The 57,671-nt window shown below is 65.3% G+C and carries 49 protein-coding genes, 1 tRNA gene and 3 riboswitches; of the genes, 24 read left to right on the top strand and 26 right to left on the bottom strand.

Annotation, left to right across the window (positions count from 1 at the left end; genetic code table 11):
* Window positions 1-169 precede the first annotated feature (169 nt).
* The gene (groL, locus tag FM101_RS04120; RefSeq protein WP_086995884.1) at window positions 170-1,807 is read left to right on the top strand and encodes a chaperonin GroEL; all 1,638 of its coding nucleotides are present in this window, start codon (window positions 170-172) and stop codon (window positions 1,805-1,807) included.
* Window positions 1,808-1,904: 97 nt separating this feature from the next.
* Here groL and FM101_RS04115 read toward each other — a convergent pair whose 3' ends face one another.
* The 6 genes from FM101_RS04115 to FM101_RS04090 all read right to left on the bottom strand — a co-directional run bounded on the left by FM101_RS04115 (window position 1,905) and on the right by FM101_RS04090 (window position 7,269).
* Complete coding sequence (locus FM101_RS04115) at window positions 1,905-2,801, bottom strand: DUF4031 domain-containing protein (protein ID WP_086995881.1); 897 nt, start codon at window positions 2,799-2,801, stop codon at window positions 1,905-1,907.
* Window positions 2,802-2,810: 9 nt separating this feature from the next.
* On the bottom strand, window positions 2,811-4,235 hold the full coding sequence (locus tag FM101_RS04110) for a phytoene desaturase family protein (RefSeq protein ID WP_086995878.1): 1,425 nt from the start codon (window positions 4,233-4,235) through the stop codon (window positions 2,811-2,813).
* Window positions 4,236-4,335: 100 nt separating this feature from the next.
* Window positions 4,336-4,626, bottom strand: coding sequence for a WXG100 family type VII secretion target (locus FM101_RS04105; protein WP_086995908.1), 291 nt, complete (start codon window positions 4,624-4,626; stop codon window positions 4,336-4,338).
* Window positions 4,627-4,744: 118 nt separating this feature from the next.
* Window positions 4,745-6,232 carry a HAMP domain-containing sensor histidine kinase gene (locus tag FM101_RS04100; RefSeq protein WP_342744354.1) on the bottom strand — a complete coding sequence of 496 codons (1,488 nt, stop codon included), beginning with the start codon at window positions 6,230-6,232 and terminating at the stop codon, window positions 4,745-4,747.
* Window positions 6,233-6,244: 12 nt separating this feature from the next.
* Window positions 6,245-6,955 (bottom strand): response regulator transcription factor, encoded by a 711-nt coding sequence (locus FM101_RS04095; RefSeq protein WP_086995875.1) that lies wholly within the window; start codon window positions 6,953-6,955, stop codon window positions 6,245-6,247.
* An 86-nt stretch (window positions 6,956-7,041) separates the two neighbouring features.
* A complete protein-coding gene (locus FM101_RS04090) occupies window positions 7,042-7,269 on the bottom strand; it encodes a hypothetical protein (RefSeq protein WP_086995872.1) in 228 nt (75 codons plus the stop codon).
* Window positions 7,270-7,465: 196 nt separating this feature from the next.
* Between FM101_RS04090 and FM101_RS04085 the strand changes: the two genes are divergently transcribed.
* Window positions 7,466-7,849 carry a cold-shock protein gene (locus FM101_RS04085; protein ID WP_086995869.1) on the top strand — a complete coding sequence of 128 codons (384 nt, stop codon included), beginning with the start codon at window positions 7,466-7,468 and terminating at the stop codon, window positions 7,847-7,849.
* 2 nt (window positions 7,850-7,851) lie between these two features.
* Entirely contained in the window at window positions 7,852-8,430 is a 579-nt protein-coding gene (locus tag FM101_RS04080; protein WP_086995866.1) for a DUF3027 domain-containing protein, read from the top strand.
* Window positions 8,431-8,433: 3 nt separating this feature from the next.
* Here FM101_RS04080 and serC read toward each other — a convergent pair whose 3' ends face one another.
* Window positions 8,434-9,555, bottom strand: a complete 1,122-nt coding sequence (gene serC, locus FM101_RS04075; protein WP_086995863.1) for a phosphoserine transaminase — start codon at window positions 9,553-9,555, stop codon at window positions 8,434-8,436.
* 181 nt (window positions 9,556-9,736) lie between these two features.
* On the opposite strand from serC, the gene FM101_RS04070 reads away from it, so the two are divergent.
* The 11 genes from FM101_RS04070 to FM101_RS04020 all read left to right on the top strand — a co-directional run bounded on the left by FM101_RS04070 (window position 9,737) and on the right by FM101_RS04020 (window position 22,855).
* Window positions 9,737-10,435 (top strand): metal-dependent transcriptional regulator, encoded by a 699-nt coding sequence (locus tag FM101_RS04070; protein ID WP_086995860.1) that lies wholly within the window; start codon window positions 9,737-9,739, stop codon window positions 10,433-10,435.
* Between the two features lie 112 nt (window positions 10,436-10,547).
* A riboswitch (cyclic di-AMP (ydaO/yuaA leader) is annotated at window positions 10,548-10,719 on the top strand.
* A 4-nt stretch (window positions 10,720-10,723) separates the two neighbouring features.
* The gene (locus FM101_RS04065; protein WP_245806614.1) at window positions 10,724-11,728 is read left to right on the top strand and encodes a M23 family metallopeptidase; all 1,005 of its coding nucleotides are present in this window, start codon (window positions 10,724-10,726) and stop codon (window positions 11,726-11,728) included.
* Window positions 11,729-11,861: 133 nt separating this feature from the next.
* Window positions 11,862-12,037: riboswitch (cyclic di-AMP (ydaO/yuaA leader) on the top strand.
* A 6-nt stretch (window positions 12,038-12,043) separates the two neighbouring features.
* The gene (locus FM101_RS04060) at window positions 12,044-13,051 is read left to right on the top strand and encodes a C40 family peptidase (protein ID WP_086995858.1); all 1,008 of its coding nucleotides are present in this window, start codon (window positions 12,044-12,046) and stop codon (window positions 13,049-13,051) included.
* A gap of 281 nt (window positions 13,052-13,332) precedes the next feature.
* On the top strand, window positions 13,333-13,830 hold the full coding sequence (locus FM101_RS04055) for an HNH endonuclease (protein WP_086995855.1): 498 nt from the start codon (window positions 13,333-13,335) through the stop codon (window positions 13,828-13,830).
* The gene (locus tag FM101_RS04050; protein ID WP_179204221.1) at window positions 13,827-14,570 is read left to right on the top strand and encodes an NTP transferase domain-containing protein; all 744 of its coding nucleotides are present in this window, start codon (window positions 13,827-13,829) and stop codon (window positions 14,568-14,570) included. The genes FM101_RS04055 and FM101_RS04050 overlap by 4 nt, the downstream gene beginning before the upstream one ends.
* Before the next feature lie 22 nt (window positions 14,571-14,592).
* On the top strand, window positions 14,593-14,868 hold the full coding sequence (locus tag FM101_RS04045; protein ID WP_086995849.1) for a DUF6457 domain-containing protein: 276 nt from the start codon (window positions 14,593-14,595) through the stop codon (window positions 14,866-14,868).
* A complete protein-coding gene (locus FM101_RS04040; RefSeq protein WP_086995846.1) occupies window positions 14,868-16,115 on the top strand; it encodes a molybdopterin molybdotransferase MoeA in 1,248 nt (415 codons plus the stop codon). Before FM101_RS04045 ends, FM101_RS04040 begins: the two co-directional genes overlap by 1 nt.
* Before the next feature lie 61 nt (window positions 16,116-16,176).
* Window positions 16,177-17,067 carry a formate dehydrogenase accessory sulfurtransferase FdhD gene (gene fdhD / locus FM101_RS04035; RefSeq protein ID WP_245806613.1) on the top strand — a complete coding sequence of 297 codons (891 nt, stop codon included), beginning with the start codon at window positions 16,177-16,179 and terminating at the stop codon, window positions 17,065-17,067.
* Window positions 17,068-17,077: 10 nt separating this feature from the next.
* Window positions 17,078-19,435, top strand: a complete 2,358-nt coding sequence (locus FM101_RS04030) for an FdhF/YdeP family oxidoreductase (protein WP_179204220.1) — start codon at window positions 17,078-17,080, stop codon at window positions 19,433-19,435.
* A gap of 113 nt (window positions 19,436-19,548) precedes the next feature.
* Window positions 19,549-21,393 (top strand): ABC transporter ATP-binding protein, encoded by a 1,845-nt coding sequence (locus tag FM101_RS04025; protein WP_245806612.1) that lies wholly within the window; start codon window positions 19,549-19,551, stop codon window positions 21,391-21,393.
* A 232-nt stretch (window positions 21,394-21,625) separates the two neighbouring features.
* Window positions 21,626-22,855, top strand: coding sequence for an ROK family transcriptional regulator (locus FM101_RS04020; protein WP_086995837.1), 1,230 nt, complete (start codon window positions 21,626-21,628; stop codon window positions 22,853-22,855).
* Window positions 22,856-23,210: 355 nt separating this feature from the next.
* Here FM101_RS04020 and FM101_RS04015 read toward each other — a convergent pair.
* Window positions 23,211-23,284 (bottom strand) — tRNA-Arg (locus FM101_RS04015).
* 93 nt (window positions 23,285-23,377) lie between these two features.
* Window positions 23,378-24,097, bottom strand: a complete 720-nt coding sequence (locus FM101_RS04010; RefSeq protein WP_143269198.1) for a hypothetical protein — start codon at window positions 24,095-24,097, stop codon at window positions 23,378-23,380.
* Window positions 24,098-24,162: 65 nt separating this feature from the next.
* On the opposite strand from FM101_RS04010, the gene pcrA reads away from it, so the two are divergent.
* Window positions 24,163-26,583, top strand: a complete 2,421-nt coding sequence (gene pcrA, locus FM101_RS04005) for a DNA helicase PcrA (protein ID WP_086995831.1) — start codon at window positions 24,163-24,165, stop codon at window positions 26,581-26,583.
* A 25-nt stretch (window positions 26,584-26,608) separates the two neighbouring features.
* Here the strand turns inward: pcrA and FM101_RS04000 are convergent, their stop codons facing one another.
* Window positions 26,609-26,806: a hypothetical protein gene (locus tag FM101_RS04000; RefSeq protein WP_086995828.1), complete on the bottom strand. Its 198-nt coding sequence runs from the start codon at window positions 26,804-26,806 to the stop codon at window positions 26,609-26,611.
* A 223-nt stretch (window positions 26,807-27,029) separates the two neighbouring features.
* Here FM101_RS04000 and sucC point away from each other — a divergent pair, with 223 nt between their 5' ends.
* A complete protein-coding gene (sucC, locus tag FM101_RS03995; protein ID WP_086995825.1) occupies window positions 27,030-28,196 on the top strand; it encodes an ADP-forming succinate--CoA ligase subunit beta in 1,167 nt (388 codons plus the stop codon).
* 19 nt (window positions 28,197-28,215) lie between these two features.
* Complete coding sequence (gene sucD / locus FM101_RS03990; protein WP_086995823.1) at window positions 28,216-29,136, top strand: succinate--CoA ligase subunit alpha; 921 nt, start codon at window positions 28,216-28,218, stop codon at window positions 29,134-29,136.
* A 134-nt stretch (window positions 29,137-29,270) separates the two neighbouring features.
* Here sucD and FM101_RS03985 read toward each other — a convergent pair whose 3' ends face one another.
* Window positions 29,271-29,927, bottom strand: a complete 657-nt coding sequence (locus tag FM101_RS03985; protein ID WP_086995820.1) for a pyridoxine/pyridoxamine 5'-phosphate oxidase — start codon at window positions 29,925-29,927, stop codon at window positions 29,271-29,273.
* A 127-nt stretch (window positions 29,928-30,054) separates the two neighbouring features.
* Here FM101_RS03985 and FM101_RS03980 point away from each other — a divergent pair, with 127 nt between their 5' ends.
* A complete protein-coding gene (locus FM101_RS03980) occupies window positions 30,055-31,110 on the top strand; it encodes a zinc-binding dehydrogenase (protein ID WP_086995817.1) in 1,056 nt (351 codons plus the stop codon).
* On the opposite strand, the gene FM101_RS03975 is transcribed toward FM101_RS03980, so the two are convergent.
* From FM101_RS03975 to FM101_RS03955, 5 genes are all read right to left on the bottom strand, one after another.
* Window positions 31,100-31,501: a hypothetical protein gene (locus FM101_RS03975; protein ID WP_086995814.1), complete on the bottom strand. Its 402-nt coding sequence runs from the start codon at window positions 31,499-31,501 to the stop codon at window positions 31,100-31,102. The two genes, FM101_RS03980 and FM101_RS03975, sit on opposite strands and share 11 nt — an antisense overlap.
* Before the next feature lie 276 nt (window positions 31,502-31,777).
* Window positions 31,778-32,329, bottom strand: a complete 552-nt coding sequence (locus tag FM101_RS03970) for a hypothetical protein (protein ID WP_086995812.1) — start codon at window positions 32,327-32,329, stop codon at window positions 31,778-31,780.
* Window positions 32,330-32,428: 99 nt separating this feature from the next.
* Window positions 32,429-34,864: an alpha/beta hydrolase gene (locus FM101_RS03965; RefSeq protein ID WP_086995808.1), complete on the bottom strand. Its 2,436-nt coding sequence runs from the start codon at window positions 34,862-34,864 to the stop codon at window positions 32,429-32,431.
* Between the two features lie 2 nt (window positions 34,865-34,866).
* Entirely contained in the window at window positions 34,867-35,256 is a 390-nt protein-coding gene (locus FM101_RS03960) for a DUF6507 family protein (RefSeq protein WP_086995805.1), read from the bottom strand.
* A gap of 128 nt (window positions 35,257-35,384) precedes the next feature.
* Window positions 35,385-38,729 carry a DEAD/DEAH box helicase gene (locus FM101_RS03955; protein WP_086995802.1) on the bottom strand — a complete coding sequence of 1,115 codons (3,345 nt, stop codon included), beginning with the start codon at window positions 38,727-38,729 and terminating at the stop codon, window positions 35,385-35,387.
* A gap of 78 nt (window positions 38,730-38,807) precedes the next feature.
* Here FM101_RS03955 and FM101_RS03950 point away from each other — a divergent pair, with 78 nt between their 5' ends.
* Window positions 38,808-39,872 carry an LOG family protein gene (locus FM101_RS03950; RefSeq protein WP_342744353.1) on the top strand — a complete coding sequence of 355 codons (1,065 nt, stop codon included), beginning with the start codon at window positions 38,808-38,810 and terminating at the stop codon, window positions 39,870-39,872.
* A 192-nt stretch (window positions 39,873-40,064) separates the two neighbouring features.
* Window positions 40,065-41,270 (top strand): SRPBCC family protein, encoded by a 1,206-nt coding sequence (locus FM101_RS03945; protein WP_086995799.1) that lies wholly within the window; start codon window positions 40,065-40,067, stop codon window positions 41,268-41,270.
* Between the two features lie 38 nt (window positions 41,271-41,308).
* Here FM101_RS03945 and FM101_RS03940 read toward each other — a convergent pair whose 3' ends face one another.
* From FM101_RS03940 to FM101_RS03930, 3 genes are all read right to left on the bottom strand, one after another.
* Window positions 41,309-42,451 (bottom strand): VIT1/CCC1 transporter family protein, encoded by a 1,143-nt coding sequence (locus tag FM101_RS03940; RefSeq protein ID WP_086995796.1) that lies wholly within the window; start codon window positions 42,449-42,451, stop codon window positions 41,309-41,311.
* Between the two features lie 235 nt (window positions 42,452-42,686).
* Entirely contained in the window at window positions 42,687-42,971 is a 285-nt protein-coding gene (locus FM101_RS03935; protein ID WP_086995791.1) for a hypothetical protein, read from the bottom strand.
* Window positions 42,972-42,982: 11 nt separating this feature from the next.
* A riboswitch (SAM riboswitch) is annotated at window positions 42,983-43,093 on the bottom strand.
* 303 nt (window positions 43,094-43,396) lie between these two features.
* Window positions 43,397-44,923, bottom strand: a complete 1,527-nt coding sequence (locus FM101_RS03930) for a sodium:solute symporter (RefSeq protein WP_086995788.1) — start codon at window positions 44,921-44,923, stop codon at window positions 43,397-43,399.
* A gap of 169 nt (window positions 44,924-45,092) precedes the next feature.
* Between FM101_RS03930 and FM101_RS03925 the strand changes: the two genes are divergently transcribed.
* The 4 genes from FM101_RS03925 (at window position 45,093) to FM101_RS15920 (ending at window position 49,555) form a co-directional block, all read left to right on the top strand.
* A complete protein-coding gene (locus FM101_RS03925) occupies window positions 45,093-45,668 on the top strand; it encodes a helix-turn-helix domain-containing protein (protein ID WP_086995785.1) in 576 nt (191 codons plus the stop codon).
* A gap of 480 nt (window positions 45,669-46,148) precedes the next feature.
* Window positions 46,149-47,135: an agmatinase gene (gene speB, locus FM101_RS03920; RefSeq protein ID WP_086995782.1), complete on the top strand. Its 987-nt coding sequence runs from the start codon at window positions 46,149-46,151 to the stop codon at window positions 47,133-47,135.
* Window positions 47,136-48,857, top strand: a complete 1,722-nt coding sequence (locus tag FM101_RS03915) for a thiamine pyrophosphate-binding protein (protein ID WP_086995779.1) — start codon at window positions 47,136-47,138, stop codon at window positions 48,855-48,857.
* Window positions 48,858-48,955: 98 nt separating this feature from the next.
* A complete protein-coding gene (locus tag FM101_RS15920) occupies window positions 48,956-49,555 on the top strand; it encodes a hypothetical protein (RefSeq protein WP_241895258.1) in 600 nt (199 codons plus the stop codon).
* Between the two features lie 27 nt (window positions 49,556-49,582).
* Here the strand turns inward: FM101_RS15920 and FM101_RS03905 are convergent, their stop codons facing one another.
* The 7 genes from FM101_RS03905 to FM101_RS03875 form a co-directional block, all read right to left on the bottom strand.
* Window positions 49,583-50,041 carry a universal stress protein gene (locus FM101_RS03905; protein ID WP_086995777.1) on the bottom strand — a complete coding sequence of 153 codons (459 nt, stop codon included), beginning with the start codon at window positions 50,039-50,041 and terminating at the stop codon, window positions 49,583-49,585.
* Between the two features lie 62 nt (window positions 50,042-50,103).
* On the bottom strand, window positions 50,104-51,009 hold the full coding sequence (gene purU / locus FM101_RS03900) for a formyltetrahydrofolate deformylase (RefSeq protein ID WP_086995774.1): 906 nt from the start codon (window positions 51,007-51,009) through the stop codon (window positions 50,104-50,106).
* Between the two features lie 31 nt (window positions 51,010-51,040).
* Window positions 51,041-52,441 (bottom strand): L-serine ammonia-lyase, encoded by a 1,401-nt coding sequence (locus tag FM101_RS03895; RefSeq protein ID WP_086995772.1) that lies wholly within the window; start codon window positions 52,439-52,441, stop codon window positions 51,041-51,043.
* Window positions 52,441-53,085, bottom strand: a complete 645-nt coding sequence (locus FM101_RS03890; RefSeq protein ID WP_086995769.1) for a sarcosine oxidase subunit gamma — start codon at window positions 53,083-53,085, stop codon at window positions 52,441-52,443. Before FM101_RS03890 ends, FM101_RS03895 begins: the two co-directional genes overlap by 1 nt.
* Window positions 53,078-56,008: a sarcosine oxidase subunit alpha family protein gene (locus FM101_RS03885; RefSeq protein WP_086995766.1), complete on the bottom strand. Its 2,931-nt coding sequence runs from the start codon at window positions 56,006-56,008 to the stop codon at window positions 53,078-53,080. The genes FM101_RS03890 and FM101_RS03885 overlap by 8 nt, the downstream gene beginning before the upstream one ends.
* Complete coding sequence (locus tag FM101_RS03880) at window positions 56,005-56,334, bottom strand: sarcosine oxidase subunit delta (protein WP_086995763.1); 330 nt, start codon at window positions 56,332-56,334, stop codon at window positions 56,005-56,007. The genes FM101_RS03885 and FM101_RS03880 overlap by 4 nt, the downstream gene beginning before the upstream one ends.
* Before the next feature lie 26 nt (window positions 56,335-56,360).
* A complete protein-coding gene (locus FM101_RS03875; RefSeq protein WP_086995760.1) occupies window positions 56,361-57,578 on the bottom strand; it encodes a sarcosine oxidase subunit beta family protein in 1,218 nt (405 codons plus the stop codon).
* Window positions 57,579-57,671 lie beyond the last annotated feature (93 nt).

The raw sequence follows: 57,671 nt of genomic DNA, 5'->3' as shown, positions 1-57,671 counted from the left end.
CCATTTCGTCACAACCTACCGGCAGCGAATACCGCGGGTGAACCCCGGATCAGTTGCAGCGAGGGTGTGGGCGCGGCGTTCAGATAACGCAGCACCCCACCCGTCCGTCGCGGGCGTTTCAACTGGTTCATGAATTCGCAAGACTGTCCCGAAAGGACCACTAGCCACTATGGCCAAGATGATTGCATTTGACGAGGAAGCACGCCGCGGCCTCGAGCGGGGTCTGAACACCCTGGCCGACGCCGTCAAGGTGACCCTCGGCCCGCGCGGGCGCAACGTTGTTCTCGAGAAGAAGTGGGGCGCACCCACCATCACGAACGACGGCGTCTCCATCGCCAAGGAAATCGAGCTGGACGAGCCGTACGAGAAGATCGGTGCCGAGCTGGTCAAGGAGGTCGCCAAGAAGACCGACGACATCGCAGGCGACGGCACCACCACCGCTACCGTGCTGGCCCAGGCACTGGTCAAGGAAGGCCTGCGCAACGTTGCTGCCGGCGCCGACCCGCTCTCGCTGAAGCGCGGGATCCAGAAGGCCGTCGAGGCCGTGACCAGCGAACTGTTCGACTCGGCAGTGGAAATCGAAACCAAGGAGCAGATCGCGGCCACCGCGTCGATCTCCGCTGGTGATTCCCAGATCGGCGAGCTCATCGCTGAGGCCCTGGACAAGGTCGGCAAGGAAGGCGTCGTCACGGTCGAGGAGTCCAACACCTTCGGGCTGGACCTCGAACTGACCGAAGGCATGCGCTTCGATAAGGGCTACCTCTCGGCCTACTTCGTCTCCGATGCAGAACGTCAGGAAACGGTCCTCGAGGATCCGTACATTCTGATCGTCAACTCCAAGATCTCCTCCGTCAAGGACATGGTCGCCGTCCTGGAGAAGGTCATGCAGTCCGGCAAGCCGCTGCTGATCATCGCCGAAGACATCGAGGGCGAAGCCCTGGCCACCCTCGTGGTCAACAAGCTCAAGGGCACCTTCAAGTCCGTTGCCGTGAAGGCACCGGGCTTCGGTGACCGTCGCAAGGCCATGCTCGCCGATATCGCCATCCTCACCGGTGGCCAGGTCATCGCCGAGGAAGTCGGACTGAAGCTCGAAACCGCAACGCTCGACCAGTTGGGACAGGCCCGCAAGGTCGTTGTCACCAAGGACGAGACCACCATCGTTGAGGGTGCCGGCGACGCCGAGGAGATCTCGGGCCGGGTCAACCAGATCCGTGCCGAAATCGAAAACTCCGATTCGGATTACGACCGCGAGAAGCTGCAGGAACGTCTGGCCAAGCTGGCCGGTGGCGTTGCAGTGATCAAGGCCGGTGCCGCAACCGAGGTCGAGCTCAACGAGCGCAAGCACCGCATCGAAGACGCCGTGCGTAACGCCAAGGCAGCAGTCGAAGAGGGCATCGTCGCCGGCGGCGGCGTGGCTCTGATTCAGGCTGGCGCGAAGGCCTTCGCGAAGCTGACACTGGAAGGCGACGAGGCCACTGGCGCGAACATCGTCAAGGTTGCCATCGAAGCCCCGCTCAAGCAGATTGCCTTCAACGCCGGCCACGAGCCCGGCGTCGTCGCCGATAAGGTCAAGGGCCTGCCCTCGGGCCACGGCCTGAACGCCGCAACCGGTGTGTACGAGGACCTGCTGGCAGCAGGCGTCAACGACCCGGTGAAGGTCACGCGCTCCGCCCTGGAGAACGCAGCCTCCATCGCCGGTCTGTTCCTCACCACCGAGGCAGTCGTCGCCGATCAGCCCGAGAAGGCTGGCGCCGGGATGCCCGGTGGAGACGACATGGGTGGCATGGGCGGTATGGGCGGCTTCTAGCCTCCCGGGTCCTGTAGCCCCTGCACGACGACGCCGGCGCGGTCACCTCGGAAACGAGGGGGCCGCGCCGGCGGTGTTTAAGCCAGGGGAGCGGTGGCTATACGACCGGCAGTTCTGCCAGCTCGGCGAGGAGGTTGGACCTGGCGGGCTCTTCCCAGAGAAACCGTCCGCTGCTGGTGCCGAAGAGCGGTTCGGTGGCTAGTAGGGATCGCAGAACGGCTGACCGGCCCCGAGCGAAATCGACGTCAGACACCATGGAGTAGTCGCGGCGCACTGCGGCCACATAACGGCGATAGGCGGGCTCCGGGCGGGCGAGGACCTCCAGATCGGCATCGCAGAGCAGCCGGCCGGCGGCGTCATGTTCCGCGGGACGGTGGCTGGTGGTCACCCGCACGAGACGGGCCACCTCGTCTATCTCGGCGTTCGGGACGCCGGAGGCTGGAAGCAGCTGCTCCGCCAATCGCGCGGATTCCTCCTCGTCCTGACCTGCGACCCCGGCATAGACGGCGTCGTGGAACCAGGCGGCCAGCCAGGGCGCGCGCGGATGGGAGCCGAGAGGCTCTCCTTTCGAACGCAGCAGGTCGAGGGCCCGCAGCACGGCCAGCAGGTGGGCCCGGTCGTGGTAATGCCGGTGAGGCTCTGACCAGCGGGCCATCAGTTCTGCGGCGATGCCCGTGTTCCCGGGGAGCAACCGGTCCCAGGCGTCGGCGAGGACTCCTTCGAGCTTCTCGGGGCGTTGATGGGCGGGGATACGCACGCCGGAGCGGATTAGGCGCCGGGCCAGTTCGGTGGCTGGAACCGGAAGAGCCCCGGCAGCGACAAGGGAGTCGAAACGGCGACGGGGGACGTCATAGTGGTCTCGGTCGAAGGCGCGCCGACTCAGCCCGGCTGTCGCAGCAAAGGCATGGAGCTCTTCCACCGAGACATCGGAAACCAGATGCGAGAAGACCGTACCGTGGGCCGGCCACAGCGGGGGGTCGATGAGGATGGCCATGGACCCAGATTACCGGCGTTCCCAGTCCCGCAGTACTGCCTGTGCGGCGTTCCATCCGGCCATTCCGTGCACGCCTCCGCCCGGCGGGGTGGAGGAGGAGCAGATGTAGAGTCCCGGTGTCCCGGTGTTGTAGGGCCGCAGGGTCGGCGCCGGGCGCAGGACTTGTTGGATCCCCTTGAGCGATCCACCCCCGATGTCTCCTCCCACGAGATTCGGGTTCCACGACTCCAACACCTGCGGCGAGGAATCGACCCGGCCGATAATGCGGTCCTGGAATCCGGGGGCGAACCGTTCGATGTGGGCATCGATCAGGGGCGCCGCATCGGCGGTACACCCGTTGGGGACATGCGCATAGGCCCAGACGACCTGCCGTCCGTCCCGAGTCCGGCTGGGATCGGCATTCGATTGCTGGCAGAGCAAGACAAAAGGGCGGGGCGGCAGACGCCCTCGATGGGTCATCGATTCGGCTTCGGCGATCTCCTCCATCGTTCCACCCACGTGAACGGTTCCGGCATCGGCCGTCCGCGGGTCGGACCAGGGGATGGGGCCATCAAGCAGGTAGTCGACTTTGTAGCCGCCCATACCGTACTTCCACTTTGCGAGATGATGGCGGTAGCGGTCCTCCAACCCTGCCCCTTCGAGCTTCAGGATCTGGCGGGGAGTGAGATCCAGCAGGACGGCATCGGCCTGGGGAAGGTCTCGCAAATCAGTCACCGGGGAATTGGTGTGGATCTTCGCCCCGCGCTGGTCCAAGACGTCCAGCAGTGCGTCCACGATCCTGCCGGTTCCACCCCGGGCCACGGGCCATCCCAGAGTCTGCCCGAGCCCTCCGAAGACCAGCCCGAAAGCGGCCGTGAACGGATGGGTCGGCGGCAGCATGGAATGGGCTGCGGAACCGATGAACAGCGCCTTTGCTTCCTCCGTCTCGAAGAGACGACGGGCCAGTAGATGGGCCGGCCAAGCGGCCCGCACGCCGAAGGACGCCATGGATAGCGGATGCGGTGGCATACGAAGCAGCGGACCGGTGATGTTCTCCAGCGTTCGGTGTGGGTGCTCGACCACCGGTCGGTGCAATCTGCGCCAGACGTCCCGGTCGGTGCCCAGCGTTGAAGCAGTCAATGAGGCATCTTGTTGCAGTAGGGCCGCATCACGTCCGGGCAGAGGATGCGCCATGGGAAAGGTGGGGTGCACCCATTCGAGGCCGTGATCGGTCAGGCCGAGTTCGCGAAAAGCCGGACTACCCACGCCGAAGGGGTGGCCGGCAGCGCCCAGATCGGTGATGAAACCGTCCCCGAGGATCTCGGCCGAACGCGCTGCACCGCCGGGGAGGGGGCCCTGTTCATAGATCGTCACTTCGACGCCTTGGCGGGCCAACAAGGCCGCGGCGGTCAGGCCGTTGGGGCCCGAACCGACAACGATGGCGGTGCGTGACATCCAAATCTCCGTTTCCACGAGGGGCTGATGACTATTGTGCAGCAGTAATCACTGAGTTCTGTCATTGGCTCGACGGGCGTGGTCCCGGAGCGCCGGCGGCTTAGTAGGTGAACATCCTGGCGTTCGCGGCTTCGGCGTCGTCATACTGCTGCGAGGCTTGGGAGAGGGCGGTATTAATGGCTGTCAGGGACTCTTCGACCTTCATCTGGGTGGCCCGCCAATCGGCCACGACGGCCTGGAAGTTCGAGGATGCCGCCCCGTGCCAGGAGGATTCGAGGTCGCGCAGCCCGGCTTGCATGGTGTTCACCTCGGCCCGTAGGCGCTCGATGGTTCCTTGGACGGATTGGGCCCTTCCGCGCATTTCTGCTGTGTTGGCCGAAAAACTACTCATGGTCACTCCCCGCTCGCCTTCTCGACCTTTGTGGCCGGGGGCTACCGGATGTGCCCCAACACCACCATGCGGGGTTGCAAACGGATCCGTCGTCGGGCTACAACGAACGGTGGAAGGATCAGCCCGCGTCGTCGTCGGTGGAGGACGAGTCGGTGGGGACCAGTGGCAGGTGGATGGACATCGTGGCGCCACCACCAGGGGTCTCGGTGAGCCGGACTGAACCATCATGCTGGGCAACGATTGCTGCGACGATTGCCAACCCGAGTCCGGTCCCTCCGGTTTCCCGTTGCCGGGAGCTATCGGCCCGGTAGAACCGCTCGAAGACCCGGGCGGCATCCTCATCGGAGATCCCGTTGCCGTGGTCCCGAATCGCCAGTACGGCATCCGAGCGGCCATCGATCACCGGTAGCACCCCGACAGCCACTTCAAGGGGCGAACCTTCGGGGGTGTAGCGCAGCGCATTGGTCATCAGGTTCCCCACGACCTGACGCAGCCGCAGCTCGTCCCCGCTGCTCGGGGCGCTGGCAGCTTGCGGTCCGTCAAGACCGACGAGGCGGACCTCACGTGTTGGGGCGTTGACCCGGGCATCCTCGACCGCGTCGGAGCCCAACAGCAGAAGGTCCACCGGCTGGCGTTCCAGGGGGCGTTGCTCGTCGAGCCTGGCCAAGGTCAGCAGATCTTCCACGAGCTGGGCCATGCGCTTGGCTTCACCTTCGATCCGTCCCATGGCGGTACCAACCTGTTCCTCCCCGCTGACCCCACCGTGCCGGTAGAGCTCGGAGTATCCCTGGATGGTGACCAACGGGGTCCGCAGTTCATGGGAGGCATCCTGGATGAAACGGCGCATCTTGCGTTCCGAGGCAGCCCGCCCGCGGAAGGCCTGCTCGATATGCGCGAGCATGGCGTTGAGGGAACGTGATAATCGCCCGACCTCGGTTTCGGGTGGATATTCCTCCACCCGTCGAGACAGGTCCCCGGCAGCAATCGCTGCGGCAGTCCGTTCTACCCGGACCAGAGGTCTCAACGCACGCCCGGTGATGCCGTAGGCGATCATCGACATGACCAGCGTGACCAGGGTGCCACTGGTGACCACGAGTTTCGTGGCTTTATCCACGGTGCCCATGGTCGACTGCAAGGGCAGGGAGACGACGATGTATCCGTCGTTGTTGCGTAATGTGTAGACGCCGGTACGCCAACCACGGGAGGACTCCTCCGTGCCGGGGACATCCATGGTGGAGGACTCCAGCTCCCGGACTTCGTCGACGGTCATCGGAGGAACCTGAGGGGCATCGGTGTGTTTCGGATGCGGAAGTTCGTAGCGCACCTTACCGCTATTATCCCGCAAAGTTCCCCGGAAACGGTTGAACTCCAGCGTCGCTCCCTCACTGGGCAGCTCCTGGTCTTTCCAGGAGGACCACATGATGTTGGCCAACGCGATGGAGTTGTCCTTGAGGTCGGTATCCATCTGGTCCTGCAGGGTCAGCCGAAGCGATGCCGACGCGGCTAGAGCCGTGACCAACACCCCGCACATCATCAGCGTGGCCATGAGGGCCACGAGCTTGGATCTCAGGGATACCTGCCGCAGGAGGCGGGGGAGTGAACGCACCAGAGGCCGGACCTAGCGCCGGTCGGCGGAGCGCAGCAGGTAGCCCACCCCGCGCTTGGTCTGGATCATGGCCGGCCAGTCCTCCCGGGCATCGATCTTCCGGCGCAGATAGGAAATATAGGATTCCACGATGGAGGCATCGCCGTTGAAGTCGTATTCCCAGACGTGGTCGAGGATCTGGGCCTTGGAGAGTACCCGGTTGGGATTCATCATCAGATAGCGCAGCAACTTGAACTCGGTGGGGGACAAATCCACCACCTCGCCGGCGCGCCGAACTTCGTGGGCGTCGTCGTCGAGTTCCAAATCGTCCACGCGGATGACCGCATCGTCTTCATCGAGTGGCTGGGTCCGACGTAATACGGCACGAATCCTGGCCACGACTTCGTCGAGGCTGAAGGGTTTGGTCACGTAGTCGTCCCCGCCGACAGTGAGCCCCTGGACCTTATCTTCGGTTCCGTCGCGCGCGGTCAAAAAGAGCACGGGAAAGTGGCGTCCAGCTGCGCGGAGCTTGCGGGTGATGGTGAACCCGTCCATATCGGGGAGCATGACGTCCAGGACAGCAAGGTCTGGCAGTTCCTTTTCGACGGCTGCCAATGCCTCACGACCATTGGCTGCAGCGGTGACGTCGAAGCCAGCGAAACGCAGGGACGTGGAGAGCAGCTCACGAATATTGGGTTCATCGTCGACGACGAGAAGCTTGGCTTCCGCAGGTTTGTCAGTCATAACACCAATTGTGCGTGCAAAGTCTGGGAGTTTTCTGTGCGTCAGATGTGTGTCGTGATGCCAGGAGGTTGGCGGAGGTGACCGGCTTAGCGGCGCCGTCTGGTTCTGATGCGCAGCAGAAGGAGAGTAATCAGCAAGAGGAAGGCGACCGGTAGGCCGTAGAGGCCAACGGCCATCACCTGGGTGAACGGTGTGGTCCCTGCGGCGTACTGGATGAGGACGAAGGCCAAACTTAGAATGGAGATCAAGGCGATTGCCGCGGCCAACACGGTCACGATGCGCTGCGCGGTGGCGGGGGAATCAAGGGTATTCACCCGGTCAAAATATCAGCGTCGAGGCGGGGCACAAAGTCCTGACGGCCGCGGGCATGCCGTACTCTAGACGAATAGACTTCCCCGGCCAGGATCGTATCCGCGCGTAGACGCAGTCGATGCAGGTTCGGCCGGGAATCCAGACGCGGCGCGGGCAATGGGCCGGGCGCCGCCGGTACGTGAGAACGAGGTAAGCGAAGTGCCTTTCGGCAAAGTGAAGTGGTTTGAAGCCTCCAAGGGTTTCGGGTTCCTGGTCACCGATGACGGTCAGGAGGTGTACTTGCACGCCTCGGCGCTGCCCGAAGGGGTCAAAGAGGTCCGTGCGGGAACCCGTATGGAGTTCGGAATCGCCCAGGGACGCAAGGGCGCGCAGGCGCTGACGGCACGTGTCGTCGAGGCCGCTCCTTCGGTGGTCCGCGGCAAACGGAAGCCCGCCGAAGACACCGCGATCCTCATCGAGGATCTCATCAAGGTCTTGGACAGTGTTTCCAACGGCCTGCGCAAGGGGCGGTACCCCGAGAAAGGCCAGGCAGGCAAAGTTGCTGCCGTGCTTCGCCGTGTTGCCGACGATTTGGACGCCTGATCATGGCACGGGCACCAAAAGTCGACGCCGTTCTGAGTGCCGAAACTGACTTGGCCCGTTCGGCGCTGTTGGCGATCGTCGAACAGGGGTCGGTCGGTGATCACCTCGGGGTGGCCGCCGATGACGACCGTGTGCTGACTCACCGGTTTGTCGCCAAGCTCCGCGGTTATGCCGGTTGGAATTGGTATGTGACCTTGGCCCGGGTGCCGCGCGGGAAGGTTGCCACGGTTTGCGAGACCGGGCTGCTGCCGGGCGAAGGAGCCATCGTGGCCCCTGAATGGGTCCCGTGGGCGGATCGTGTGCTGCCGGAGGAACTCCAAGCGCAACGAGACGCCGAGGCGGCTGAAGCCGTGGACAAGGAGCCCGGAGGCCAGGAAGCGGATCAGAAGGCAGCGCCGACCGACAGCGAAACCGTCAGCGCTGTAGAGGGGAACGGAACCGGCGCGACTGCCGAAACGGCAGACGCACCGACCGAACAGGGCACCTCTGAAGCGGACGGGGAGAACGACCAGGACGAACAGGCCGAGCCGTCAGCGGGCCGGAACCCGCAACGCTCGCGGTCCCGTCGTCGTCGTCGGTAAGCGTTACATGTTCTCCACGACGTAGTCGATGCAGGCGGTCAGGGCCGAGATATCGTCCGGTTCAATCGCCACGAACGTAGCGATACGCAGTTGGTTCCTGCCCAGCTTCCTGTATGGCTCGGTGTCCACGATGCCATTGGAGCGCAGGATGGAGGCCACCCGGGAGGCGTCGACGGAATCATCGAAGTCGATGGTCGTGATGACGTTGGAACGCTCATCGGCCTTGAGGACGTAGGGCGCCGCAACGGGAGATGCCTCGGCCCAGGAGTACACCCGCCCGGCGGAATCGGCAGTGCGGGCCGCCGCCCAATCGAGCCCACCCTGTTCGTTGAGCCAGGAGATCTGGTCGTTCAGGGTCACCAGGGTTCCCAGCGCCGGGGTGTTATAGGTCTGGTTCTTCAACGAATTGTCGATGGCCGTGCGCAGATCGAGAAAATCGGGGATCCAGCGGCCACTGGAACCCACTCGTTCCGCGCGTTCCAGAGCGGCCGGAGAGAACAATCCCAGCCACAGGCCGCCGTCGGACGCGAAATTCTTCTGAGGGGCGAAATAATAGACATCGGTTTCTGCCACGTCTACCGCCAGCCCTCCGGCTGCGGAGGTCGCATCAATCAGTAGCAGGGCGCCGTCGTCGGCGCCTTCCACGCGCTGCACCGGTGCCGCGACCCCGGTAGATGTTTCGTTCTGGGGCCAGGCGTAAACGTCGACGCCGGCCTCCGCGTGTGGGGCAGGACGAGTGCCGGGCGCAGAAGAAATAATCGAGGACTCCTGGAGGAAGGGAGCCTTGTCCGTGGCCTTGGCGAACTTCGAGCCGAACTCACCGAAGGAGAGGTGCTGAGCCTTCTGCTCGACCAGGCCGAAGGATGCGACGTCCCAGAAAGCAGTTGATCCGCCGACACCAAGAATGACTTCGTAACCTTCGGGCGCGTTGAAGAACGTGGACAGCCCCTCGCGGATGCTGCCGACCAGGTTCTTGACCGGAGCCTGACGGTGTGAGGTCCCGAGGATCCCCGGATTGGCTGCTGCCAGTGCCTCCAACTGCCCGGGGCGAACCTTGGAGGGCCCGGCGCCGAAGCGGCCATCTGCCGGCAGGAGGGATGAGGGGATGCTCAGCGAATCGGTCAAGTGGTGCTCCTACCATCGGCGAAATCAGTCGTAGTGGACTTCGGTGGGATCAGAAAATATCCCGCATCAATGGTGGCGCAACAGTTGGTGGAATGCCGAAAGCAGGTGACATTGTTAACGAAGGTAGAGTTGCAAACACGGGTTCCCCCTTGACCGCCCCGCCATACAGGAGTGCCACGCAGTGACAGATCTGATCGACACCACGGAAATGTACTTGAGGACCATTCTGGAACTCGAGGAAGAGGAAATTACGGCCCTGCGTGCGCGCATTGCCGAGCGCCTAGACCATTCAGGTCCGACGGTTTCGCAGACGATTGCCCGGATGGAACGCGACGGTCTGGTGATCGTCAACCAAGACCGCCATCTCGAACTCACGGTCACCGGCCGAGAGCGCGCAACCTCCGTGATGCGTAAGCACCGGCTGGCCGAGCGGTTGCTCGCCGACGTGATCGGGCTGGATTGGGAATACGTCCACGATGAAGCCTGTCGGTGGGAGCACGTGATGAGCGAGCGGGTCGAAAAACGCCTCTATGACCTGCTGGGCAAACCCACCGACTCTCCCTACGGCAACCCCATTCCCGGCTTGGAAACGCTGGGAGGCCCCGCGGCCCACGAATTCTCCCTGGGTGTCCAGAACCTGGACTCCGCCTTATTGGACGAAAACACCGGGCCCGTAGCCGTAGAACGGCTGGCCGAGGCGATCCAGGTGGATCCAGAACTCCTCGCCCAACTCAACGAAGGCGGCATCCGCCCCGGGGCACAAGTGACCCTGGAGCGTGCCGGGGACTATGTTCTCGTCCGCGTCGAGGGAATCGAAGGCGCATTGGAGCTTCCGGTAGAGGTTAGCGCCCACGTTTTCGTGGCACGGGAATCGGTATAGTCGATATAGATATAACGGAACTGTTACTTCGTATCCGATTCGGGTAGCGTGGATAACGGATGGGGATTCGTCCTCGCCCACTCGTTCCGATCGCTGAGCCCTGCCTGCGGAGCGGGTCCGTTCGCCCAAATGACAGGCAGGGGTGGAGAACCCAAACACCGACGGCCAGCCGCCTTGCTTCCTTGGCACGCGGCCGTCTTGGGGTGAAGTCGCAGCTTGGCCTGCGACCGGATCTGACCGGTCCGAACCCGACAGCTAACTCCGCAGGCGCCATGAGAGGTCTCTCGTTTGACAGAGCAAAAACGTTCCGGGCGCCGTGCCGCCCCGGCACCGCTAGTCGGAGCCGAAGCGCCGGACGCCGTTCACGGCACGTATGTGCCGCGGCGGTTCGCGTCCACCATGCGTTACGCCGCGACAGCGACGTCGGTTCGCGGGGATATCGCCCCAGCTGCCCCTGAGTCATCAGCTGCCCTTGCCGACGTTGTCCCGCTACTGACCGAGCCGGCGGGCACCCAACAGCCTTCCTCCGTAGCGGAGAATGCCGGGGAGTCGTTCGACTCCTCCGTGATCGGCCTACCCATTGGCGTGAGAGCCGTTGGTGCCGAGAGCCACGCGCCTTCCCGCCGTCGTCCCGTGCTGGCGTGGAGCCACCGGTTTGCCGCGGTGGCGGCGGTCTCCGGGTTGGCCCTGGCTGCCGCCTATCCAGCCCTAGATGGCGGTGACCAGCCGGCCGGACCTGAGGAGCGTGTCGCCCACCAGGCCAGTGCCAGCGTTGCCGACGTTGACGTACCTGCCTCCGATGATTTCGCGATCGTCCGCGCCTCGGTCTCCAGCAGCTTCAGCAAGGATGATCAACTCGATTACCTCATGTCCGCCTCCGGCGGCGATGCCAGTCGGATCAACACGCGGGGAGTTCTCGCTCAGCCGGTAGATCACGTTCGGATCACCTCGCCTTTCGGCGCACGGTCGAACCCGACCGGCGCGGGCGCCCAGGTCCATATCGGGCAGGACTACGGAGTGGGCTGCGGAACCCCGGTTAAGGCCTCGGCCTCGGGCACCGTGGTGCAGGCCGGCTGGGCCGGGCACTCGGGCAATCGCGTGCGGGTCGACCATGGCAACGGCCTGGAGACCACCTATAACCACAACAGCAGCCTCAAGGTCGCCGTCGGGCAGAAGGTCAAGCGCGGCCAGGTGGTATCCCTGAGCGGGACCACCGGCAACTCAACCGGCTGCCACGTGCATCTTGAAGTCATCGTTAATGGCACGCCGGTTGACCCTGCAGGGTGGCTTTAGCCCCGAAAAGTCGCGGGTCGTGACCGGGAAATAACCATTTCGTGACCTGAACGTGACTTTTAGAAGCACTTCATATAATGTAGTCGACGTGCCAGACCGCATAGGGGTCAGGCGCACTCGAGCAGATTGCCGAATACTGCCACTGCCCGAGGTCCGTTCGCAAAAATCGCTTGGCAGTAGCGGGGGAACCACATTTCGGGTCCATCAGGATCCTTGGGGTTAAGTGTCACGGTCCGGTTATCGGGCCAGGCACCGAGTGACTCCCACTCGAATCCGACAGCTCACCTCGCAGGCATTGGGAGAGGTAATCAATACATGACCACGCGTCACGCACTTGGCCGTCACCGCGCCACCCCCGTTCGTACCAACCCGTTGGAGTCGATCTCCAAGGCTGTATCCTCCAACGCAGGTTCCGTCGGCCGTCAGGCCGCCGTGATCGCCGCGGCATCAGGCCTCGTCCTGTCCATCGGCGTTCCCGCCCAGGCCACCCCGGCCACCCGCGAAGCAGATAAGGCGCCGGCCTCCGACGTCCTGCAGGCTGACCTCGCAGCCAAGACGACCTCCGTGCAGGCCCCCGCCACGGTCAAGGTCAAGCTCGCCAAGACCGAAGCCAAAAAGGCCGAAAAGAGCATGTCGGTCTCCGGCGTCAAGTCCGCCACCGACGGTGCCGACTTCCGTGCGGCCCAGAAGGCCGAGCAGGAAGCCGCTGACAAGGCCGCCGCCGAGCGTCGCGAAGCTGCTGAGCAGGCCGCCGCTGAACGCCAGGAGGCCGCTCAGGAAGCTGCCGCCGATCGTCGCGAGGCTGCCGCCAACCGTCAGGCCGCTCCGGCTCCGAGCTCGACGACGTCGAACTCATCGTCCTCGAACTCGACCTCGAGCAACACCTCTTCGAGCAACGACTCCGCGGGCAACACCTCCTCGACGTCTTCCACCGTGACGAAGAAGGCTCCGAAGACTGCCGTCAGCACCGGCAACTCCAGCATTGCCAGCATGGCCAAGCAGTACATCGGCTCCCCGTACGTCTTCGGTGGATCGACCCCGGGCGGCTGGGACTGCTCCGGCTTCGTGCAGTACATCTACGGCAAGGCCGGCGTCAGCCTGCCGCACAACGCTGCAGCTCAGCGTGCCTCGGGCAAGCTCGTGCGCACCTCCAGCCCGAAGCCGGGCGACCTGGTCTTCCAGAGCAACGACTCGCACGTCGGCATCTACATCGGTGGCGGCAAGATGGTCGGCGCCCAGAACCCGAGCGCCGGCACGGTCGTCCGCGACACCACGGGCCCCTACGCGGCTCCGTTGGTCGGCTACTACACGATCGCTGGCTAATAGACTTAGCATCTAGTAGAGCTCTCACCCGAAAGGGTGGGAGCTTTACTTTTTAAGCCGCAGAATGCTGGAGCGACGGACGCCGATCCAGGGCATGAACCGCAGGTGAGACCGGTGTGAATTCGACGGCGAGAAGCCGTGACACGCGGGCTGGCCCGGCTGGTTGCTCTACAGGGCGGGGGTGACGGGCTTAGGCTGGTGCCCGATGGACCTTGCACGAGAACCGCGGTCAACGGATGTGGCTCGCTGACCACGGGTGGACACCACGACGAGGAACGCAGATGCGAACCCTGGTATTGAATGCAGGATATGAACCACTGGCGGTGGTGACCTTCCGCCGGGCGCTACTCCTTGTGCTCACGGGCAAGGCCAGCGTCTTGGCCGAGGACAGCAATCCAGTGGTCACCCCACGCACGGTGGTGGGTAGACCGTCGGTGATCCTGCTCAACCGCTACGTGAAAGTCCCTTATCGCGAGGCGGCCAACGTCAGCCGTCGCGGAGTTTTGCGCCGGGACGGCCGCAGCTGCGGTTATTGCGGCAAGCCAGCCACCACCGTTGACCACATCATGCCCCGCTCCCGCGGCGGCACCAACACCTGGGAGAACCTCATCGCCTGCTGCCTGGACTGCAACAGCACCAAGGGTGACAAGACACTGCGCCAGCTGGGGTGGAGGCTCAGAATAAAACCCATGATGCCACGCGGACCCCAATGGTTCATCACCGAGCTGGAGCGCCCCGCCCCCGGCTGGTCGGACTTCCTGACGGGGACGGCAGCATGAAATTCGATGCCATTATCGTTGCCGGAGGACGGGGCAGTCGGCTCGGCGGACGCGATAAACCACTCTTGGCCCACGGCGGGTCCACCTTATTGGAGCACGCTCTCCGGGCCTCTTCGACCGCGAATCGCATCGCCGTGGTGGGCCCCACGGAACTGAACCCCGTGATCTCGGACTATGCTGCGGGTGCCTCGGCCGGGCAGATCCTCACCCTCACGCGGGAATACCCGGCGTTCGCCGGTCCGGCTGCCGCAGTTGCCGCAGGTTTGCGCAGCTTGGGGGATGGGACGGACGGAGATATCCCGGTACCAGTCGAGCGGGCGCCACTGACGCTGATTCTGGCCGCGGATCTGCTCGACCCTGGACCTGTCGTGGAGGGCATCGTGGCCCATGCTGGCGAACAGGCAGCGGCGGGATCGGTCCAGCCCACACCCGAAACCGAAGGAATCGAAGCCGAAGGCCTGGGCGACGCCGACTTCGGCAGGGCCTGGGTCCCCGTCGATACGGACGGGAGGCTACAGCCGCTGAGCTGTGTCGTGGAGACCGAGGCCCTGTTGCAGGCCGTCGAATCCGCGACGAGCCACGGACAGGGTCTGGCCAACTCCTCGATGATGCGCCTGCTTGCTAAGGTGCAGATAGTGAGGGTGTCCCTCGACGGCGTGAACTACACCGATGTGGACACCTGGGAAGATGCCGACCGGGCAGGAATCAGCCGCCCGCCGGATCATGACAGGGGGCGTTAGCCCGCTGCTACAGGAGGTACGGATGTCCGAGATACCCGAGCTGGACGACTGGGTGGCCGAATTGTTGAAGGGCCTCGAAATCCAGGACACCCCCGTGGACATCGATGCCATTCTCGGCATGGCCGGAGTCGCCGCGCATTCGATCATCCGTCCGGCGGCACCCGTGACCACCTATGTCGCTGGGTTTGCCGCCGGGCTGGCGGCTGGTGCTGGCATGGCGAATGACACCGTTGCCATGCAAGGGGCCACCAAGCGGGTCAACGAAATACTGGCGCGCCGCAGCGGCTCCGAGCAGTAGTGCCCGAAGCAGACTGGCAGGAGGCCCGACGCCTGGCCTATGCGGCCGGTAGTGCCCTAGCAGCCAGCAGGGGAGGCACCGACCTGGTGCCCTTGGACAGGGTGAACGGACGCGTCCTCGCCCAAGATATCCACTCCCTGCACACCATGCCCCACTACGCCTCCTCTGCCATGGACGGTTGGGTCGTGGCGGGGGAGGGGCCCTGGCAGGTGGAACGGGTTCCGCAGGCTTCCGCGAACGACGGCGGTCTGCCCCGACCTCACGCTGGCGCCGGCAGCACACCGCCGCCCCTCATATCCGGGTGGGCGCGCGCCATCGTGACCGGAGAGTCGGTTCCTCCCGGGGCCACGGCGGTGATTCGGCAGGAAGCCAGCGTGTTGGAGGCTGCCACCGGCAGACTGAGCGCCTTGCAGGCACCATCTCCGGGAGCGGATATTCGTCCAGCAGGTCGCGAGGCCGCCGAAGGTGAGTTGCTGTTGCGTGCCGGCACGCGGATGACGCCGGGCCGGATCGCCGTGGCCGCCGTCGGAGGTCATGACCGGCTGCCGGTCAGCCAGGCGGTACGGATCCGGCTGCTGCTCACCGGCGACGAGGTGGTCACCACGGGCATTCCGGCCCCCGGCCAGGTCAGGGACACTTTCGGGCCGGTGCTCCCGGCCTGCATTGAGGCCCTCGGCGGGGCCTTGGCGGATGTCCTGCGGATCGGGGATGACACCCACGCGACCCTCGACGCCCTCGACTCCGCCTCTGCCCGGGAAGCCGACGTGGTGCTCAGTACCGGCGGGACCGGAAGGTCGCCGGCGGATCATGTGCGTCCCGTGGCCGAAGAGCTCGGGGGGACCTCGATCGTTGGTTCGGTGGCCATGCGCCCGGGGCATCCGGCCCTGCTGCGCAGCCTCCCCGAAGGACGACTGCTGGTGGGTCTGCCAGGGAACCCGCTGGCGGCACTGATGGCCGTGGTGACCTTGCTGGAACCACTGCTGGAAGGGGCCAGCGGCCAACCGCCGTCGTCCCCTGTGGAAGTGCGGACCGGTGAGGCGGTTCGGGGGGCTGGGCATTCCCATCGGCTCCTCCCGGCACAGTGGAGCGACCCGGCCCATCGGCAGCAACTGGTGCCTTCGGAACACACGGGCTCAGCCATGATGCGTGGCTTGGCCCAAGCGGATGTCGTCATGGTCGTTCCGCCTGCGGGAGTCGAGGCGGGAGCGGCGGTCACCTGCCTTCCACTGCCATGGTACGGTCGGTAAAACACTCCGCCGTGGTACCTCTGTGGGCCGCGGTAGACGGCAGGGAGAAGGAGGCCAACGGGTGGGTAGATTGACCCGGCGGCGCCGCATTGTCCACTATTCCTCGGACACCGGTCCACGTGGCCGCGAAGAGACCATCGCGGCCGAGGAGCCCCTGGAAATCCGCTTGGGTGGACGCGTCTTCAGCATCACCATGCGCACCCCGGGAAACGACTTCGACCTCGTCGCTGGCTTCCTGGTGAGCGAAGGCGTCATCGGGGGACCGGATGAGTTGAGCAGCATGCGTTTTTGCGCCGGCGAGGACGAAGACGGCCGCCAAACCTTCAACGTCGTCGAAGCCGGTTTGGGCGAGGGCGCCATCATTCCTGACCCTTCCCTGGACCGCCATGTCTTCACCTCGTCCTCCTGCGGGATCTGTGGCACCGCATCCATCGACGCGGTCGCCAAGACCAGCCGGTTCATCGTGGAACCGGACAGCGGACGCATCGGCGTCGGGACCCTCCTCGGGCTGTCCACCACGCTGCGCTCGAGCCAGGAGCTCTTCGGCAAAACCGGAGGGGTCCACGCGGCAGGATTATTCGACACGGACGGCAACTTGCTGTGCTTGCGCGAAGACGTCGGGCGGCATAATGCAGTCGATAAGGTCGTCGGTTGGGCCCTACGTGAAGGCAGGCTGCCCCTGCGTGACACCGTCCTGCAAGTCTCGGGCAGGGCCTCCTTCGAACTCGTGCAAAAGGCCTACCTCGCGGGTATCCCCGTACTCTGCGCCGTCTCGGCACCTTCCTCCCTGGCCGTGGAACTGGCCGAACGGGCCGGCCTGACAGTGGCCGCGTTCGCCCGCGGCAGCAGCGTGAACCTTTATACCCACCCGGACCGGATCGATACCGATGACTCCGTGGACCAGCAGGCGCCGGCACACCCTGCCGTGGCAGCCCCGAACAACAGGAAGTAGGACGGTCGACGTGAAGCGCTCGGCTCCTGAACAGGACATCAATGAAGATGCGCTGGAAGTCGGCGCCCCGAAGACGACGGCGGCCGGGGTCAAAGCGGTGATGGTCGCCTTGGACCGCGGATACTCCCAAGCGGGCGTGAGCCGGACCCTGCGCTCCATGCTGCGGGTGAACCAGCGTGGGGGTGTCGACTGCCCCGGCTGTGCTTGGCCCGAGTCGATCACCGGTGCGCGCAAACCTGCGGAATTCTGCGAAAACGGGGCGAAGGCCCTCGCCGAGGAGAGCACCACACGGACAGCCGACGCCGCCTGGTGGGCCGAGCACTCCATCGAGGACCTGAGCGATAAAACCGAGTACTGGCTGGGAAACCAGGGCCGGATCACCGAACCGATGATGATCCGCGAAGGGGAGAGCCACTACCGTCCCGTCTCCTGGTCGCAGGCCTTCGCCACCGTGGGCGAGCACATCAACGCCACCACCGCCGACCGCTGCGTCTTCTACACCTCGGGACGCACCGCGAACGAGACGGCATTCATGTACCAACTCTTCGCGCGCAGCATCGGGACGAACAACCTGCCAGATTGTTCGAACATGTGCCACGAATCCTCCGGCACCGCGCTGAGCCCCACGATCGGTATCGGCAAGGGCACGGTATCCCTGGAGGATTTCGAACACTCCGAACTGATCTTTGTCATCGGGCAGAACCCGGGAACCAACCATCCACGGATGCTCTCCGCCCTGGCGGACGCCCGCAAACGCGGTGCCCAGGTCGTGGCCGTGAACCCGCTGCCCGAGGCCGGGCTGCTGAACTTCCGTGACCCGCAAACCGTCGACGGACTCCTCAAGGGCGGGACCCGGATCGCCGATGAATTCCTGCAGATCAAGGTCGGCGGGGACCTCGCCCTGTTCCAGGCGTTCGGCCACCTTTTACTCGAAGAAGAAGCCCGCAATCCTGGCTCCGTCGTGGACCGGGAATTCGTCGACGCCCAGACCAACGGCTTCCAAGCCTATGCCGCGGCCCGGGCCACCATTGATTGGGAGGCCACCGAGGAAGCCACGGGGCTCTCCCGTGAGGACATCTCCCTGGTCGCCTCAATGCTGGCCAAGTCCAAGGGAACCATTATCTGCTGGGCGCTGGGACTGACCCAGCAGCCGCATTCGGTGGACACCCTGAAAGAACTCATCAACGTTCTGCTGCTCCAAGGGAACTTCGGCAAGCCAGGAGCCGGCGCCTGCCCGGTTCGCGGGCACTCCAACGTTCAAGGGGACCGCACCATGGGGGTGTGGGAGAAGCCCCAGGAAGACTTCCTCGCCGCCCTGGACACCGAATTCGACATCTCCACCCCCCGAGAGCACGGCTACGATTCCACCGACACGGTTGAGGCCTTCGAGAACGACGACGTCGACGTCTTCGTGTCCATGGGCGGAAACTTCTCGCTGGCCTGCTCGGATACCGCGGCGCTCGAAGCCGGAATGCGCCGGGCCGGGCTCACCGTGCATATTTCCACCAAGCCCAACCGCTCGCATGTGGTCCATGGCAAGACGTCGCTGATCTTGCCGACCCTGGGGCGCACGGACCGCGATGATAAGCATCCCAGCGGCCCGCAGTTCCTTTCGGTGGAGGACTCCATGTCCGTGGTGCACACCACCCAGGGACGGCTCGCCCCGATGTCCAAGCACCTCTTGGCCGAACCGGTGATCGTGGCGCGTATGGCAACGGCGACGCTGGGGGAGGGCCATGCCGTGGATTGGCGGGCCATGGCCCAGGACTACGACGTCATCCGCGATCATATCGCCGCCGTCTGCCCGGGCTTTGAGGACTTCAACCGGCGGGTGCGTACCCGCAACGGGTTCGTCTTGCCGAACCCGCCACGCGATACCCGCACCTTCGCCACCGATATCGGCAAGGCCCGTTTCACCGTCAGCCCCCTGGAATATCTTTCGGCTCCGGAGGGTCACCTGATCCTGCAAACGCTGCGCAGCCACGACCAGTACAACACCACGTTCTACGGGCTGGATGATCGCTACCGGGGGATCTCCAATGGGCGTCGGGTCATCCTGGTCCACCCGGAGGACCTGACCGAGCTCGGATTTCAGGACCGGGATCTGGTCGATGTGATCTCCACGTTCGCCGGAACCCAGCGTCGGGCCAACCGCTTCCGTCTCATCTCCTACCCCACGGCCCGCGGCTGCGCGGCAGCCTATTTCCCGGAAGCGAACGCCCTGGTCCACCGGGGGCTGGTGGCCCGGGAATCGAACACCCCCGGCTATAAGGCCATGACCGTCGGTTTCGTTCCCCATACCGAGGAACCCAGCCGGACCTTCGATGAACGGGAGCGGCCCGACCGCCAGCCGGCACCGACCGCCTAGGCCGGCCTCACCGCGGGTAGCATGGGTTCGCGTCCCGGCAGTGTGCCGGGACGCGCCGATGGAAGGAACCCGCCGTGAGCATGGACTAGGCAGCCTGGAGCTCCCTGCATAAGATGTCTTCAGGGAAAAACGGGAGGCAATTCGCCCCCGGAACCGTGCGCCGGATTATCGACTTCGCCCGCGGCTACGGGCGGCGGCTGAGCCTCTTCGTTCTCCTGTCGGTCATTGCCGCGGTCCTGGCCGTGGCAACCCCCGTATTGGCCGGCAAGGTCATCGACGCCATCGTCGCCGAAGGCCCCCTGTCCACGGTCAGGAATCTGGCCCTGCTCATCGCAGCAGTGGCCATCGCCGAGGCAGGGGTCTCGCTGTGGAACCGCTGGCTCTCCTCCAGCCTCGGTGAACAAGTGATCTACGATCTGCGCACCACCGTCTACGAACACGTCCAGAAGATGCCCATCGCCTTCTTCACCAGGACCCGGACCGGGGCGCTGGTCAGCCGGCTGAATAACGACGTCATCGGCGCCCAACAAGCCTTTGCCGGGACGCTTTCCGGGGTGGTCAGCAACATTGTGGCGCTGATTCTCACCGCAGGGGTGATGGTCAGCTACTCCTGGCAACTGACCGTGCTGTCGGTGCTGATGCTCCCGATCTTCTTGATCCCCGCCCGCCGCATGGGCGCCACCGTCGCCCGGCTGCGCCGCGAGGCCGCCGAGTACAACGCCGATATGGGAACGCAAATGACCGAGCGTTTCTCGGCTCCCGGGGCAACCCTGGTCAAGCTGTTCGGCGACCCGGATGCCGAGGCCGAAGCCTTTGCCGCACGGACCGCCAGGGTCCGCGACGTCGGCGTCAAGATCGCGATGCGCCAATTCTTTTTCGTCACGTCCCTGACCCTGGTCGCAGCCCTGGCACTGGCCCTGGTATACGGATTGGGCGGGGCCTTCGCCCTGGCCGGGAAGCTACAGGCCGGGGACATTGTGACCCTGGCCCTGCTCCTGACGCGCCTGTACGCGCCGTTGACGGGGCTGGCCAATGCCCGCGTTGAGGTGATGAGCGCGCTGGTCTCCTTCGACCGGGTCTTCGAGATCCTGGACCTGAAACCCCTGCTGACCGAAAAGCCCGAGGCAACCGACGTTCCCGCCGGTCCGGTGTCCGTCCGCTTCCGTGACGTACGGTTCGGCTACCCGAGCGCCGATCAGGTCTCCCTGGCTTCCCTCGAGGACGTGACGGTGCTGGACAACCGGGGCGGCCAGGAGGTTCTGCAGGGGATCGACTTCGAGGTCCCCGCAGGCCAGACCTACGCCCTGGTTGGTTCCTCCGGTGCCGGCAAATCGACGATCGCCCAACTGCTCGCCCGGCTCTATGACGTCGATCAGGGTTCAGTGGAATTCTCTGGACTGGATGTTCGCGACGCCCGCTTCGCTTCACTGCGGGACACCGTGGGCATGGTGACGCAGGATGGGCACCTCTTCCACGACACGATCGCCGCGAATTTGCGCATGGCCAACCCCGAGGCATCAGATGACGCGCTCTGGGATGCCCTGCGGCGGGCCCGACTCAACGAACTGATCCGCTCACTACCTGACGGTCTGGACACGATGGTGGGCGAACGCGGCTACCGGCTCTCCGGCGGGGAACGCCAACGCCTCACCATCGCCCGCCTGCTGCTCGGTGCCCCGCGCGTCGTCCTCCTTGATGAAGCGACGGCTGCCCTGGATTCAACCAGCGAAGCAGCAGTACAGGCAGCGCTGGGCGAGGCACTGGCCGGACGGACCGCCGTCGTCATCGCCCACCGGCTCTCGACGATCCGTACCGCCGATGCCATTCTCGTGGTCGAGGACGGCAGGATCGTCGAACGAGGAAGCCACATCGAGCTGCTGGCCGCCGGCGGACGGTATGCCGAGCTCTACCGCACCCAATTCGCCCCGGCGGGCCCCGCAGCGGCCACCGACGGTTGAGGCACCGGAACCACCGCAACGCGCCCCGGGATGCAGATCGTTGAGAAGCCCTCCAGAGCCCCGTCGGGGCGGGGTTTGGTCCCGGGGACCATGGCGTTCGAGCATGTGTGCGGATCGTATATGTAGAATCAAGGACCATGTGCTCCTCTGGGGGCACGATAGTGGCGGCGTGACGTGGGGGGACACGCCACGATCATCAATCATCCGTGGTACGAAATGATCTGGAGATTACATGCAGCGCGGCACCAACCTTGGGCGCCTTGGCGACTTTAACCAAGCGGTTATCTTTGAATCGATCCGACGGGCCCTCGACGGAGTTAGTCGTGTCGAATTGGCGGAGTCCACCGGTTTGTCGCCACAAACGATCTCCAACGTCGTTCGCCGACTGCTCGATGATGGCCTGGTTCGCGAGGACCGCACCATCGTCTCCGGCCCGGGTAAACCCCGGACCGTCCTAGAACTTGAAGTCAACCGACAGCTGGCCGTCGGCATCCATCTGGATCCGGCCGGCATCACCCAGGTGATGCTCAACCTGCGGGGCGAAGTACTCCATTCGAAACGCCACTTCACCTCTTCAGTCGTGGACCCCGAGTCCACCGTCGCCCAGATGGCCGAGGCCGTCGAGGAATTGATCAAGGAATCCGGGCAGCCCCGCGAACGCGTGGTCGGCGTCGGCGTCGTCGTCCCAGGTCCCATGGATCTAGAAGGCGGGCATGTCACGGCGCCTCCGCTGCTGGATGGCTGGACCAAGGTCGAATTCGTCAAGCCCCTCGCGAGGAAGCTGGGACTGAACGTCATCCTGGAAAAGGACACGATCGCTGCCTCCATCGCCGAGGTCTGGAACGGCAAGAACCCCGAAGATGAAAAGAACTTCGTCTTCGTCTATGTCGGAGCAGGTATCGGCGTGGGCATGGTCATCAACGGGGAGATCGTCCGCGGGGTGAGCAATAACGCCGGGGAGATCGGCCACTTCTCGGTCGGCGAAGAGACCGGGCTGTGCTGCTGCGGCCGCAAGGACTGCCTGGCTGGTGCGACGTCCTTCGAGAACATTGCCCGCAAGGCCTCCGAGGCGGGGCTGGATCTGGGCATCCCCCAGGACGCGGATGTTGCCGGACGCGCAGTCGGCATGATGCGACTCGCCGAATTGGCGGACGAAGGCAACGAGGTGGCCATCGGACTGCTGCGCGACTTCGCAGGCCGGACCGCCGATATGGTCGCCCAGTTGGTCAACGCCCTCGACGTCGACAAGGTCATCTACGGCGGACCCTACTGGCCGCTGATCAGCGACCACGTCCTGTCCGGGGCCGCCGAGATCATCAATCAACGCTTCAACGCCAAGGACGTCCACTCGATCCGCGTCGTCGATTCCGAGTTGGGCCCGGAGGTCGCCGCCATCGGTGGCGGCTGCGCCATCCTCGACGCCAGCCTGTCGCCGAAGGCCAGCGTCCTGCTCCTGAACTGAGCCCTCGAAGGCAGGATATGACGCCACGGGCGCCATCGGTGAAAACCGATGGCGCCCGTTGTCATAACGGGTTGGTTTCGAAGGTTGACATTCTAAGTCCAGTGGAATTAGATATAAGTGTCAGTGCCGCAGCCACCAAGTTGCCCATCGACACGGCAATGCGAGTCTCAATGGCTTCCGTGCCTGGTGGGGGAACGGCAGGTTGGCGGCTACGGGGAACGGGACTGACATGGGTGCCGACCGGTACTGTTGATGTTTTTAAGGGAGCCATCAGCCATACGCCGGTCGGCACCAATATTTGTTTAACCGGTGCCCCTGTCCGACGGCCCCGGCTGCGCGCCGGTGAAGAAAAGGGTGTCCCTGACCGGAATCGAACCGGTGGCCTACCCTTTAGGAGAGGGTCGCTCTATCCGACTGAGCTACAGGGACCGAACGCCGTGGGACGAAGCCCCAGCGAACAGCAACTATCCTAGCGGCAGAATCCGGTCACACCGAAAACGGTGCAGCTCCGGCCCGGGAGGGTCAGGACAACCCCGCCTCGCCCCACTTGCGACGGAAGGTGCGCACGAAGGAGGCGATGACCACCGCCAGGCCGGTAGCAACCGTGGCGAAGAGCAGGATCCAGCTGGTGACAGTCAGCGCCGAAGCCAGTCCCGTCCGATCCAGATCGGTGGTTCCGGCGATCAACCCGTCGATCATCGGGTTGGTCCACAGTGAGACGATGGCGAACAGCAGCGGGATCGCCCACAACCCCCAGCGCAGCCCCCGCCGGGGCACATGCAGGGCAATGGCCAGCATCGCCACCAAGGCGGTGAAGAGCGGGAACAACGTTCCTGCGGTCTTATGCACGTAGGACAGTTGGCCCTTGGCATCCCCATCCATGGAGGCCTGCAGCTTCTGGATGTACTCGGCGTCGAAACCACCCAGCAATTGATCCGGCATCGCCAGCCCACCCGAAAGGTCTTGCATCTGGTTCAACACCAGCAGGTGGTAATACCAGAAGAGTAAAACGACGGCGCCCAGCCCCGCCCACAAGATGAGGTTGCCGTTGCCCTGGGCCTGTTCAGGGGTTCTGCCGGTGGTGGTGTTCGCCAGTGCGCTGCCCGGTCGGGGGGGCTGGGTGCCGGGCTGCAGACGAGACGGGCCGCCCACACCGTTTCCTGCCGCCTGGTCCGGCCGCCTCGCGGACTGGTTCTTGTGGCTACGGGACTTCTTGCGACGCTGTGCGGGCTTCTTGGACATGGCGCCATTATGCCGCTGCGGGGGGCGCGGCAGGAAAACGGCGGCAACCGTAGACTGGGGGGACCATGGATTTTCTCTTCGACGACTTTTCCGAGGCGCGGTCGCGCCTGAGTGCAAACGACGCCGGTGCCCCCGCGCTACCACAGGCTGCCGAACTCCTCGAGGGGCTTAACCCGGAGCAGGAACGCGCGGTGAAACATGCGGGCAGCCCGCTCCTGATCGTGGCCGGCGCCGGCTCCGGTAAGACCCGGGTGCTTTCCCACCGGATCGCCTACCTGCTGGCCACCGGCAGGGCCCGCCCGCATGAGATCTTGGCGATCACGTTCACCAATAAGGCCGCCGCCGAAATGCGTGAACGCATCGGGGCGCTGGTAGGGGAGCCGGCACAGAAGATGTGGATTTCCACGTTCCACTCCTCCTGCGTGAAGATCCTGCGCCGTGAGGCCACCTCGGTGGGACTGAAATCCAACTTCTCCATCTACGATGCTGCCGACTCCTTGCGGCTGATCACCCTGGTCGCCAAGGGGCTGGACCTGGACCCGAAGAAGTTCGCCCCCAAGGCGATGCAGCACCGGATCTCGGCCTTGAAGAACGAGTTGATCGATGACGAGGAAAATGCCTCGACCACGAATATGAACGACCCCTTCGCCGCTGCCGTGTCGGAAGTCTACCGCGGGTACACGCAGCGGCTGCGCCAGGCCAACGCCATGGACTTCGACGACCTGATCGGCCAGGTCGTGAACATTTTCCGTGCCTTCCCCGGTATCGCCGACAACTACCGGCGGCGGTTCCGCCACGTGCTGGTCGACGAATACCAGGACACCAACCACGCCCAGTACTCCCTGGTGCGTGAACTGACCGGCCCCGACGGGCAGAGCCCCGGAGGGGAACTGACGGTTGTCGGGGACTCCGACCAGTCCATCTACGCCTTCCGTGGCGCCGATATCCGCAATATCGTCGAATTCGGCAAGGACTACCCGGATGCCGACACGATCAAACTCGAACAGAACTACAGATCCACCCAAACCATCCTCAACGCAGCCAACGCGGTGATCTCCCTGAATGAGGACCGCCCCGAAAAGAGGCTCTGGACCGCCGAGGGGGAAGGCCCGCAGATCGTGGGCTATGTGGGGGAATCCGAACAGGACGAAGCCCGGTGGATCGCCCAGGAAATCTTGCGGCTCAACGACGAGGAGGGCATCCGTCCCGGAGACGTCGCCGTCTTCTACCGCACCAACGCCCAATCACGGTCGCTGGAGGAACAGCTGATGCGGGTGGACCTGAAATACAAGGTCGTTGGCGGCACCCGGTTCTATGACCGCAAGGAGATCAAGGACGCCCTGGCCTACCTGCGGGTCCTGGCCAACCAGGAAGATGACGTCAACGTCCGACGGGTCCTGAATGTGCCCAAACGCGGTATTGGCGACCGGGCCGAATATGCGGTGGCGGCACTGGGCCAGAAGGAGCGGATCTCCTTCATGGAAGCCCTGCGCCGGGCCGATGAGGCCCCCGGGCTGGCGACCCGCAGCACCAAGGCCGTCGCAGGATTCGTGAAGATCATCGACGATCTGGCAGTGGTGGCCGAAGGGTCGGGGGCGGCAGCCGCCGTGGAGGCCGTGCTCGAACAGACCGGCTACCTGGAGATGCTGCGCAAATCCGAGGACCCGCAGGACGAATCCAGGGTGGAAAACCTGGCCGAACTGGTCGCCGTGGTCAGGGATTACGAACGGGAGAACCCCGAGGGCACGCTCGGGGGCTTCCTGGAGCAGGTCTCGTTGGTGGCCGACGCCGACTCGATCCCCGATGCCCCGGACGACGACGAGGGCGCACAAATGGCCGAACGCGAGGGCATGGTCACCCTGATGACGTTGCACACCGCCAAGGGCCTTGAATTCCCTACGGTCTTCCTCACCGGTATGGAACACGGCATCTTCCCGCACCAACGTTCCATGGCCGATCCGAAGGAACTCGCCGAGGAGCGCCGGCTGGCCTACGTCGGACTGACCCGGGCACGACGCCGGCTCTATGTCACCCGGGCCGAGTACCGCAGCCTGTGGGGCCAGTCCCAGTACAACCCCGCCAGCCAGTTCCTGGAGGAGATCCCCGCCCATCTGCTCGACTGGAAACGTGAGGGGGCGATCCGCTCGGCCCCCGGCGCCTTCGGCAGCCGCGACTTCGCCACGAGCCGGTACGACGGCGGATCGTATTGGGGCTCCGGCAGCGGTGGAGGCGGAGGCCGTCGTTCGGGTGATGCCGAAGCCGGCTCGCTGCATACGGCCCCCACCGCCCGGGCCGCAGGACGGGTGCAACCCCAGAAGGAAGTCATCCAACTCTCGGTGGGGGACAAGGTCTCCCACAGCACGTTCGGCGAAGGCGTTGTCCTGGCCCTGGAGGGGGCGGGGGACAAGACGGTGGCGAAGGTGAAGTTCACCGCCGAGGAGAAGCGTCTGCTGCTGCGTTATGCACCCTTGAGCAAACTCGGCTGATTCGTGCAGGAGCAGCCCACCGGTTTCAGCTGCGGTGGACTCTCAGGAAGCCCTGTGGTCCGGATTCATGCTCGCGGGGTGCCCGCTGCAGGTCTTCGTCCACGATGAATCCCGCGGCCTCCAGCCGGGCCACCAGATCTGCGGGGTCGTGTAGCTGGGCGTAGTCATCGGCGACCAGATCGTAGGCGGCGCGGGTGGACGAAGGGGCGGTGGAAGAGGGCATACTAGCCAAAATACCGCAGGCCGGAATACCAGTCCGCAACGTGAAAACCCCGGAAACTCAACGATCTTTGTCTACGGGGTGTAGAACTGTGCTCTTTCTCACGAAAGCGATACCCTAGGCAAGGCATCATCCGGCTAGGGGCTAAAGTTCCCTGTGGAGCCATCGGGCCAGCACGTGCCGACGCTCCGAGTCAGAAACGACTTCGACGTAGAAGGACACACCCGTGGACCTGTATGAATACCAGGCGCGCGATCTGTTCGAGCAGCACGGTGTCCCCGTGCTTGCCGGCATCGTGGCGTACACCCCTGAAGAAGCCAAGGCTGCCGCTGAGAAAATCGGTGGCGTCGTAGTGGTCAAAGCCCAGGTCAAGGTAGGAGGCCGCGGCAAGGCCGGCGGCGTCAAGGTCGCCAAGACCGCCGACGAGGCGTTCGAATACGCTTCAGCCATCCTTGGGATGGACATCAAGGGCCACACCGTCGACAAGGTCATGATCGCCCAGGGCGCCGACATCGCCGAGGAGTTCTACTTCTCCGTGCTGCTGGACCGGGCCAACCGCAACTACCTGGCCATGTGCTCCGTCGAAGGCGGCGTGGAGATCGAGGTCCTGGCCGTGGAGCGTCCCGACGCCCTGGCCCGGGTTGCCGTTGACCCCTCGGTGGGCATCGATGCCGCCAAGGCCGACGAGATCGTCGCCGAAGCAGGCTTCGCCCCCGAGCTGCGCGCCAACGTTGCCGCAGCGATCCTGAAGCTCTGGGACGTCTTCGTCAAGGAAGATGCCACCCTGGTGGAGGTCAACCCGTTGGTCCGCACCGGAGCCGGCGAGATCATTGCCCTCGATGGCAAGGTCACCCTGGACGACAACGCCTCCGAGGTCCGCCACCCGGAGCACGAAGAGCTCGAGGACAAGGGGGCAGCAGACCCGCTCGAAGCCAAGGCCAAGGCCGCAGGCCTGAACTACGTCAAGCTCGATGGCCAGGTCGGCATCATCGGCAACGGCGCAGGACTGGTCATGTCCACGCTGGACGTCGTCGCCTACGCCGGCGAGAAGCACGCCAACGTCAAGCCCGCCAACTTCCTGGACATCGGCGGTGGCGCCTCGGCCGAGGTCATGGCCGCCGGCCTGGACGTCATCCTCAACGACGAACAGGTCAAGTCCGTGTTCGTCAACGTCTTCGGCGGCATCACCGCGTGTGACGCAGTCGCCAACGGCATCGTCAAGGCGCTGGAAATGCTGGGCGATAAGGCCGCCAAGCCGCTCGTCGTCCGCTTGGATGGCAACAACGTCGAAGAGGGACGCAAGATCCTGGCTGAAGCCAACAACCCGCTCGTGACGCTGGCCACCACCATGGACGAAGGCGCCGATAAGGCCGCCGAACTGGCGAACGCCTAAGGATCAGGGGAAAGAAAACATGTCTATCTTCATCAACAAGGATTCCAAGGTCATCGTCCAGGGCATCACCGGCGGCGAAGGCTCCAAGCACACCGCCCGCATGCTCGCCGCTGGCACCCAGGTCGTTGGCGGCGTGAATGCCCGCAAGGCCGGCACCACCGTCACGCACGGCGAGGTCAGCCTGCCGGTCTATGGCGCCGTCGCCGAAGCCATCGAGGCCACCGGCGCCGACGTTTCGATCGTCTTCGTTCCGCCGAAGTTCACCAAGGACGCCGTCGTGGAGGCCATCGAGGCAGGCATCGGCCTGGTCGTGGTCATCACCGAGGGCGTCCCGGTCCAGGACGCCGCCGAGTTCTGGGCACTGGCCCAGTCCAAGGTCGACGCCAACGGCAACCAGGTCACCCGCATCATCGGCCCGAACTGCCCCGGCATCATCACCCCGGGCGAGGCGCTGGTGGGCATCACCCCGGCGAACATCACCGGCAAGGGCGGTGTGGGCCTGGTTTCCAAGTCCGGCACCCTGACCTACCAGATGATGTACGAACTGCGCGATCTGGGCTTCTCCAGCGCCATCGGCATCGGCGGTGACCCGGTCATCGGCACCACCCACATTGATGCCCTGGCAGCCTTCGAGGCCGACCCGGAGACCAAGGCGATCGTCATGATCGGCGAAATCGGCGGCGACGCCGAGGAACGTGCCGCCGAATACATCAAGGCGAACGTCACCAAACCGGTCGTCGGCTACGTGGCAGGCTTCACCGCGCCTGAGGGCAAGACCATGGGCCACGCAGGCGCCATCGTCTCCGGCTCCTCGGGTACCGCACAGGCCAAGAAGGAAGCACTCGAGGCCGCAGGAGTCCAGGTTGGCAAGACCCCGTCGGAGACGGCGGCCCTGCTGCGCAAGATCTACCCGGAGCATGCCGAGGCCTCCAACCTCTAGGCACTCCACAGGCCCCCAAAGGGCCATGCACGACGACGGCGGTCGCCGGCTTCTTCGCAGAAGTCGGCGGCCGCCGTTCGCATGTCGGCTGACGGCCCGGCTGTCGTGACCGCTCCTGGCCGCAAGCCCACGGATCAGGGCTGGAGGCGGTGGCGTTCCCAGCCGGATCCCGAACGTACATACTGCAACCGCAGGTGGTTGCGATCCGGTTGTCCCTGCCAAAATTCCACGCTCGCCGGAACCAACTGCCAGACCCTCCACACCTCCGGAACCGTTTCGGGCTCCTCCTCCAGCTGCTGCCGGGCCACGGAGAGGGCCCGGGTGAAACCCCCGGGGTCGGTGAGCTGACTGCTCTGCTGGGCGCTCAACGCCACCGTGCGCGCCGCCAGCCCCCGGGCGAGGAAGTCCCGCCGTGCCGCCGGGGCCGGTACCTGGGTCACGGTGCCCCGCACTCGGATACTGCGGATCTGTTCCTTCCAATGGAACGTCAACGCAGCGGCGGGACGGGCACCGAGCTGGACACCCTTGCAGCTCTGCTCCGACCCAGCGAAGGTCCAGGCGCCGTCCTCGGTCACCCCCTTGAGGATCAACACCCGGGCATCGGGGAGCCCCTCGGCATCGACGGTGGACAGGGTCATCGCGTGGGGCTCGGCGACCCCGGCGGCGATGGCTGCTGCGAACCAGTCGACAAAAAGGTCCCGCGGGTGTTCGGGGGCGTTGTCCGGGGTGAACGGGGCAGGGGTTCCGACCAATGATCCGACCGAGGCCAGTAGTTCGGGCAGAGTTCTCATGGTCGAACCCTGTCAGGCGGGGAGCCCGGACCACAAGCAGGTGACGGGCGCCGAGGCAGCGGACGGCCCCGGATAGTTCTAGGCTGGAGAGATACCGTCACCATCGAGTAACCCAGGAGTCCTCAGCATGCGCGCCACCATGATTCATGCAGCCCACGACATCCGCGTGGAGGACCGGCCCGATCCGATCCTCCGGCATCCGACCGATGCCATCGTCACAGTGGCTGCCGCCTGCGTCTGTGGTTCGGACCTGTGGCCCTACCGTGGATTCCGCGAGACCACCGAACCACATCCGATCGGCCACGAGTTCGTGGGCACCGTGACCGAGGTGGGATCCGCCGTCGCCACGCTAAGCGTCGGTGACTTCGTCATCGCCCCGTGGGCCAATAGCTGTGGACAATGCAGCGATTGCCGCAACGGCGTCCAGGTGGCCTGTGCCCACCGGGCGATCTGGGGAGGCCAGGATGAACAGGGCCTCGAGGTCGACGGCGGCCAAGGGGAGGCCGTCAGGGTGCCCAACGCGGACGGGACGCTCGTCGTCGTTCCCGGCGTCGCCGAACCGGATGAAGCCCTACTCAAATCGCTGCTGTCGCTCTCCGACGTCATGGGCACCGGCCACCATGCCGCGCTGGGAGCCCAGGTGGGGCCGGGCCGCAGCGTGGTGGTCGTCGGTGACGGTGCCGTCGGGCTCAGCGGAGTCCTGGCAGCCAGCAGGCTCGGCGCCACCCGCATCATCGCCATGTCCCGCCATGCCGACCGCGCAGAGGTCGCCCGAGCCTTCGGGGCCACCGACATCGTGGCCGAACGGGGCAAGGAGGCAGCCGCAAAGGTCTCCGAACTACTTGGCGGCGTTCTGGCCGATTCGGTCCTGGAATGCGTCGGAACCGCCGAATCAATGGACCAGGCGTTGCGCTGCACCCGCGCTGGCGGCGCGCTGGGGTTCGTGGGCGTTCCGGCAGGAGGCGCCGAACTGCCCATCGGTGTGCTGTTTTCCAAGAACATCACCGTGGCCGGCGGTGCCGCCTCCACCCGGAACTACATTCCCGAACTGCTCAAGGACGTCATGGCCGGCACCATCAACCCCGGATTGGTCTTCGATACGGTCATGCCGCTGGAGGAAGCGGCCGAAGCATACGGAGCCATGGATGAACGCCGGTCGATCAAGGTCATGCTCACCCCCTAACGCGGCCTCCTGTCCTACCCTGATCGCCCGGCGCGCGGTCTCCGGTCTGGTGCCAGGTGGTCGACGGTGCCGGATGCAGCGGGAAGAAGGAGCGGCCCGCACGGGCGTGGCCGCCGGGGACCAGCAGCATGTTGAACTGTGCGTTGAACTGCACGCCGGCTCGACCGGAAGCCGAACCACCCGTGGTGCGAAGCGTCCGCGTCGGCCCGAGGGCGTGGCGGAGGCTCTGGAAATCATCGGTCATCAGGATGTATCCGCGATCGAAGGTATCGATACGGACCGTCCCGTGCCCCAGGACGACGGCGGCGTCGACCCAGTCACCGCTGAAGCGGGGGACTCCACGGTGGATTGCGGGGGCATTGGGGGAGTGGAGGTGCTGCAAGGCCGGCATGGTCTGCCTTTCGGATCGTCCTTGCCCCTGGCGGCTACCGGGGGCCGCTTCGTCATCCGAACCACCCGCAGAACAATCCGTTCTCGGCATTCCTGCCGGTCCCAGTGGGGTTGGTGCATGGCCAGTCGGAGCTGTCCGTCTGCCGTTCCCCGGGGGAGCGGCCGACGGGGCCATATCTCGTGAAGCTGATATCAGCCTAGTCGGGGGACCCGACACTTTGAAGGCAGGCTTCGCTGCCGTTCACCCGCGGCAACATGAAGCAATAAGAATGAGGAGTCAGTCGAGGTCCTGGAGCATCGTTGGATGCGAGGAGCATTCGCTGCCGAATCTGATGCGCGTGCGCAGGTCGTTGGCGCGGTAGGAAACGAACTGGCCGGAGGCGAGCTCGGCATCGATCGCGGACGCCTCGCGTGTGGATTTGCCCGGGATGTAGCTGGTGACTCTCATCCCGCGGGCTTCCACTACGGATTTCATCTGGGCGATCGCTGCCGGTCCGTCATCAGTGGGGCTCGAGATCACCATCATCAGCAATTGCCGTGGGCCGTCGTCGGCTGCGCAGGACTTGGGTGAGAAGGAGGCGCGGTCGTCGGGGGAGAAGGGGCCGCCATCAAGGTAGGTCCATTCCCCGCCGGCTTCGTCGGTGATCTGGGCGATCTCGGTGTAGAAGTCCTCGCGGATGGATGAGGCATCCCGCTGGCCGGAGGCGGCGGTTGATCCTGCGGTGGGGTCCATGGGTTCTCCCAGGGTCGTGGAACAGGCGGTCAGAGCAAGCAGGCACGTCAGACCCAGCGCTGCGGCCACCTGGGTGGAGGTGCTGGAAAACGTCACGGATACTGCTCCTTCGTGGCTGGTGGACGGAATTGTTGTCGGGACTCCGCGGGGGTGGCTCCCTGATGACCTGCCATGAGGAAGCCACGCTGAAAGAGCCTAGCGTGTGGGTGGGTCGCGGTGGGTGAGTGAATACTCGCGCAGCTCCTCTTCGACGGTGCCTTGGACCGATGTTGCGGCATCGCCGACGGCTCGTTGTGCCGAATCGATCGCCTCGTTGCCGCCGCGTTGAAGACCATCGAGGGGAGCATTGCGCGCCCCCTTGAACAGCTCCGAGAAGGCGTTCCCTCCATCCTGGACGGTATCCACCGAGGAGCGGGCCAGACCTTGGCCATCATCGATGATTCCGTTGAAGGTGGTGGAAGCTCCCTTTTCGACGTTCTTTGCCACGTCGGTGTCGCCCAGACCGAAGGGCAGGTGTTCCCGGGCGGTGCGGGTCGCCCCGCTCAGGAGCGACTGCCCGCGGTCGGTCACGGAGTCCAGACCTGATTGGGCGTGGTCGATCCCCGAATTCGCGGTGCCGACCGCTTGGTCCTGGGCCGCATCGAGGCGGGACTTGCCTACGTCGATGAGGACATTGGTGCCCCGCTGGCTGTTGTCGATGAACTTTCCGGGTGCCTCCAGACGGTCCTGCAGCTGCCGTTCCTGCTCTTCGATGATGGTGTCGGTGATGGCCTGGTCCTTGATGTCCAGATTCCGGGTTTCTCCGCTGGTCACCAGCGCGTAGTGATGCAAACTGGTGGTGTCATGGTCCAGATAACCGTGTCCCGTTTCGGTTTCCACCAGCCCCTCGAGGCGACCCTTGGCCAGATCAATCAAATACAGCGGGTCCAAGGGGTTGGTCGGTGCCTGTCCGTCATAGTTGCCGTGACCGCCATGCCCCGTGGTGTTCTTGAGCAGATTGCCGAACTCATCGACGCTTTCCTCCGCGTCGAGAACCTGGGCGCCGAAGACGTCGTCGGTGGGGGAGATACGCGGGACGTCGCCGAACTGGGAAGAGAAAATACCGCCGGGGGCCACCAGATCCCCGACCGCCTGCGAGGCATAGACGGCGGGGCGTCCGTTATCAGCATCCTTGACGTGTAGATCCTCGGCGCTGTCCGCCACGTTCGGGTCCAGCCCTGCCGAACCGTAGAAGTAGACCGAATCGACGTCGAACTCCGTTTGGGTCAGGGCGTAGCCGGCCATCGTGGTGCCATAGGAGTGGGCGCCGACGTTGACCCGGGGAAGGCTGCCCCCGTCCTGGGCCCGGGTCAGATGCAGGCCGTCGAGCTGTGTGGCGAGTTCCCGGCCGCCGACTTGGGCCTTGTCGGTGTAGTTCACCTCGGTGGATCCGGGGAACCCGCCCGGGGAGTCGTAGCCGATCCAGGCGACGACGGCGTGCGATCCAACCGTGTATTCCCCCTGTTCGTCCCAGAGGGCCTGAGCGTTGTTGGTTTCCCCCACCATGCCCTGGGTCTTGCTGGTGATGCCCGAGGCGTTGAGGGTCACCGACGACGCTTCGTCGATCTCGCCGATGGAGACTCCGGCCAGTGGCTTGTTCGTCGAGGGATCGAAACTGATCAGATGCCGGTCGACGTCCTCGGTGGACGGGGACTTGAGCGATGACGCAATCGCCTCGTAGGCCTGGTCCTGCTCTGCGGTGGTCGGGAAACGCCCCGAGCGCATGATGTGCAGGACCTCTTCGTTCGCCGTGGCACGTTGGGCATAGCGCACGCCCTCGGTGTTCCCGACAATGATCGGCAGGGAAGCGGCCATGGCCGCTTGCTGGGCCGGACTCAGGCCGTTCCAGAACTCCACCTGTTCCCGGGCCGGCATCGATTTCCGGGGCCCATACACCGCCGCTTCGGGATAATCCTCGGCGAAGGCCTTGATGTGTTGTGGCGTCATCTTGGCCAGGTAGGCGTAGTAGGCGCGGATTTGGGCGACGCTGGAGTTCTGCCTGGAGGCATCGCGGCGCAACCGTTCGGCGTCGTTGCTCACCAGGTCCAGGATGCCGGGGGCGTAGTGCGAGGTCACATCGGTCGTCACCCGGCCGACGGCCTTCAGATCCGAGACGCACTTTTCCCGCGCCGTGGTGTAATCGGTGGCCAGTCCTTTGGCACGGGTCACGAGGGCAGCGTGTACGCGGTGGCCGAGCAGTTCCCCGCCCATCGTGGGGCCGGCGGGGGAACCGGAGGACGAGCTGGAGCCAGCGTAGAGTGCCTTGGCATCGGAGATGTCGCCGACCAGTGTGTTGTGCTTGGTTTTCAGATCGCCGGCCGTGGAGGCAAAGTCCTGCAGGGCCTTCTTCACCGACGTGCCGCTGTCCACGAGGTCCTCGGCGGAGTTCTTCGGCTTGTTCATGGCCGTCAGGACCTGCTGCTGGGCGGGGGCCTCGTAGATCCCCGAGAGCCCCTTCCACGCCGAGTCCATATCGGCGATGTGCCCCGTGAACGTGTTGATCCTGGTCTTGATGGTCGCGGCCTCGGCCGTCAGGGTGGCTTCGTCGGGCAGGTTTTTCGTCGCGCTGACATCGATGGGCGTCCAGTACATGCTCAGACCGTCCGTTCGCGGGTGCCGAAGTTGAACATGTTCGCCGGAACCTTGGTGTCAGCGGGCGGGCCCTGAACCGGAATGGAGGCTGCCCGGGCCTGGGCTCGATCGCGCATATCCTCGTCGGCGTCCTGGAAGGCCCTGACGGATTCCCCGGTTCCCTGGACGGCGTTGTTCCCGCGCGTCATGATGTCAGTCATGTCGTTGACGAGGGTGTCCCGGCGCAGGGCCGACAACGCCGAGACGATGTCAGCACACTCGCCGGGCAGGGAGGCCTCGACGGCTTCCAACGCGGTGGCCACGTCGTCCTTGGCGCCTTCGGTCTCGGAGAGCGACGAATCGGTCGTATCAAGGACCTTCCGCACGGCGGGGACATCGATCTTCCACGTCATGCCGTCTCCTCTCCATCGTCCTTCTGGTTCTTCTTCCAGATTCAGGCTAGAAGGAAAAACAGAACGGGGCGATGGGGAGAACTACCCATGCAGGTGGGGCAGCCCGGGGGCCGGGCCCGAGGTGGAGCCTATTCGACCAGCAGGTCCCTGATGTCCTGGGCGGTCATCGCCGAGCCGAAGCCCTCACCGGCATCCATGACCGAGGAGATCAGCTGCCGTTTGGCATCCTGCAAGGCCACGACCTTCTCCTCGATCGTGTCCTTGGCGACCATCCGGTAGACCATGACGTTGCGGGTCTGCCCGATGCGGTGCACCCGGTCCACCGCCTGGGATTCGGCGGCGGGGTTCCACCAGGGGTCCAACAGGAAGCAGTAGTCGGCCTCGGTGAGGTTCAGCCCGAAGCCACCGGCCTTCAGCGAGATCAAGAACACCGGGGCCCTCCCGGATTTGAACTCGTCGATGACGTCCGCGCGCCGACGGGTGGACCCGTCGAGATAGGCGTATTCGACGCCTTCGTCGTCGAGCCGGGAGGCCGCCTTCTTCAGGAAGGAGGTGAACTGGCTGAACACCAGGGCCCGGTGGCCCTCGGCGAGGACGTCGGCCAACTGTACGAAGAGGACATCCAACTTGGCCGACGGGACGCCGTCGTACTCCGGATCCACCAGCGAGGCGTCCAACGACAGCATGCGCAGCAGGGTCAGGGACTGGAAGATGGTGAAACGGTTCTTATCCATGTCCTCCACCAGGCGCAGGATCTTCTGCCGTTCGCGCTGCAGGTGGGTGTCGTAGATCTTGCGGTGCTTCGGCGCCAACTCGACGTTGAGGACCTGCTCCTGCTTGGGCGGCAGGTCGGTGGCCACGGCGTCCTTGGTGCGCCTGAGCATGAACGGGCGGATCCGGCGACGTAACCGGGCCAACGGCTCGTCCAGGCCCTGCTTCTCGATGGGCCGCTGATAGTTCTCCGCGTAGCGCAGCGCCGAAGGGAACAGCCCGGGGGAGACGATGGCGAAGATCGACCACAGTTCCATCAGGTTGTTTTCCATCGGGGTACCGGTGATCGCCAGTTTGAAGGCGGCGTTGAGATCGCGGGCCGCATGGTGGGCCTTGGTCGCCTTGTTCTTCACGAACTGGGCCTCGTCCAGGATCAGTCCGGCCCAGGTTTGGGCTTGGTAGGCCTCGGCGTCGAGACGGAAGAGCGTATAGGAGGTCACCACGACGTCGTGTTCGGCAGCGATCGCTGCCAGCGGGCGGGCGGCCCGCCCCTGGGTGTCGGCGATGGCTGCCACCCGCAGGTCGGGGGCGAAACGTGCCGCCTCATCGGACCAGTTGGCCACCACGGAGGTCGGGGCGACCACCAGGAACGGCCCGGGAACTTTGGCGGTGCCGCTAGCCGCGGCCCACTGGTCCTTGGCATGCAGGATCAAGGCCAGGGCCTGCACGGTTTTGCCCAGGCCCATATCGTCGGCCAGGACGCCGCCGAGATTATTGCGCCAGAGCATGGCCAGCCATTCGAAGCCCTCCCGCTGGTACGGGCGGAACGTCGCCTTGAGTCCGGTGGGCAGTGCCGGGGATTCGGCCTCGGCGACGTCCAACAGCGAGTTCACCCCGGCATACCAGGAATCGGGGCCTTCGGTGACGGTGGCGAGCTCCTCGAGTTCCTCCCAAAGGGAGGCCTGGTAGCGGGTGATCTGCAGGTCGGAGTTCTTATCGTTGAGGGTCCCGGCCTCGGCCACGAGGTCGCGCAGCCTATCGAAGAGCTGGTGCTCGAGTGAGAAGTAGGTCTTATCGGGCATGAGCATGCGGCTCTGCCCGCGGGAGAGGGCCCGCAGGACGTCGGCGAACGGAATACGGTGCTCCCCGACGGCGATCACCAGACCGAGGTCGAACCAGTCACGTTTCTCCGATTCGACGGTGGTCACCGTCAGCTCGGGGGATTCGGTGAGTTCACGGTAGGCCGGTGGGTGGCCGGTGGTACGGACCTCGAGGCCATCGACCTGTTCCAGCAGCGGCAGTGACCTGCGCACGAAGTCCACGGTGTCCAAACCGCGCAGGGTGCGGGGAACCAGGGCGCGCCCGGCCAGGGTGGGGGAGTCCTGAACTGCCTGCAGGGCGGCGTCCTCGAGTGCCGATTCGGCCTCGACATCGCGCAGATCGGCATCGACCGGGCCGTGCCCGTAGTCGAAGTCCCAGGCGATCTCCGCGGTATCCCCGCCGGGGTAGGTCACCTCGAGGATGAGTTTGGGCGGCAGGATCCCCGGCAGTTCCACCGAATCGTCGGCAGCGTTGATGGCCAGCCGGCGGCCCAGACGCGGGTAGACCGAAGCCATGAAGTCATCGACGTCAGCTGCGGGAACGACGACGGTTTCGGGCTGGTGCAGCAGGGCCACCTCGGCAGGATCGAGCCTGCGGGCGGTGGGCGCCAGGACGATCAGCTCGGCGTCCTCACGGGCCGCGTAGACACCGTGATTGCCGATGGCCCCCACGGGCGTCTCGGGGGAGAGCTCCAATTCCTCCCCGTCGAGACTGAGCAGGGGAGTCAGGCCCAAGGCCCCGTCGTCGTCCTCCGGGTGTCCCGCCGTGAGCGATACGGAAGCAGTTTCAGCCAGCCGGATGGTGGTGGCCGAGCGCGGCCCAATGAGCCGAATCCCGAGGGCTTCGGTTTCGTGCAGCAGCGACCAGAGCAGCGGGGAGGAGAACTCGTCCAGATAGAGCCAGTCGTTGTCCTCACCAAAATACAGTTGCCCATTGGCACGGTAGAGCGGGACGAACTGGCAGAACCAGCGGTGCTGTTCCTCATCCAGGTTCAGCCCGTAGGTTTTGAAGCTGATGGTATTCCAGCGCAGGTTCCCACGGACCCAGCGGCCGTTGCCCGAACGGACCATGGGGCGCACGCCCAGACGCCACCGGTGCCCCGAACTGTTCTGGTGCCCGACGCCGGAACCGGGGGCCCACTGCCGGTGGGCGACCTGGGTGGTGTCCTGGAGTTCGAACTGCAGGGCCAAGGGCTGCAGATGGTTGCGTTCGGACCCACCCCGGGCGCGGGCCCCGGCACGGGCCGGTGTGGAGCCACCACGGCCGCCGGCACCGATCAACGAATTCAGGGTGTCCTGCCAGGCGGGGACCTTCGCCGGGGCTGCGGTGTTCTCGAAGAACACGCGTTGGGCCCGCAGATGCAAGGTATTCGAGTAGATCAGCAGTGCGGCAGCATGTTTGCAATGGGTTCCGACCGGGCAGCTGCACCAGGTGTCACCGACCGTCCAGACACCCTTGCGGTCCACGAGCGTCACCGTGGTGTTGTACGGCTCGTCTTCGGTCCCGACCACCCGGGCGGTCAGCTGAGGGTCACCGGCGGTGAACTCCAGTCCCAGAACGTGCTCCGCGTTGGCGTACCCCTTCCCCCGGGTGAACGCCGCACCACCGACCACGCGGAGGATTTCGCGGGCGTCGACGAGGGGAAAATCGGATTCTGCCATCCTCCTATCGTTTCACGTCTGGGCCCCTGCCGACGAACCAGGATGCCCGGTCGCCGGCTGTCGCCGTAGGGTGTGCTCATGAACTCCTCCCCGGCGATGCAGACACCGCCCCGTGAGCTGGAGATCGACACGGTCGCCCAGTTCGATGCCCGCACGAAAATCAGTGGGGCCCCGATGTCCGGATGGCACTGCCAATCATTGGATCTACGGGATCGTGGACGGGCGTTGGAGCGTGCCGACGTCTCCGGGGCCGTCTTCCTCGGTTGCGACCTGCCGCCCGGCTCCATCCCCGCTCTGCGCGGCCGGGGCGCACTGATCTTCCCCGACCTGCCGGGACTGCCGTTCGATCCCTACCGTGGCGGGCTCTATCGGGCGCAGGACCTCTATGCCGGGCTCGGGGAGAACGCCTACGAGGACACCCCCGACGCACGCATCTACGCCTGGAGCAGGTCCCGGGGCGCCGGACGGGGCGGCCTGAACATGGCCCTGGCCACCACATTGCACGACCATGCCATCGGTACGGCCCTGGAACTGCTGCTGAGACCCGAGCACGACGGCGATGCAGCGGGGCTGATTCCAGGTCGCGGGGTGGTCGGGGTGATGGGTGGACACGCTGCCGAACGCGGTACTCAGGCGTTCAGCGACGCAGCCTCTCTGGGGCGCAGCCTCGCCCGGGCAGGGTTCACCGTCGCCACCGGGGGCGGCCCCGGAGCCATGGAAGCAGCCAACCTGGGCGCCTACCTCTGCGCGGAGGAGGAGGGCGTCCTGGAGGAAGCCATCGAGCGGCTCGCCGTCGCGCCGTCGTTCCGTCCCTCGATCTCGCAGTGGGCGCGGGCCGCGCTCGCCGTCATCGAAGAGTATCCGGGCGGAACACCGACCGTGGGGATTCCGACCTGGTTCTACGGGCATGAACCGCCCAACCTGTTCGCCACCCATATCGCGAAGTTCTTTGCCAACTCCATTCGTGAAGATGTGCTGCTCAAGGCCTGCACGGGAGGGCTGGTCGTCCTGCCCGGGTCCGCAGGAACCGTGCAGGAGATCTTCCAGGATGCCTGCGAGAACTACTACGGCACCGCCAGAACCCAAACCCCGATGATCCTGGTGGGCCGCCATCATTGGACCCGGGAGCTCCCTGCCTGGTAGCTGTTGGAATCGTTGGCCGCCGGACGGGAGATGGCAGCAGCCATTCATTTGGTCGAATCCCCCGAGTTGGCGGTGGGCATCCTCACCGGAGACTGAACCGCTGGCCGAATGCGGTCCAGGACCGTCGAACCCCTTCGCGCAGCGCCCGGCGACATCCAGAGGATCTGCAGCTGCGCTGGGTAGGCTGGGCCTATGGACTCGAACCCCTATCTGGTGACCCGGCAACGCCTGGTCCAGGCGCCTCCCGGCGCCATCTTCGAACTACTCGCCGACCCGTCGAAGCATCCGCTCATCGACGGTTCCGGCACGGTGAAAAATTCTCGCCAGGACGAACCCCAACGCCTGTCCCTGGGCGCCGAGTTCGGGATGGATATGCGGTTGGGTGTGGGGTACCGGATCCAGAACACGGTGGTGGAGTTCGAGGAGAACCGGCTGATCGCCTGGCGGCACTTCAACGGCCATCGCTGGCGTTATGAACTGATCCCCGCTCCACGGGGGACGCTGGTCCGTGAAACCTGGGACGCCTCACGGCTGAAACGGCAATGGCCGCTGAAGGTCATGGGGTTCACCCGGAGCACCCCAGCCAATATTGAGCGCACCCTGGACCGGTTGGCCGACTACTTCGACCCCAATACGCCGCGCCCCACGGAGCCGTCACCACCACGATCCTCGAAGCGTCAACCCCAGCCCAAAACCCTGACCCCTGCCCAGCAGGAGAAGGAAGCGGCCAAGAAGCAGGCTCGTGCGGCGAAGGCAGTCCAGCAGGACGAGGAAGCCATTGCGGCCCAAGCAGCCAAGGCAGAACGATTGGCGCTGGCCCAGGAAGCGAGCACGGCTCGTCGTGCGGCCAGGGCCGAACGCAGCGCCCGGGCCAAGGAGGCCCGCACCCTGAAGGAAGCCGAGAAAATCGAGCAGGCAGCGCTCGCCGAACGCGCCCGGGCCGAGAAGGTCGCAGAAAGCGAGCGGGCGCAGGCACTCAAGGCCGAACAGGCGGCGCAGGAGGAAAAGGCCAAGGCGGAGAAAGCTGCCGAAATCGAGCGGGCCCAGGCAGAAAAGCTTGCCGAGGCCGAACGGGTCAAAGCGGAGAAGCTGGCTCAGGAAGAGCGCGAACGCCGGGCGAAGGTTGCCCGCGCCGAGCAGGCCCAGACGGCCAAGGCGAGCAAGCAGGAACCGCAGGTTCACGTCGAGCCCTTGCCGCCGATCGGCGCGACGGCCCGGCCCTTGAAGAAGGCGCCGACCCGTCCCGCCCGCGAGGTGATTGCCGCAGCGAAGGCAGGTCGACGTGACACGCCAGCCCCCGAGCCGGAGCCCGAAGCCATCGTGCCGGAACCGACTCCACCGGCGGTGCAAGAGCGCCGACCGACGGCAGCAGCCCGACGGATGCGCCGCGCCAGCTGACATGATCTGCGGACCGTCGACGTGGACGGGCCCGGAACCTATCCGATATTGCCGCCGAAGAGCAGGCCCAGAGCATAGGTGACCCCTGCCGCTCCGAGGCCGATCGCCAATTGTCTGAACCCGCGTTTGGCTGGTGAGGCGCCGGAGAGCAGCCCGACGACACCGCCGGTCAGCATCAGAGCCACCCCCACCAGGACCAAGGCCAAGAGCAGGGCCGGTAGCCCGCCCATGCCGAAGAGGTAGGGCAGGATCGGGATCAAGGCACCGGAGGCGAAGAAGCAAAAGCTGGAGGCGGCAGCACCGATAGCCGATCCGAGGGCTTCGTGTTCGTCACCGGCGGTCTCGGGTACCTCGGGCTGCAGCGATAAGGACGGGTCGCAATCGCAGCTGAAAGTTCCCAGCCGTTCGGCGGCCCGGTGCTCGGCGGCTTCCCGGCTCATCCCGCGGGCCCGATAGACCAGAACCAATTCGTTGGCCTGCAGGTCCAGATCCGGGGCGGCGATGAGTGTGACCTGGGTTGGCTGGGAAGCGGTGAGTAGTTCGCGCTGTGACCGGACGGAGACGTATTCGCCAGCGGCCATCGACAGGGCGCCGGCGAGCAGGCCGGCAACACCGGCAAAGAGGACGAGGGCGCTGGACACCCCGGCAGCGCCGATGCCCATCACCAGGGCCAGGTTGGAGACCAGCCCGTCGTTGGCACCGAAGACGGCTGCCCGAAAGTTTCCCGAAAGTCGGTTGCGGCCGCGGACCGCAAGACCACGGACGACTTCCTCATGCACCAGCTCATCGGCGGCCATCTGGGCGGTGGCGTCGGCATCATTGTCGTAGGGGGAGGACCCTTCGGCTCGTTGGGCCAGCGCCAGCACGAAGACCGAACCAAAGTTTCGGGCCATGAAACGCAACATGACGCGGCTGAAGGAGGGCCGTGCCGTCTTCCGGGCGTGTTCGCCCAAAAGGGTGGCCCAATGTTCCTCGTGGCGGGCTTCGGCACGGGCCAGGCCCAAGAGGATTTGGCGTTCCTCGCCGTCACGGCGTTTGGCCAGGGTCAGATAGATGGAGCCTTCAACACGTTCATCGGCCAAGTATTTGCGCCAGCGCCTGATCTCGGCGGGCGTGGGCTCCCGACGCGGGGACTGCGCACGGAGCGGGTCGGCGTCGGGGGAGGGGGCATCCGGTGCCATCGGGGGTCCTTTAATCGGGTCGTTGTCCCCGCACGGGGGCGGGGGTGACGGTCAAAGGTTGGTGGGGTACAACAAACCTCGGACCGCCATCAGCGGGCCGAAGGTCTCGTTCGCCCGGCGTCGAAGCCGGGTGGATTGCCGGACCGCCTGGTCGGCGATCAGTATGTCGACAGATCCTCTTCCGCCCGTGCCGGATCAGTGATCCGGCTCGGGCGGGGTGTGGAACTACTCCCCTTCAGCCGACCAGCATACCCGAGGGAGCCTCGGCGTGGTCGCGAACGGGCAGACGCTCAAGGAAGAATACCTGAGCTTCTCCGTCGGGGCGGTGTGCCCGGGGGATGCGCACGGTCAGTGCGCAGGAATCGGATTCCCAGACCGGTCGACCGGCCGTGTTGGCCAGCGCATAGTCGAGATCCTGAGGGTGGGGCGCGATGAAGCGTTCCCATTGACCGTCTACGTTGAGGCAGACGGTGCCTAGCATCGAATCGAAAATTGGAAGGACGGAGACGCTTTGCGCCACGGATTTCCTCTCGTGCGTTCTTACCCAACACGTTGTCGTGCGGGCCGCTTCCTCATCCGAACCACCCACGAACCTGGGGTTGGTGCGCGGGTAGTCGGAGCTGTTGCCCGCGTCTCATGAAGCTTTTTTCCAGCCTAACGCGATTGCCGAGGCAACCCAAGCTGTGTTCTACGTCATCCCCACTGCATCCCAATGCTGGCACGGCTAGATTCGTTTCGACTCATGGGGCCAAAAAGGGGGTTTCGGCAGGGGTTCGACCATCAAAGCGCCGTGCCGCCATGGCCTCTTTCCTCGCCCGGCCGGCCGGCCGGCCTGCCCTGACCGGGGACCCTGGGGGAGCAGCCGGTGCGGAGTTCCCCGGATTCGAACGCAAAACCCCGCCGTCGCGCCGGGAACGATGGGCGACGGCGGGGTTTTGTGGTCCTCTACTGGTCGGTGGAAACGCCTTCCATATCGACCCGTCCGGAGACGCGATCCGACCAGTGCTTCGTCACCTCGGTGCGGGTCGGCGCCGAGAGCAGGCTGAACAGGACATAGACCACGAGTGAGGCACCGAGACCGAAGTAGATCGGCTCGTTGGCGTAGACGCCGGCGAACTTTTCGGTGGAGAGGACTTCGAGGGTGATCATGGTCGTCAGGGTGACCAACGTGCCTGCCGCCATGGACAGGGCAGCACCGGTACCGTTGCCCCGCTTCCAGAGCAGACCGCCCAGGATCGACACCAGCAACCCGCCGACCAGGATGTCGTAGGCAATGGTCAGGGCGGCGACGACATCGTTGACGAGGATCGCCAGGATGATGGACACGGCGCCGAGCCCCAAGACCCAGTAGCGGTTGGCGGCGATGTCGTGTTCGGGGTTGCGGCCGGTGTTGACCTCGATCTTCTTGCCGAACCAGCCGGCGACAAAGGGGGTGACGTCGTTGCGGGCCACCGTGGCTGCGGCAATCAGCGCACCGGAAGCGGTGGACATCATGGCGGCGACGGCGGCGGCCAGGACGATGCCGCCGACGGCCACCGGCAGCAGGGTCATGGCGACCTCCGCGTAGACCACGTCCTTGCCCAAGGCCTCGATGTCGATGCCGGGCAGCGCGACGCGGGCCGACATGCCGATGATGGCTCCGGCGATGCCGTAGATGACGCAGTAGATGCCGGCGGTGGCGCCGCCCCAGCGGGCCACCTTCGGGGTGCGGGCGGTGAACACGCGCTGCCAGATGTCCTGCCCGATCAGCAGGCCCAGCGTGTAGACGACGAAGTAGGTGATGATGGTCTGCGCCCCGATGCCGCCCCAACTGAAGAAGGCCTCGCGGGCGCGTTCGGGGATGCCGGCCGAGATGCCGTTGAAGCCGCCGGCCGCCGACAGGGCGAAAGGCAGCATGAGGGCGAAGACGCCGATGGTCTTGATGACGAACTGGACCTGGTCGGCCAGGGTGATGGACCACATGCCGCCGATGGTGGAGTAGATCAAGACGATGGCCCCGCCAACGGCGATGGCGATCCAGCGCTCCCATTCGAAGAGGACGACGAAGATCGTCGCGTAGGCGCCGGTGGAGGTGGCGCAGAGCATCAAGGTATACGCCAGCATGACTACCGCCGAGGCGTTCGTGGCCTGCTTGGAGCCGTAGCGCAGCGTCAGCATCTGCGAGACGGTGAAAATCTTCAGTCGTTGCAGGCGCGGGGCGAAGAGCATGCTCAGTAGCAGCACCCCGATGCCGATGGCGATCACCAGCCACGCGCCGGAGAGCCCGAATTCGTACCCCAGGCCCACACCGCCGACCGTGGACGCACCGCCGAGGACGACGGCGGCCATGGTTCCGGTGTAGAGGAAGGGGCCGAGTCGTCGGCCCGCGACCAGATAGTCGCTGCTGTTCTTGGTGCGGGACTTGCCCCACCAGCCGAACGCGAGCATCGCGATCAGGTACGCGATCACAATCGCGATATTGATGATGTCCATGAGGAACCTCTGGTCGAAAAGGGAAGGAAGATGACAATCAGGTGATGTTTACAGGTAAACATCTGTTGCCTACTAAGCTAAAGTGATCTGGCTAACAGGTCAATTGGCCTATGCTGTGTGACGTCATGCAGGACAGATATCCAATGCGAAGACCCGGAGTACACCGCCCATGAAGGCTTTGCCCGTCGAGCCCAGCAACGCCCCGATTGCGATCGGTTCGAAGATCCGGGCCGCGCGTCACGTCCAGCGTATGACCATCGAGCAGGTGGCCGAGTCAACCGGGCTGACCAAAGGTTTCCTGTCCCGGGTCGAGCGCGACCTCACCTCACCCTCGGTGGCCTCGTTGGTCACCTTATGCCAGGTCCTGTCGGTGTCGGTGGGGGAGCTGTTCGCCCAACCAGAAACCCATGTGGTCCGCTTCGACGATGCCCCGCGCATCTCCTTGGGTGGTCACGGCATTATCGAACGTCTGGTGACCAGCCGCTCGGAGAAGCGGCTGCAGGTGATCCGGGCCGTCATCGAACCCCGCGGGCAAGGCGAGGACGAACTGTATTCGGTGGACTGCGAGGTCGAGGTCCTGCATGTGGTGTCGGGACGTTTCATCATCATCTTCGCCAACGAACGATTCGAACTCGAGGGCGGTGATTCGGTGACGTTCCCCGGCCGTGAACCGCATTCATGGATCAACCCCACCGATGAGGAAGCAGTGGTCCTGTGGACGCTGGTCCCCGCTGCATCACGGTAGCGGTATTCGGCCGATATGGACCCGCGGTCTGAGCCGCGGATTCGGTTCGGCCCCACGCAAAACCTCGCGGGTCAGTGGCGCGATTTCCCCCTGTCCCAACAGGAGGAAACTGCGCCAATGACGCACCGCTGAGCTCTCGGTCCAGCGGAAATACGGTTGCGGCATGATGCCGCAGGCATCCCGGATGACCGGGCAGATGATCTTCCGCCATGGCTGGCCGGCCGCCCGGGAGGGGCGATCTTGCCCCCGGAGAAGGGGTACCTGCTGGCGTCCACGTGTCGAGGGCCTTCGTGTTCGAACGCTACGCCTGCCGCGGCCAACGGCGCGGGCCGCGATCATCACGGCATGGATCGATGGGCTGGTTCGGGGCCGCGCGCCTTGACTGTGCCATAAGCCACAAATAGCATAAGGGACAACGAAAGTATCTTATTAGGCAACCGTGGGCGAGGTCGTTCAGGTGGCCCATCGAGAAGGAGAACCATGGAAGAGATCCGCGTCGAGGCCAACGGAAAAATCGGTCCCATTGATTCCTCGAAGATTCCGCGCTTTGCCGGCCCGGCCACCTATGCGCGGCTGCCACGACTGGACCAGGCTCCCGATGCCGGCATCAAGGTGGTCGGCGTCCCCTTCGATGCCGGAGTTTCCTACCGGCCCGGGGCCCGTTTCGGTTCCAACCACGTCCGTGAATCCTCCCGCCTGCTGCGCCCCTATAACCCGGCCATGGACCTCTCTCCTTTCGAGGCAGTGCAGGTCGCGGATGCCGGCGATATGGCCGTGAACCCCTTTAATATCAACGACGCCATCGAAACCATTCAGCAGAACGCCCTGGACCTGACCTCCGACGGCTCGTCGCTGATGACCATCGGCGGGGACCACACCATCGCCTTGCCACTCCTGCGTGCCGCTTCGGAGCGGGCGGGGGAGCCGGTGGCGATGCTCCACTTTGATGCGCACCTGGACACGTGGGACACCTACTTCGGCGCCGAATACACCCACGGCACCCCGTTCCGTCGGGCCGTTGAGGAAGGCATCCTCGATACCGAGGCGATCTCCCATGTGGGAACCCGTGGACCGCTGTACGGTAAGAAGGACCTCGAGGATGACCAGCGCTTCGGTTTCGGCATCGTGACCTCCTCCGACGTCTACTATCAGGGGGTGCGCGAAATCGTCGATAAGCTGCGCGACCGCATCGGTAACCGCCCGTTGTACATCTCGGTGGATATCGACGTGCTGGACCCAGCGCATGCCCCCGGCACCGGAACCCCCGAGGCCGGCGGTATCACGAGCCGCGAACTCTTGGAGATCCTGCGCGGGATGCGCGGGATGAACCTGGTCGGAGCGGACCTCGTGGAGGTTTCCCCGGCCTATGACCACGCCGAAATGACCGGCATTGCGGCCTCACACGTCGCCTACGACCTCGTCTCGCTGATGGCGGATAAACGAGCCACCGACCAGAAGGACTCCTAAGTGCCCGACTCCTTGCAGAACACCCCGGAAACCTCCGGGAACACCGCCCCGCGCAATGGTGGCGACCTGGCGATCGAGACCCTCAGCGGGCTCGGCGCCCGGACGGTCTTCGGGATTCCGGGGCAGCACGCCTTGGGCCTGTTCGATGCCCTCTCCCGTTCACCACTGGAATTCGTCTCCTCCCGCGTGGAGAACAACTCGGCCTTCGCGGCCGACGGCTACGCCCGGGCGACCGGCGAAGTAGGCGTTCTGTTCCTGTCCACCGGGCCCGGGGCACTCACCTCGTTGGCCGGCCTGCAGGAGGCCTACGCAACGGGCGTACCGATGGTCGTCATCGCCAGCCAGATCCCCTTGGACGGGCTCGGCGCCCGGCGCAAGGGGATGCTCCACCAGCTCGATGACCAGAAGGCCTCGGCAGCGAACGTCACCAAATCCCAGCGCACCGTGCACCATGCCTCGGGAATTCCCTCGGCCATCCAGGACGCCTGGTCCGATGCCATCACCGTGCCACAGGGGCCGGTCTGGGTCGAGGTCCCGCAGGACGTCCTGCTCTCCGAGGTCTTCGTCCCCCCGGTCGTCGATGCGCTCGCCGAAGCCTACGAGCACCCGCCGCGCGTGGAACTCATCGAGGAGGCGGTCCGCTGGCTGGGCCAGGCCCGCCGCCCGGCCATCGTTGCCGGTGGCGGTGTCCGCCGGGCAGGGGCCCAGGCCGAGCTGCTGCGCGTGGCAGAACAGCTCCGCGCCCCGGTGATCTCCTCGCCCGGGGGCAACGGAGCCTTCCCCTGGAAGCACCCGTTGAGCCTGCAATCGTGGATCGAGGACCGGCACACCACCGAGATCCTCGAAGATGCCGACGTGCTCATCGTCATCGGCTCCTCCCTGGGCGAAGTCACCTCCAACTACTTCACCCTGGCCCCGCGTGGACGCCTGATCCAGATTGATGCCGAACCGCGGGTGCTGGAATCCAACAGCCCGGCGCTCGGCATCCGTGCCGACGCGAAAACCGCCCTGCAGTTCCTCTCGGACGCTCTGGAGGAGCAGCGCACCGCGGAAGGCGGGCAACAGGGCGAATCTGTTGACTGGCACGGGAAGACCCCCGAGCAGGTGGTCGCCGACACCCTGGACCTGGTGAGAGCGCGTCTGGACGCCCAGGACCTGGGGATGGAACGAAAGTTCATGGACGATATCCGTGCCGCGGTCCCGTCGTCGATGCAGACCTTCTGGGATATGACGATTGCCGCCTACTGGGGGTGGAGTTGCTGGGATGCCCGCGAGGGCGAGTTCCATTCGGCTCAGGGGGCCGGCGGCCTCGGCTATGGCTACCCGGCGGCCATCGGTGGGGCCGTGGGCCTGGCCGTGGACGGCAAAACCGGGATCGACGGACGCGTGCTAGCGGTCTCCGGTGACGGTTCGGCCATGTATTCGATCGCCGAGCTGGCCACCGCCAAACAGCACAACACCGCGGTGACCTGGCTGATTGTCGACGACGGCGGCTACGGGATCCTGCGTGAATACATGGAAGGTGCGTTCGGCCAGGCGACGGCCACCGAACTATCCCGCCCGGATTTTGTCGCCCTGGCCGAATCCTTCGGCATCCCGGCACGCGCCGTGGCCCCCGAAGACGTCCGGCAGGCCTTGGAGGAATCCTTTGCCGCCGAGGGCCCGAACGTGGTCGTGGTCCAGACTTTGTTGAAGATGTTCGCCCCGACCCACCTGGACTAAGGCTCGGGTGTGGTGTGGGCGCGGTCATGACCGATGTCACTGTCCCGTGAACGGCGATCCACCTACCGTGGTGGAAGAACCGACGAGGGAAACAGGACATGAAAACCCGCCCGATGAGCACCGATCTGACCGACACCAGAAGCGACGGCGGCGGTAGCCTGGCCCCCGTGCCCGGTTACCGCCGCCTCGGCCATCCCCGCGTCTCCGGGTCCCTGGTCGGCGCGCTGGGCGGCTGCGCCTTCATTTTCTTCAACACCGAGGCCCTACCCGGACCCTGGACCGCCGCCCTGCGGCTCCTGGGGTTGGCCGCGCTCGGACTGTGGATCTGGGCGGTGCTCCTGCGACCCCGGCCGCTCCCACCCCATCCGCGGCCGGACCGGACCGGCGGGATCGTCTACGTCGGCGGCGTGCTGGGCATGTTGGCGATCATGTTCATCGGGATGCGGTGGCTGGAATCCACCGGACATGAAGAGCTTCAACCGGCGGTGATTGCGCTGGCGGTGGGCGCACACTTCCTGCCCTATGCCCGGGCCTTCGCCGCACCGGTCTTCCTCTGGCTCGGGGCGTGCCTGGTGGTGCTGGGCCTGGTGGGGCTGGGCCTCGGGCTGACCACCACCGTGGTGGCTGCCCCGGCCTGTGCCGTGGCCGCCGGCTACGTCCTGCTCATCGGCTGTGCCGTGGAGGCGCTGGGGCCCTGAGTATCGGGCTCCGGGGCGGGGCGTGGATTAGTCGGGGATCTCGGTATCGGCCAGGGCCGGACCGCGCACGACCAGCACCGGGCAGTAAGCTCTGGCGATGCAGGCCGAACTGACCGAGCCCATCAGCAATCCGACGAACCCTCCACGGCCCCGGCGACCGACGATGAGCATATCGGCTTCCTTGCTGGCTTCGATCAGCGTCGGTCGGGCGCTGCCCTGACGCAACCGCACCGACACATTCTCCGGAAGCTCAGGCCCGTAGGCCTCCTTCAAGGCGGCGGCGACCGTATGTTCGACGCGTTCTTCGAATCCCTCGATGCCCATGACTTCGTATCGTTCGGGCATCGGCGGGTAATCCCAGCAGGCGGTCGCCTCGATCCGGGCGTCTAAGCCGACGGCAACATGCTGTGCCTGACGGAGGGCCTCCACCGACGAAGCGGAACCATCGACTCCGACAATGACCAGTGCCTGGCGTTCCTGTGCCATCCCAACCTCCGCTCCCTCCCCGCGCGGGGAGGCATCCTGGTCCTCCAGCCTATCGTCGCCGGCTAGCGCAGGACCACTGTCCTGTTCTCCAGCAGAAAGACCCGGCCCTCGCAATGCCAACGCACGGCGTTGGAGAGCGCCCGGCATTCGGTATCGCGTCCTGCGGCGACCAGATCGGCGGGGGAGAAGGTGTGGTCGACGTCCTGAACCTGTTGGGAGATGATCGGCCCCTCGTCCAGTTCGCTGTTCACGTAGTGGGCTGTCGCCCCGACGGTCTTCACGCCGCGGGCGTGGGCCTGGTGATAGGGCTTGGCCCCCTTGAAACTGGGAAGGAAGGAATGGTGGATGTTGATGGTGCGTCCGGTGAGCTGGCGGCTCAACTCGTCGGAAAGGATCTGCATGTAGCGCGCCAGAACCACCAGTTCGACGTCGTAGTCCTCCATCAGCTCCAGTAGCCGGGCCTCGGCCGCGGGTTTGGTTTCCGCGGTGACGGGCACATGGTGGTAGTCGATCCCATGCCATTGAACCAATGACTGGTGGTCGAGGTGGTTGGAGACGACCGCAACGATCTCCACGGGCAGTTCACCCATCCGGGAACGGTACAGCAGGTCGTTGAGGCAGTGACCGAATTTGGAGACCATGACCAGCACGCGGCGCTTTTCGTTCAGCGGCCGCAGGCTCCACTGCATCTGGTAGCCGGCCCCGAGTTCGGAGAAGGCCCCACGCAGCCGTTGCAGTTCCAGCTCCGGATCCACGGCGACCTGCGGCGAGTCGGGGCCCGGACGGCTGACGAAGTGGACCCGCAGGAAGAACCTGCCCTCATGGAAGTCATCAAATTGGCGCAGCTCATGGATGTCCCCGCCATGTTTGAGCAGGAACCCCGAAACGGCATGGACGATGCCCGGCCGTTCGGGGCAGTCCAAGCTCAGCACGAATTCGTGGAGGGGGGATTCGGAGGCCTGGACCATGGTGTCCTGCTTTCTCGTGGAGGAGGGGTGCTCAGCACTCGATGACGTTCACGGCGAGGCCGCCGCGCGAGGTTTCCTTGTACTTATCCTTCATATCGGCTCCCGTCTGACGCATCGTTTCGATGGCCTGGTCCAGGGTGACACGATGTTCGCCGTCGCCGTGGCGTGCCAGCCGGGCCGCGTTGATGGCCTTGACCGAGGCGATGGCATTGCGTTCGATACAGGGGATCTGTACCAGCCCGCCCACCGGGTCGCAGGTCAAGCCCAGATTATGCTCAATTCCGATTTCCGCGGCGTTTTCGACTTGTTCGGGTGTGCCGCCCAGTACTGCGCAGATCCCGGCGGCAGCCATCGAGCAGGCGGAACCGACTTCACCCTGGCAGCCGACCTCGGCGCCGGAGATCGACGCGTTCTGCTTGAACAGGATGCCGATGGCCGCGGCGGTGAGCAGGAAGGTGACGATCCCGTCCTCATCCGCGCCGTCGATGAACCGTGCATAGAAATGCAGCACCGCAGGAATGATGCCTGCGGCCCCGTTGGTCGGTGCCGTGACGATGCGACCGCCCGAGGCGTTCTCCTCGTTCACGGCCAGGGCATAGAGGTTCACCCATTCCATCGCCCAGAGCGGGTCGGCCGGTTCCAGACCACCGATCCGGCCATCCGCCTCCTGCTGGCGCAGCTTCTCCCGCAGTTCCGGGGCCCGACGGCGGACCTTCAGCCCGCCGGGCAGCACGGGTTCGGTGCGGGTGCAGCCGTTTTCCACACATTCCTCCATGACCGACCAGATATGCAGCAGCGCGGCACGGGTTTCCGCTTCGGGCCGCCACGAGTTCTCGTTGGCCATCATCACTTCGGCAATGGACAGCCCGGAGGTCCGGCAGGCGGCCAGCAGTTCACCTCCGCTGCTGAACGGATGCGGCAACGGGGTTTCGTCGGAGACCAGCTGGTCGGCTTCGGCGGAGACGTCGTCGACGACGAACCCACCGCCGATGGAGTAGTAGGTGCTCTCCCGGATCGTCTCCCCATCCGCCCCGAAGGCCTGGAAAATCATGCCGTTGGGGTGGGCCGGCAACGATTTGCGCCGATGCAGGACCACATCACGTTCGTCGTTGAAGTCGATATCGGAGCCACCGTCCAGCGGCAGTCGCCCCTCACGGATGCAGGAGGACACCAGGTCCCCGGCGGTGTCTGTGTTGACGGTCGCCGGGTCGTGGCCGGCCAGACCCAGGATCACCGCCTGGTCCGAGTGGTGTCCGATCCCGGTGGCCCCCAAGGAGCCGAAGAGTTCGGCCTTGACGCGGGCCACCGAGTCCAGCAGGGAGTCCGCGGCCAGCCCGGCGGTGAACCGCCGGGCTGCCCGCATGGGACCCACCGTATGGGAGGAGGACGGACCGATTCCGACCGAGAACAGGTCCAGAGTGCTCAGTGCCATCAGGGAACCTCTGCCGCCGCGAATTCGAGCATGGCATCGAGCAGCCAGTGCACCATGTAGTCCGCGAAGGAGGCGCGGGGCAGGATCCGGAACGTGTTCTCTTCCGTCTTCCACAAGAACACCGGCACGGGGCCGATGGCCGTGGAGACGGCCGAACCGGTGCCGAAGACCGAGGGGTGCAGGTCGAAATGGCAGCCCTTTTCCAGGACCGACCGGGCCGAGGGGCCCGAAAGCTCCAGGGTGGTGCGGTTTCCGGAGAGTTCGACGACGGATCCGGGCAGTGCGTCCTCGCCGTCGCCCAGGAGCGCGGCCAGGGGTGCTGCATCCACGCTGTCCGGTGGGCCGACGAGCAGGAACTCATCGGGGCCCTGCCAGAGGACCGATAAGGTCTCGTTGCCGCTGACCTCGCCCACGCGCTGGGGCAGGGAAAGCCCCAGCGCCGATTCCAGCACCTGGGCCGTGGCCGACCCCGGGACGACCCGCAGGCCGATCTGGGTCAGGAACGGCAGTTCCCGGAGGGTGACCCCCCGTTCACCGCTCACGGAGCCGGCGGCCATGTCCTGGGCCAGGTAGCCGACCGGGCTGGTACGCAGCGCGGCGACCTCCTGGCTCACGGCGGGTGCTTCCAAGGTGTTCTCAGCCATCGCGACGGCTCCCTTCAGGGTCGTAGAGGATGGGGGATGTGATTTCGACGTCGACGAGTTCGCCGTCCAGCAAGGACTGGACGACCTCGCCCATGCGGTTCCGGCCGTTCTTGACCAAGGCCAGACCGAAGGTCCGGCCCAGGGCCGGGCTGCGGTAGCTGGAGGTCACGTGGCCCTCCATGGGCACCGGACCCTGTTCCGGGGTGATGGGCGTTCCGGCGTTCACCAGCTGGGCGCCCTCGGGCAGCAGCGTGGTCTTATTCACCGGCAGCACACCCACCAGGTGCTTGCGGTCCCCGCGGGCCGTATCGGCACGGGCGTAGGAGCGGTTGCCGATGAAGTCCTTGAGCTTGGAAACCACCCAGTCCATCCCGGCGTCCTGCGGGGTCACCGTGCCGTCGGTGTCCTGACCGACGATGATGAATCCCTTTTCGGCGCGCAGCACGTGCATGGTCTCGGTGCCGTACGGGGTGATGTTGAATTCGGCGCCGGCTGCGGCGACGTCTTCCCATACCTTGAGCCCGTACCAGGCCGACACATTGATTTCGAAGGCCAGTTCCCCGGAGAAGGAGATCCGGCAGATCCGTGCCGGGATCCCGTTGGCCAACGTGGTTTCGCGGAAGGCCATGAACTTGAAGTTCTCGTTGGACAGGTCCAGGTCGGGGGCGAGCTTGGCGATGACGGCGCGGGATTTGGGTCCGACGACGGCCACCGTGGAGTACTGCTCGGTCACCGACGTGCACACCACATCCAGGTCCGGCCACTCGGTCTGCAGCCATTCCTCCAGCCAGTCCAGAATCTTCGCCGCGCCACCGGTGGTGGTGGTCATGAAATAGCGATTCTCTTCCAACCGCAGCGTCACGCCGTCGTCGTAGATCATCCCATCGGGGGTGCACATCAGACCGTAACGGCCCATCCCGCCCTTGAGCTTCTTGAACCCATTGGTGTAGATCCGGCCCAGGAACTCCCCGGCATCACGACCACGGATCTCGATCTTGCCCAAGGTCGTGGCGTCCTGGAAGCCCACGGATTCACGGGTTGCCGCGCATTCGCGCTGAACAGCGGTATCCATGTCTTCCCCGTCCAGCGGGAAGTAGCGGGGCCGCTTCCACTGTCCGACGTCCTCGAAGACGGCGCCGTGGGCCAGATGCCAGGGGTGGATGGAGGTCAACCGGGCCGGGTCGAGCATCTGCCCGCGCTGGCGGCCGGCCAAGGCGGCGAAGGCCACCGGGGTGTAGGGGGCACGGAACGTGGTGGTGCCGATCTCCCCGAGCTCGTCGATGCCCAAGACAGCGGCGATCACACCGATGGCTGCCACGCCACTGGTCTTGCCCTGGTCGTTGGCGGTACTGATCGAGGTGTAGCGCTTGATGTGTTCCACCGAACGCATGCCGGCCCCGGTGGAGCGGACGACGTCGGCCACGGTCTGGTCGCGCTGCAGGTCCACGAAATGGGTGTCCCATTCGCCCTCGCTGCCTTCGGTGCCATGCACGAGCCACAGCGGCCGTGATGGCGCGATGGCGCAGGTTGCGGCGGATGCAGCAACGACGGAGGCCGACTGCCCGACGGCGGCGATGGCGTCGCCACCGCGGGCGTGGCCCTCGGACAGGCAGGAGGCCAGATCGTAGGAACCGTTCAAGGCCCCTGCCGTGTGCATGTTCTTCAGCGGTTTGCCCGGAACGAAGGCCGCGATGTCCTGATTCCAGGCGACCTTGCCCTGACGCTGGCTGTAGAGGTGCACGACCGGGCTCCAGCCGTTGGAGACGGCCAACAGGTCGGCGTCGATCTCCTCGGCGGTGCCGGTGGCCTGGCCTTCCTGATCCAGTGCACTGACACTGACCGAAGCAACCCGACCTGCTTGATCGCCTGCGGTGTCCACCACAGCGGATCCGAGGATGGAGCGGACGCCGGTGGCCGAGAGCACCTTCGACGCCTCGGCAGAGGCCTCGGTGCGGGCATCGACGACCGCTGCGACGTCCACACCGGCTGCGTGCAGGTCGGCGACCGTTGCGTAGGCGGCGTCGTTGGTGGTGGCCACCACGACGCGGGAGCCGGCGGCGACACCGTACCGGTTCAGGTAGCTGCGGACCGCTGAGGCGAGCATGACGCCGGGGCGGTCGTTGTTGGCGAAGACCAGCGGACGCTCATGGGCACCGGTGGCCAACACGACCTGCTGGGCGCGGATATGCCAGATGCGTTCGCGGGAGACGCCGACACCCGGGTCCTCGGCCAGGTGGTCGGTGCGACGCTGTACGGCGATGATGTAGTTCTCGTCGTAGGCTCCGAAGGCAGTGGTGCGGGCCAGATAGGTGAACTCCTGCCCCTGCTCCAATTCCTGGGCGGTTTCGGCGGCCCACTGGGCCGCCGGGACACCGTTGATCTCCTCGGTGCTGGAGGAGAGCAACGATCCACCCGGCTCAGGCTGTTCGTCGATCAGGATCGTGCGGGCACCGGCGGCTGCTGCCTGCCGGGCTGCGGCCAGACCTGCCGGCCCGGCGCCGACGACGAGCACATCGGCGTGCACGTACTTGCGGTCGTAGTAGGCCTCGTCACGGCGCGGGTCCAGCACACCCAAGCCACTGAGGTAGTTGGCTTTCATTCCGTCGGTCACGTGCGTGACCGTGGCCGGGAGCATGGACTCGTCGACCTGGCCGGCAAAGCGGGAGGCCACGGTGATCAGTGCGTTGGGTTCCTCGACACCGGCTGCCAGGATGCCGCGGGGGCGGCCCAGGTACAGCGAGTTGCCGCAGGCGATGTGCCCGGCGGCGAGAGCGGCCGAGGCGACCGTGTCACCGGGATGGGCCTCGAGGCTCTGTCCGTCGAGGGTGAAGCTGATGGTGCGGGACCTGTCGATCCCGCGACCCTGGACCTGCTCGGCCTCAAGTCGACCTGCCAGCGGCGCTGCGGGCTGCGTGGGGCTCATCGTGCTCCTCCTTCGGGGGTGTTCTGCCGTGCCTGGGCCAGCTCGGGGGATGTCAGATCCGGTCGTGGCTCATCCAGTTGGTAGATGGCTTGGATTTCGTAGGTCGAGGTGTCTCGTAGCGCGTTGAACCATTTGCGGCAGCCTGCCGCGTGGTTCCAGCGTTCGGCGAAGATGCCCTTGGGGTTTTTGCGGTAGAAGAGGTAGCGCGACCATTCGCTGTCGGTCAGCTCCGCAGGGTTCTCCGGGTAGGCAACATGCGCCTGACCCCCGTAGTGGTATTCGGTTTCATCGCGTGGCCCGCAGTTCGGGCATTCAATGAGCAGCATGGGAAGTCCTTTTGACGGTGAGGGGTCTAGTGGGCGACGGCGGCAGCGCCGTGCTCGTCGATCAGCTGTCCGGTCTCGAAACGGTCCAGCGCATAGGGGGCGTTCAGCGGATGTGCTTCCCCCGTCGCGATCGTGTGGGCGAAGGTGTAGCCGGCGGCGGGGGTTCCCTTGAAGCCACCGGTGCCCCAGCCACAGTTCACGTACATGCCCTCGATCGGTGTCGGAGAGACGATCGGGGAGGCATCCATGGTCACGTCGACGATGCCGCCCCAGGTGCGCAGCAGATGCGCCCGGGAGAAGATCGGGAACAGTTCCACGGCGGCGGACATCTGTTCTTCGATGACGTGGAAGGCGCCCCGCTGGCCATAACCGTTATAGGGGTCCACCCCGGCGCCCATGACCAGCTCACCCTTATGCGCCTGCGAAACGTAGACGTGGACGTGGTTGGACATCACGACCGTGGGGTGGACCGGCTCGAAGAGCTCGGAGACCAGAGCCTGCAGCGGATGGGACTGGATCGGCAGTTCGAATCCCGCCATTTCGGCCAGGACCGAGGAGTGACCGGCACCGCATAAGCCGACCTTGTCGGTGAGGATGCGTCCCTGGCTGGTTTCGACGCCGACGACGCGGTTGCCGTCCTTGACGAATCCGGTGACTTCGCAGTTCTGGATGATGTCCACGCCCATCTCGTCGCATTTGCGGGCGAAAGCCCAGGCGACATGGTCGTGCTTGGCGATGCCGGCGCGCGGCTGGTAGGTGGCGCCCATGACCGGGTAGCGGATGTCGTCCCCGGTGTTGATGATCGGGCACAGCTCCTTGACCTGGCTGGGGTCCAACCATTCGGCGTCCACGCCGTTGAGGACGTTGGCGTTGACCCGACGCTTGGAGTCGCGCACTTCCTGCAGGGTGTGGGCCACGTTCATCACGCCGCGCTGGGAGAACAGGAAGTCGTAATCCAGTTCCTCGGGCAGCCCTTCCCAGAGCTTGAGGGAGTGCTCGTACAGCGCGGCGCTCTCATCCCACAGGTAGTTCGAGCGGATGATCGTGGTGTTCCGGGCCATGTTGCCGCCGGCTAGCCAGCCGCGTTCCAGGATGGCGATATTCGTCATGCCATGGTTCTTGGCGAGGTAGTAGGCGGTGGCCAGACCGTGTCCGCCGCCGCCGACGATCACTGCGTCATAGGAGGGCTTGGGCTCGGCATTGCGCCACAGGAATTCGGGGTGCTCGGGCAGGAGATCGGCCATGATCAGGCTCCAATCGTGGAAGAGAGGTGGGGAAGTTTCGGGTAGAGCGGGTGGGCGGTAGCCAGGGCGGTCACCCGGGCCTTCAACCCTTCA

Origin of the sequence: Arthrobacter rhombi (assembly GCF_900163545.1) — a bacterium.
GTDB classification, from domain to species: domain Bacteria; phylum Actinomycetota; class Actinomycetes; order Actinomycetales; family Micrococcaceae; genus Arthrobacter_H; species Arthrobacter_H rhombi_A.
This window is presented reverse-complemented; position numbering and strand designations above follow the sequence as displayed.

Excerpts from the sequence above, each read along its gene's own strand:
- FM101_RS04050 (WP_179204221.1), top strand. The coding sequence starts at position 13,827 with ATGAAATTCGATGCCATTATCGTTGCCGGAGGACGGGGCAGTCGGCTC.
- FM101_RS03955 (WP_086995802.1), bottom strand. The coding sequence starts at position 38,729 with ATGGCAGAATCCGATTTTCCCCTCGTCGACGCCCGCGAAATCCTCCGC.
- FM101_RS03985 (WP_086995820.1), bottom strand. The coding sequence starts at position 29,927 with ATGAGAACTCTGCCCGAACTACTGGCCTCGGTCGGATCATTGGTCGGA.
- FM101_RS04060 (WP_086995858.1), top strand. The coding sequence starts at position 12,044 with ATGACCACGCGTCACGCACTTGGCCGTCACCGCGCCACCCCCGTTCGT.
- FM101_RS04055 (WP_086995855.1), top strand. The coding sequence starts at position 13,333 with ATGCGAACCCTGGTATTGAATGCAGGATATGAACCACTGGCGGTGGTG.
- FM101_RS03895 (WP_086995772.1), bottom strand. The coding sequence starts at position 52,441 with ATGGCACTGAGCACTCTGGACCTGTTCTCGGTCGGAATCGGTCCGTCC.
- FM101_RS04045 (WP_086995849.1), top strand. The coding sequence starts at position 14,593 with ATGTCCGAGATACCCGAGCTGGACGACTGGGTGGCCGAATTGTTGAAG.
- FM101_RS03925 (WP_086995785.1), top strand. The coding sequence starts at position 45,093 with ATGAAGGCTTTGCCCGTCGAGCCCAGCAACGCCCCGATTGCGATCGGT.
- FM101_RS15920 (WP_241895258.1), top strand. The coding sequence starts at position 48,956 with ATGAAAACCCGCCCGATGAGCACCGATCTGACCGACACCAGAAGCGAC.
- FM101_RS03875 (WP_086995760.1), bottom strand. The coding sequence starts at position 57,578 with ATGGCCGATCTCCTGCCCGAGCACCCCGAATTCCTGTGGCGCAATGCC.
- groL (WP_086995884.1), top strand. The coding sequence starts at position 170 with ATGGCCAAGATGATTGCATTTGACGAGGAAGCACGCCGCGGCCTCGAG.
- FM101_RS04000 (WP_086995828.1), bottom strand. The coding sequence starts at position 26,806 with ATGCCCTCTTCCACCGCCCCTTCGTCCACCCGCGCCGCCTACGATCTG.
- FM101_RS04115 (WP_086995881.1), bottom strand. The coding sequence starts at position 2,801 with ATGGCCATCCTCATCGACCCCCCGCTGTGGCCGGCCCACGGTACGGTC.
- FM101_RS03885 (WP_086995766.1), bottom strand. The coding sequence starts at position 56,008 with ATGAGCCCCACGCAGCCCGCAGCGCCGCTGGCAGGTCGACTTGAGGCC.
- FM101_RS04025 (WP_245806612.1), top strand. The coding sequence starts at position 19,549 with ATGTCTTCAGGGAAAAACGGGAGGCAATTCGCCCCCGGAACCGTGCGC.
- FM101_RS04110 (WP_086995878.1), bottom strand. The coding sequence starts at position 4,235 with ATGTCACGCACCGCCATCGTTGTCGGTTCGGGCCCCAACGGCCTGACC.
- FM101_RS03880 (WP_086995763.1), bottom strand. The coding sequence starts at position 56,334 with ATGCTGCTCATTGAATGCCCGAACTGCGGGCCACGCGATGAAACCGAA.
- FM101_RS04080 (WP_086995866.1), top strand. The coding sequence starts at position 7,852 with ATGGCACGGGCACCAAAAGTCGACGCCGTTCTGAGTGCCGAAACTGAC.
- FM101_RS04010 (WP_143269198.1), bottom strand. The coding sequence starts at position 24,097 with ATGTCCAAGAAGCCCGCACAGCGTCGCAAGAAGTCCCGTAGCCACAAG.
- FM101_RS03975 (WP_086995814.1), bottom strand. The coding sequence starts at position 31,501 with ATGCCGGCCTTGCAGCACCTCCACTCCCCCAATGCCCCCGCAATCCAC.
- FM101_RS04095 (WP_086995875.1), bottom strand. The coding sequence starts at position 6,955 with ATGACTGACAAACCTGCGGAAGCCAAGCTTCTCGTCGTCGACGATGAA.
- purU (WP_086995774.1), bottom strand. The coding sequence starts at position 51,009 with ATGGTCCAGGCCTCCGAATCCCCCCTCCACGAATTCGTGCTGAGCTTG.
- FM101_RS03945 (WP_086995799.1), top strand. The coding sequence starts at position 40,065 with ATGGACTCGAACCCCTATCTGGTGACCCGGCAACGCCTGGTCCAGGCG.
- FM101_RS03950 (WP_342744353.1), top strand. The coding sequence starts at position 38,808 with ATGAACTCCTCCCCGGCGATGCAGACACCGCCCCGTGAGCTGGAGATC.
- FM101_RS04105 (WP_086995908.1), bottom strand. The coding sequence starts at position 4,626 with ATGAGTAGTTTTTCGGCCAACACAGCAGAAATGCGCGGAAGGGCCCAA.
- sucD (WP_086995823.1), top strand. The coding sequence starts at position 28,216 with ATGTCTATCTTCATCAACAAGGATTCCAAGGTCATCGTCCAGGGCATC.
- FM101_RS03965 (WP_086995808.1), bottom strand. The coding sequence starts at position 34,864 with ATGTACTGGACGCCCATCGATGTCAGCGCGACGAAAAACCTGCCCGAC.
- FM101_RS03890 (WP_086995769.1), bottom strand. The coding sequence starts at position 53,085 with ATGGCTGAGAACACCTTGGAAGCACCCGCCGTGAGCCAGGAGGTCGCC.
- pcrA (WP_086995831.1), top strand. The coding sequence starts at position 24,163 with ATGGATTTTCTCTTCGACGACTTTTCCGAGGCGCGGTCGCGCCTGAGT.
- FM101_RS03930 (WP_086995788.1), bottom strand. The coding sequence starts at position 44,923 with ATGGACATCATCAATATCGCGATTGTGATCGCGTACCTGATCGCGATG.
- FM101_RS03980 (WP_086995817.1), top strand. The coding sequence starts at position 30,055 with ATGCGCGCCACCATGATTCATGCAGCCCACGACATCCGCGTGGAGGAC.
- speB (WP_086995782.1), top strand. The coding sequence starts at position 46,149 with ATGGAAGAGATCCGCGTCGAGGCCAACGGAAAAATCGGTCCCATTGAT.
- FM101_RS04020 (WP_086995837.1), top strand. The coding sequence starts at position 21,626 with ATGCAGCGCGGCACCAACCTTGGGCGCCTTGGCGACTTTAACCAAGCG.
- FM101_RS03960 (WP_086995805.1), bottom strand. The coding sequence starts at position 35,256 with ATGACGTGGAAGATCGATGTCCCCGCCGTGCGGAAGGTCCTTGATACG.
- FM101_RS03905 (WP_086995777.1), bottom strand. The coding sequence starts at position 50,041 with ATGGCACAGGAACGCCAGGCACTGGTCATTGTCGGAGTCGATGGTTCC.
- FM101_RS03940 (WP_086995796.1), bottom strand. The coding sequence starts at position 42,451 with ATGGCACCGGATGCCCCCTCCCCCGACGCCGACCCGCTCCGTGCGCAG.